The sequence below is a fragment of the Methanococcoides vulcani genome, assembly GCF_900111645.1.
Taxonomy (GTDB): Archaea; Halobacteriota; Methanosarcinia; order Methanosarcinales; family Methanosarcinaceae; genus Methanococcoides; species Methanococcoides vulcani.
This window is the reverse complement of sequence record NZ_FOHQ01000003.1, coordinates 230,687-288,357: the sequence shown is the minus strand read 5'-3', so window position 1 is coordinate 288,357 and position 57,671 is coordinate 230,687. Positions and strand designations below refer to the sequence as shown.

General features: G+C 41.7%; 49 protein-coding genes and 3 pseudogenes (1 of these 52 cut by a window edge). 29 read left to right on the top strand and 23 right to left on the bottom strand.

Annotated elements, in window-relative coordinates; genetic code table 11:
* Positions 1-582: 582 nt before the first annotated feature.
* Positions 583-837: a hypothetical protein gene (locus BMX02_RS06705; protein ID WP_091689912.1), complete on the bottom strand. Its 255-nt coding sequence runs from the start codon at positions 835-837 to the stop codon at positions 583-585.
* A 407-nt stretch (positions 838-1,244) separates the two neighbouring features.
* On the opposite strand from BMX02_RS06705, the gene BMX02_RS06700 reads away from it, so the two are divergent.
* Positions 1,245-1,928, top strand: coding sequence for an endonuclease V (locus tag BMX02_RS06700; protein WP_091689911.1), 684 nt, complete (start codon positions 1,245-1,247; stop codon positions 1,926-1,928).
* A gap of 750 nt (positions 1,929-2,678) precedes the next feature.
* On the opposite strand, the pseudogene BMX02_RS12380 reads toward BMX02_RS06700, so the two are convergent.
* A pseudogene (locus BMX02_RS12380) lies at positions 2,679-2,786 on the bottom strand (CRISPR-associated protein Cas1); the annotation flags it as partial.
* A gap of 275 nt (positions 2,787-3,061) precedes the next feature.
* On the opposite strand from BMX02_RS12380, the gene BMX02_RS06690 reads away from it, so the two are divergent.
* On the top strand, positions 3,062-3,751 hold the full coding sequence (locus BMX02_RS06690; protein ID WP_091689910.1) for a hypothetical protein: 690 nt from the start codon (positions 3,062-3,064) through the stop codon (positions 3,749-3,751).
* Positions 3,752-3,805: 54 nt separating this feature from the next.
* Here the strand turns inward: BMX02_RS06690 and BMX02_RS12375 are convergent.
* Positions 3,806-3,919 (bottom strand): annotated as a pseudogene (locus BMX02_RS12375) (CRISPR-associated protein Cas1); the annotation flags it as partial.
* Between the two features lie 149 nt (positions 3,920-4,068).
* Between BMX02_RS12375 and BMX02_RS06680 the strand changes: the two are divergent.
* The 3 genes from BMX02_RS06680 to BMX02_RS11860 all read left to right on the top strand — a co-directional run bounded on the left by BMX02_RS06680 (position 4,069) and on the right by BMX02_RS11860 (position 6,465).
* Positions 4,069-5,943: a bifunctional 3'-5' exonuclease/DNA polymerase gene (locus tag BMX02_RS06680; protein ID WP_167879304.1), complete on the top strand. Its 1,875-nt coding sequence runs from the start codon at positions 4,069-4,071 to the stop codon at positions 5,941-5,943.
* Positions 5,944-6,050: 107 nt separating this feature from the next.
* Positions 6,051-6,323, top strand: a complete 273-nt coding sequence (locus BMX02_RS06675) for a DUF8136 domain-containing protein (protein ID WP_091689908.1) — start codon at positions 6,051-6,053, stop codon at positions 6,321-6,323.
* Positions 6,304-6,465 carry a hypothetical protein gene (locus BMX02_RS11860; protein WP_167879305.1) on the top strand — a complete coding sequence of 54 codons (162 nt, stop codon included), beginning with the start codon at positions 6,304-6,306 and terminating at the stop codon, positions 6,463-6,465. Before BMX02_RS06675 ends, BMX02_RS11860 begins: the two co-directional genes overlap by 20 nt.
* A 78-nt stretch (positions 6,466-6,543) precedes the next feature.
* On the opposite strand, the gene BMX02_RS06670 is transcribed toward BMX02_RS11860, so the two are convergent.
* The 3 genes from BMX02_RS06670 to BMX02_RS06660 all read right to left on the bottom strand — a co-directional run bounded on the left by BMX02_RS06670 (position 6,544) and on the right by BMX02_RS06660 (position 8,014).
* A complete protein-coding gene (locus BMX02_RS06670) occupies positions 6,544-6,960 on the bottom strand; it encodes a hypothetical protein (RefSeq protein WP_091689907.1) in 417 nt (138 codons plus the stop codon).
* 152 nt (positions 6,961-7,112) lie between these two features.
* Positions 7,113-7,268, bottom strand: a complete 156-nt coding sequence (locus tag BMX02_RS06665) for a CxxC-x17-CxxC domain-containing protein (protein ID WP_244625194.1) — start codon at positions 7,266-7,268, stop codon at positions 7,113-7,115.
* A gap of 488 nt (positions 7,269-7,756) precedes the next feature.
* The gene (locus tag BMX02_RS06660) at positions 7,757-8,014 is read right to left on the bottom strand and encodes a hypothetical protein (RefSeq protein WP_091689905.1); all 258 of its coding nucleotides are present in this window, start codon (positions 8,012-8,014) and stop codon (positions 7,757-7,759) included.
* 780 nt (positions 8,015-8,794) lie between these two features.
* Here BMX02_RS06660 and BMX02_RS06655 point away from each other — a divergent pair.
* Together BMX02_RS06655 and BMX02_RS06650 are read left to right on the top strand one after the other, a co-directional pair.
* Positions 8,795-9,262 (top strand): universal stress protein, encoded by a 468-nt coding sequence (locus BMX02_RS06655; protein ID WP_091689904.1) that lies wholly within the window; start codon positions 8,795-8,797, stop codon positions 9,260-9,262.
* 21 nt (positions 9,263-9,283) lie between these two features.
* Positions 9,284-9,946: a hypothetical protein gene (locus BMX02_RS06650; protein ID WP_135644031.1), complete on the top strand. Its 663-nt coding sequence runs from the start codon at positions 9,284-9,286 to the stop codon at positions 9,944-9,946.
* A gap of 239 nt (positions 9,947-10,185) precedes the next feature.
* Here BMX02_RS06650 and BMX02_RS11855 read toward each other — a convergent pair whose 3' ends face one another.
* Together BMX02_RS11855 and BMX02_RS06645 are read right to left on the bottom strand one after the other, a co-directional pair.
* The gene (locus BMX02_RS11855) at positions 10,186-10,332 is read right to left on the bottom strand and encodes a hypothetical protein (RefSeq protein ID WP_167879306.1); all 147 of its coding nucleotides are present in this window, start codon (positions 10,330-10,332) and stop codon (positions 10,186-10,188) included.
* Between the two features lie 157 nt (positions 10,333-10,489).
* Complete coding sequence (locus BMX02_RS06645; protein WP_091689902.1) at positions 10,490-10,831, bottom strand: PRC-barrel domain-containing protein; 342 nt, start codon at positions 10,829-10,831, stop codon at positions 10,490-10,492.
* Positions 10,832-10,946: 115 nt separating this feature from the next.
* On the opposite strand from BMX02_RS06645, the gene BMX02_RS06640 reads away from it, so the two are divergent.
* Complete coding sequence (locus tag BMX02_RS06640; RefSeq protein ID WP_091689901.1) at positions 10,947-11,234, top strand: metal-sulfur cluster assembly factor; 288 nt, start codon at positions 10,947-10,949, stop codon at positions 11,232-11,234.
* 376 nt (positions 11,235-11,610) lie between these two features.
* On the opposite strand, the gene BMX02_RS06635 is transcribed toward BMX02_RS06640, so the two are convergent.
* Positions 11,611-12,111 (bottom strand): class I SAM-dependent methyltransferase, encoded by a 501-nt coding sequence (locus BMX02_RS06635; RefSeq protein ID WP_210409173.1) that lies wholly within the window; start codon positions 12,109-12,111, stop codon positions 11,611-11,613.
* Between the two features lie 345 nt (positions 12,112-12,456).
* On the opposite strand from BMX02_RS06635, the gene BMX02_RS06630 reads away from it, so the two are divergent.
* The 5 genes from BMX02_RS06630 to BMX02_RS06605 all read left to right on the top strand — a co-directional run bounded on the left by BMX02_RS06630 (position 12,457) and on the right by BMX02_RS06605 (position 17,441).
* Complete coding sequence (locus tag BMX02_RS06630; RefSeq protein ID WP_342210528.1) at positions 12,457-13,059, top strand: CBS domain-containing protein; 603 nt, start codon at positions 12,457-12,459, stop codon at positions 13,057-13,059.
* A 53-nt stretch (positions 13,060-13,112) separates the two neighbouring features.
* The gene (locus BMX02_RS06625) at positions 13,113-13,907 is read left to right on the top strand and encodes a CBS domain-containing protein (RefSeq protein WP_091689899.1); all 795 of its coding nucleotides are present in this window, start codon (positions 13,113-13,115) and stop codon (positions 13,905-13,907) included.
* 116 nt (positions 13,908-14,023) lie between these two features.
* Entirely contained in the window at positions 14,024-15,895 is a 1,872-nt protein-coding gene (locus BMX02_RS12305) for a CBS domain-containing protein (protein WP_342210529.1), read from the top strand.
* A 783-nt stretch (positions 15,896-16,678) separates the two neighbouring features.
* The gene (locus tag BMX02_RS12370) at positions 16,679-16,852 is read left to right on the top strand and encodes a DUF504 domain-containing protein (RefSeq protein ID WP_394328886.1); all 174 of its coding nucleotides are present in this window, start codon (positions 16,679-16,681) and stop codon (positions 16,850-16,852) included.
* Positions 16,853-17,129: 277 nt separating this feature from the next.
* Positions 17,130-17,441 (top strand): hypothetical protein, encoded by a 312-nt coding sequence (locus tag BMX02_RS06605; RefSeq protein WP_091689898.1) that lies wholly within the window; start codon positions 17,130-17,132, stop codon positions 17,439-17,441.
* A gap of 603 nt (positions 17,442-18,044) precedes the next feature.
* On the opposite strand, the gene BMX02_RS06600 is transcribed toward BMX02_RS06605, so the two are convergent.
* The 3 genes from BMX02_RS06600 to BMX02_RS06590 form a co-directional block, all read right to left on the bottom strand.
* A complete protein-coding gene (locus BMX02_RS06600; RefSeq protein WP_091689897.1) occupies positions 18,045-18,467 on the bottom strand; it encodes a response regulator in 423 nt (140 codons plus the stop codon).
* A gap of 68 nt (positions 18,468-18,535) precedes the next feature.
* Complete coding sequence (locus BMX02_RS06595; protein ID WP_091689896.1) at positions 18,536-19,432, bottom strand: GAF domain-containing protein; 897 nt, start codon at positions 19,430-19,432, stop codon at positions 18,536-18,538.
* A gap of 125 nt (positions 19,433-19,557) precedes the next feature.
* Positions 19,558-21,069: an APC family permease gene (locus BMX02_RS06590; RefSeq protein ID WP_091689895.1), complete on the bottom strand. Its 1,512-nt coding sequence runs from the start codon at positions 21,067-21,069 to the stop codon at positions 19,558-19,560.
* 212 nt (positions 21,070-21,281) lie between these two features.
* Between BMX02_RS06590 and BMX02_RS06585 the strand changes: the two genes are divergently transcribed.
* The 5 genes from BMX02_RS06585 to BMX02_RS06560 all read left to right on the top strand — a co-directional run bounded on the left by BMX02_RS06585 (position 21,282) and on the right by BMX02_RS06560 (position 30,513).
* The gene (locus BMX02_RS06585) at positions 21,282-21,932 is read left to right on the top strand and encodes a hypothetical protein (protein WP_244625133.1); all 651 of its coding nucleotides are present in this window, start codon (positions 21,282-21,284) and stop codon (positions 21,930-21,932) included.
* Between the two features lie 325 nt (positions 21,933-22,257).
* The gene (locus BMX02_RS06580) at positions 22,258-23,016 is read left to right on the top strand and encodes a phospholipase D family protein (protein WP_091689894.1); all 759 of its coding nucleotides are present in this window, start codon (positions 22,258-22,260) and stop codon (positions 23,014-23,016) included.
* Between the two features lie 1,239 nt (positions 23,017-24,255).
* Positions 24,256-25,425, top strand: a complete 1,170-nt coding sequence (locus tag BMX02_RS06570) for an ABC transporter substrate-binding protein (RefSeq protein WP_091689893.1) — start codon at positions 24,256-24,258, stop codon at positions 25,423-25,425.
* 19 nt (positions 25,426-25,444) lie between these two features.
* A complete protein-coding gene (locus BMX02_RS06565; protein ID WP_091689892.1) occupies positions 25,445-26,509 on the top strand; it encodes a FecCD family ABC transporter permease in 1,065 nt (354 codons plus the stop codon).
* On the top strand, positions 26,506-30,513 hold the full coding sequence (locus BMX02_RS06560) for an acyl-CoA dehydratase activase (RefSeq protein ID WP_091689891.1): 4,008 nt from the start codon (positions 26,506-26,508) through the stop codon (positions 30,511-30,513). Before BMX02_RS06565 ends, BMX02_RS06560 begins: the two co-directional genes overlap by 4 nt.
* Positions 30,514-30,659: 146 nt before the next feature.
* Here BMX02_RS06560 and BMX02_RS06555 read toward each other — a convergent pair whose 3' ends face one another.
* Positions 30,660-31,412 carry an ABC transporter ATP-binding protein gene (locus tag BMX02_RS06555; RefSeq protein ID WP_091689890.1) on the bottom strand — a complete coding sequence of 251 codons (753 nt, stop codon included), beginning with the start codon at positions 31,410-31,412 and terminating at the stop codon, positions 30,660-30,662.
* Positions 31,402-31,614 carry a hypothetical protein gene (locus BMX02_RS06550; RefSeq protein WP_091689889.1) on the bottom strand — a complete coding sequence of 71 codons (213 nt, stop codon included), beginning with the start codon at positions 31,612-31,614 and terminating at the stop codon, positions 31,402-31,404. The genes BMX02_RS06555 and BMX02_RS06550 overlap by 11 nt, the downstream gene beginning before the upstream one ends.
* Before the next feature lie 391 nt (positions 31,615-32,005).
* On the opposite strand from BMX02_RS06550, the gene BMX02_RS06545 reads away from it, so the two are divergent.
* Positions 32,006-33,307, top strand: coding sequence for an S-layer protein domain-containing protein (locus BMX02_RS06545; protein ID WP_091689888.1), 1,302 nt, complete (start codon positions 32,006-32,008; stop codon positions 33,305-33,307).
* Between the two features lie 135 nt (positions 33,308-33,442).
* Positions 33,443-33,592, top strand: coding sequence for an ATP-binding protein (locus BMX02_RS11635; RefSeq protein ID WP_135644037.1), 150 nt, complete (start codon positions 33,443-33,445; stop codon positions 33,590-33,592).
* 1,702 nt (positions 33,593-35,294) lie between these two features.
* On the opposite strand, the gene BMX02_RS12260 is transcribed toward BMX02_RS11635, so the two are convergent.
* Positions 35,295-35,426: a hypothetical protein gene (locus tag BMX02_RS12260; protein ID WP_256360048.1), complete on the bottom strand. Its 132-nt coding sequence runs from the start codon at positions 35,424-35,426 to the stop codon at positions 35,295-35,297.
* Positions 35,427-35,540: 114 nt separating this feature from the next.
* Here BMX02_RS12260 and BMX02_RS06535 point away from each other — a divergent pair, with 114 nt between their 5' ends.
* Both BMX02_RS06535 and BMX02_RS06530 read left to right on the top strand, forming a co-directional pair.
* A complete protein-coding gene (locus tag BMX02_RS06535) occupies positions 35,541-36,374 on the top strand; it encodes a hypothetical protein (protein ID WP_091689886.1) in 834 nt (277 codons plus the stop codon).
* A 100-nt stretch (positions 36,375-36,474) separates the two neighbouring features.
* Positions 36,475-37,122 carry a LysE family translocator gene (locus tag BMX02_RS06530; protein ID WP_091689885.1) on the top strand — a complete coding sequence of 216 codons (648 nt, stop codon included), beginning with the start codon at positions 36,475-36,477 and terminating at the stop codon, positions 37,120-37,122.
* A gap of 114 nt (positions 37,123-37,236) precedes the next feature.
* Here BMX02_RS06530 and BMX02_RS06525 read toward each other — a convergent pair whose 3' ends face one another.
* From BMX02_RS06525 to pncB, 5 genes and pseudogenes are all read right to left on the bottom strand, one after another.
* On the bottom strand, positions 37,237-38,091 hold the full coding sequence (locus tag BMX02_RS06525) for a 2-oxoacid:ferredoxin oxidoreductase subunit beta (protein WP_091689884.1): 855 nt from the start codon (positions 38,089-38,091) through the stop codon (positions 37,237-37,239).
* A 1-nt stretch (position 38,092) separates the two neighbouring features.
* Positions 38,093-39,817: a 2-oxoacid:acceptor oxidoreductase subunit alpha gene (locus tag BMX02_RS06520; RefSeq protein ID WP_091689883.1), complete on the bottom strand. Its 1,725-nt coding sequence runs from the start codon at positions 39,815-39,817 to the stop codon at positions 38,093-38,095.
* Positions 39,818-39,912: 95 nt separating this feature from the next.
* On the bottom strand, positions 39,913-40,284 hold the full coding sequence (locus BMX02_RS06515; RefSeq protein WP_091689882.1) for a VOC family protein: 372 nt from the start codon (positions 40,282-40,284) through the stop codon (positions 39,913-39,915).
* Between the two features lie 243 nt (positions 40,285-40,527).
* Positions 40,528-43,059, bottom strand: a pseudogene (locus BMX02_RS06510) (bifunctional aconitate hydratase 2/2-methylisocitrate dehydratase).
* A gap of 434 nt (positions 43,060-43,493) precedes the next feature.
* On the bottom strand, positions 43,494-44,705 hold the full coding sequence (gene pncB / locus BMX02_RS06505; RefSeq protein ID WP_091689881.1) for a nicotinate phosphoribosyltransferase: 1,212 nt from the start codon (positions 44,703-44,705) through the stop codon (positions 43,494-43,496).
* Between the two features lie 129 nt (positions 44,706-44,834).
* On the opposite strand from pncB, the gene BMX02_RS06500 reads away from it, so the two are divergent.
* The 5 genes from BMX02_RS06500 to BMX02_RS06480 all read left to right on the top strand — a co-directional run bounded on the left by BMX02_RS06500 (position 44,835) and on the right by BMX02_RS06480 (position 51,477).
* Entirely contained in the window at positions 44,835-45,704 is an 870-nt protein-coding gene (locus tag BMX02_RS06500; protein WP_091689880.1) for a DMT family transporter, read from the top strand.
* Between the two features lie 63 nt (positions 45,705-45,767).
* Positions 45,768-46,553: a GNAT family N-acetyltransferase gene (locus BMX02_RS06495; protein WP_091689879.1), complete on the top strand. Its 786-nt coding sequence runs from the start codon at positions 45,768-45,770 to the stop codon at positions 46,551-46,553.
* 464 nt (positions 46,554-47,017) lie between these two features.
* Positions 47,018-47,686, top strand: a complete 669-nt coding sequence (locus BMX02_RS06490; protein WP_091689878.1) for a RibD family protein — start codon at positions 47,018-47,020, stop codon at positions 47,684-47,686.
* Positions 47,687-47,735: 49 nt separating this feature from the next.
* On the top strand, positions 47,736-48,032 hold the full coding sequence (locus BMX02_RS06485; RefSeq protein WP_091689877.1) for a carboxymuconolactone decarboxylase family protein: 297 nt from the start codon (positions 47,736-47,738) through the stop codon (positions 48,030-48,032).
* Between the two features lie 256 nt (positions 48,033-48,288).
* Positions 48,289-51,477 (top strand): tetratricopeptide repeat protein, encoded by a 3,189-nt coding sequence (locus BMX02_RS06480; protein ID WP_091689876.1) that lies wholly within the window; start codon positions 48,289-48,291, stop codon positions 51,475-51,477.
* A 4-nt stretch (positions 51,478-51,481) separates the two neighbouring features.
* Here the strand turns inward: BMX02_RS06480 and BMX02_RS06475 are convergent, their stop codons facing one another.
* The 3 genes from BMX02_RS06475 to BMX02_RS06465 all read right to left on the bottom strand — a co-directional run bounded on the left by BMX02_RS06475 (position 51,482) and on the right by BMX02_RS06465 (position 54,709).
* A complete protein-coding gene (locus tag BMX02_RS06475; RefSeq protein ID WP_091689875.1) occupies positions 51,482-51,871 on the bottom strand; it encodes a DNA polymerase ligase N-terminal domain-containing protein in 390 nt (129 codons plus the stop codon).
* A 211-nt stretch (positions 51,872-52,082) separates the two neighbouring features.
* Positions 52,083-53,345 carry a diaminopimelate decarboxylase gene (locus BMX02_RS06470; protein ID WP_091689874.1) on the bottom strand — a complete coding sequence of 421 codons (1,263 nt, stop codon included), beginning with the start codon at positions 53,343-53,345 and terminating at the stop codon, positions 52,083-52,085.
* Between the two features lie 221 nt (positions 53,346-53,566).
* Positions 53,567-54,709, bottom strand: coding sequence for a PAS domain-containing sensor histidine kinase (locus BMX02_RS06465; protein ID WP_091689873.1), 1,143 nt, complete (start codon positions 54,707-54,709; stop codon positions 53,567-53,569).
* A gap of 46 nt (positions 54,710-54,755) precedes the next feature.
* On the opposite strand from BMX02_RS06465, the gene BMX02_RS11850 reads away from it, so the two are divergent.
* Together BMX02_RS11850 and BMX02_RS06460 are read left to right on the top strand one after the other, a co-directional pair.
* Positions 54,756-54,896 carry a hypothetical protein gene (locus tag BMX02_RS11850; protein WP_167879307.1) on the top strand — a complete coding sequence of 47 codons (141 nt, stop codon included), beginning with the start codon at positions 54,756-54,758 and terminating at the stop codon, positions 54,894-54,896.
* A gap of 275 nt (positions 54,897-55,171) precedes the next feature.
* Positions 55,172-57,671, top strand: the 5' portion of a protein-coding gene (locus BMX02_RS06460) for an ATP-dependent helicase (RefSeq protein ID WP_091689872.1). The gene runs 557 nt beyond the window's last position; 2,500 of the gene's 3,057 nt are visible here — the first part of the coding sequence; the start codon lies at positions 55,172-55,174; the stop codon falls past the right edge of the window.

The window sequence follows — 57,671 nt, the reverse complement described above, 5'->3', positions numbered from 1 at the left end:
ACACTGTTTTTAATAAAACAACAACTTTTTGACCTTTCCTCATCTTTTTTATGCTAAAGATATGTAGAAACACATGGCAAATATTTCAGTTATAGTATAAAACTGAAGGAAAGCTATTCTATGTGCATGATGATAGCGATTGGGAAGAATTTCTTGTACGAATCTTATACGAAAGATAAAGAAAGCAATTATACAAGGAAGATGATCATTGATATGCCTTATACTGAATGGAAGAAGATGGGGTTTTCCAAGGGAACATTGCATTACATGAAGCAAAACGCCAGGAGTGATAAGCCGTTTACATTGAATGCTCATGTTAAGGAAAGGTTGGAGAATTGGAAGATTGATGATAGCAAGCGATTCAAAAGATAACAACTTAGAAGAATAGTTAGAATTGGTGCTCCGGTCGGGATCTAGACCCTGTTGGTCTAGCCTGCCAGATACCTTGTCTACCCGATAAAAGCGAACCTTCGCCATGTTTGGTAAGTCGATTCTGAGAAATCTTCATGGCTTGGTAACATGTGTCCGGCACGCACGCGTTATCAGTCGACGTATATGAATTATTGTTTTGTTGTATATATCTCATTCCTTTACTTGGATGCTTATGATCCAGAATAGTATTGCACCTATAATTACGCCTGCTATAATGTAGTTAAATGATGCTTCTGCTGTTGGTATTGCTATCTTCTCTAAGCCCTGTAGATTATTTCCTCTGGTCATGACCACATCGAATGGTAGTTGGCCCACTAGTGGAGCACTCGGTCTTAGTAGATATGCAACGATTCCACCAATCAGTGCTCCTATAAAAGGTAAGCCTCTCCTATACTTTTCTTTCATCTTATCTCCCTCTTGTGATATTTCTCTGGTGCGTTTTTTCTAACTGGTATATAGTTGTGCTTTTAATATATTTTTGCTGTCAGGATTGTCCAGATTCTGGTAAGTAAAGATATTTTAAAAGTTTTTGTAGAAAGAGAAAATATGAAAGTATGCTACACATATTTTATGGAATCTAAGACTAAAAAAGGTACATGGATAGTCGTTGCTGAAATTAAAGTATAAATGTTTTAATTAAAAAAGTTGGAACGACTACTGAATTATCTTCATAGAAACCCTGTCAGATCTCAGATTCTAATCTAGTGTCTAGCGATAGTTTCCTCCTCGTTGGTGCTAATAGTGGTTGGTTATGAGTTCTTTCAAGGATTCTGTGGAGACTTTTTTATAGTAGTAAAGGCAGAAACCGAATTATGAAGACTGGAGCCGGATTGCTGGATCCGAAGTCGCACTCACCTGAGTTTTTGAGGGATATACAGGCCAAAATAGCAGCTTCTGTGAGCACAGAGGATGAATTTGGGAATCTGGAAACAATAGCAGGATCAGACTGTGCATTCCTTGGGGATTTAATTATCTGCGGCGTGATTCTTCTTGATTACGACACAATGGATGTCATTGAAAGAACACATGTGATCCGGAAAATCAATTTCCCTTACATACCAACATACCTTTCATTCAGGGAGGGAAAACCAATTGTTGATGCCCTTTCAGGACTTAAGGGAAAACCCGATCTCCTGATGGTTGACGGTTGCGGGATTAACCACCCAAGAAAAGCAGGCCTTGCTTCTCACATAGGTGTTGTGACGGACATGCCTGCCATAGGGATTGCAAAGAAGGTTCTCTGTGGTGTGGCGGACAAGCCGGAGACAGGGGAAGCAAACCCCCTTTTATTCCAGGGACAACAGGTTGGCTGGCTCCTGAAAACAAACAAGCGAAGTAATCCCATTGTGGTTGCACCCGGTCACAGGATATCCCTGAACACCTGTCTTGAGGTTACCAGAAAATGCCTTAGGGGTTACAAACTGCCGGAACCCACAAGACTCGCCCACATGTATGTCAATGAGATTAAAAGGGAAATGCTAAAGGATGAGCCTTGAAGAACTGGGGGCGAAGAGATTTTGTGTTAATTAAAAAGAGGTTGAAATCACGCATACATAATCGGTTATATGTCAAAAATCCTTGTTAGTTCAAATCAGCCCTTACAGGGATTGAAATCAGATAAAACCAACAATACCAAGAGTGATATTTAGTTTTGTTAAAAATCAGACCATTGTGGGATTGAAACTCGATTATTACTGATGATATAAGCTCAATTGACGTATGTTAAAATCAGATCTTAAAGAGATTTAAAAATAGACTTTTTGTACGTAAGCTTTGGAATTGTATCCGTACTAGAGCAAGTTTATACCGATATTGCTTTAGGTGTAATTTTAAGATCCGTATGTCTACTCTGTAGATATATTATGTAGACTAAGGCCGATTTGTATATTCCTAAATCTTAATGCTGTAGATATAGAGCAGATAATTTACAATCCTATTAAAAGAAATGTATTTCTGTTTCCGAAATGGAATTATCTAAATCCGATAATTAATTATCTAATTCCGATAAGTGATACTATTAGTCGGATATAGGGATATTTAAACTTCTTTTGTAAATATATATTACTGATTTAGTAATATTGGGTCGAATATAGCTTACGATAAGATTATATCCGTAGTACGTTACGCTTTATATCCTAATAGGATAAAGTTTGTACTCACGATATGGTATCCGTATATCAAAGGTATATACGATACATATTCACTATCCGTACGTAGATTCTAATAGGATAAAGCAAACCTAGTTTTTAGCCTGCAACCCAGTTCTCCAACCTCTCCCTCACATGAGCATTGAGAGAAAATAGTTTATCGCTCCTCGCGTTCTGCTTCATGTAATGCAACGTACCTTTAGAGAACATCGAAGTGGTTGCTGCAAAATATTGTTGTGATCTTATTCAGATGATGAAGATTGAATTGGATATGTACTGTCCGGATAGGCAGCATTTGTATTCTGTTAAATCCTAACAACATTCATTTTTGAACAGTAGAAAATCCGCATCTTCCGACACTGCAGACATCATATATGGGCATCTGCCATTCATTTTTAAAATTGAACTTTTTATGCCATTAAATATATAAATATGGCCACAACATAATCGATTTTATCTCATTACTTATGAGGTGGGTACAAATGAAAGCAAGAATATTAGTATTAGGGGTGCTGGCTGTGCTTATATGTGCAGGGCTAGCGGTATCGGTGCAAGCAGCAAAACCAGGAACAGACTTCAATGGACCACACTACAACCTGAACATCATCGGAAAGGATGTTGACTGGAACGGTAATGGTAATGGTTATGATAACGGACACACAATGTTCGTGCCTGAGAACACCAGTGATTTTAATATTACTGTTTGGGACGAGGGAGTTGAAACAGTAGTTCCTGGTATTAGAATAAATATAACACAGGGCGCTGAGTTTAATGTCATCGATGGAAATGCATTCGATGATGGCACATGTGCATTCCAGCTGGCACCAGGAAAATATCATGTATACATTGCTGCCAAGGCTAAGCCGGGTGGATATACAAACATCGTCGGCTGGGTTCAGGCTAACAACACCTACTACTTTGATATAGGGGACGTACAGGTCTCTAAATCTAAAAAAGCACAATGGGATGATGCTACAGACCTATTCTATGTAAGTGGACAGGAAGAACCGAATGCCATTGATATGCTATCAAACCAGGACAATGTATGGGTGTTCGACTATCTGGCAGCGCTAAATACATACGATCCTACCCTCTATCCAAATCCACTTTACTTCTGGCAGTATGACAACCACGGAAGCAAACTGGTTCAAATACGTTTCTACGAAGTTTGAAGCTTGAACTTTCTTCTTTTTTCTCTTTTTTAATTTGCAAAAATCTCGTTATCCCTAATTCTCCAACCTCTCCCTCACGTGAGCATTCAACGTAAACGGCTTATCACTCTTGGCATTCTGCTTCATGTAATGTAAAGTACCCTTAGAGAATCCCATCTTCTTCCATTCAAAGGACACCTATGCCAAGGTCCAGATTGTAAAGAACCGTGGAGGCAGGACAGTAGAACCACTTTTCAAATATGAGAAAGCCCTGCATAACTTTATACCTATAGACCTGAGACTAGATTAGGAAGAGCCAGAACAAGGAGATGGGAAAGATGCCTTTACCTGAAGTTTTCCAGTATCTTATAAAGCGAATAGATGCCAAGGATAAAGAGCGGCGGCTGGGAAGAGGTGGAACTAATCAGCCGGCATGTTCGGTATCCTCTAAATCCCTCCCAACAACAGAGGCATCTAAAGAGGCTTTTTCAGACAACGAACCACGGCTCCCAGAGTACCAATTAATCACGACTGCAGCAGAGCTTAAGGCAGGGGTAGACCTCTTAGAAGGTGCCAGGTACCTAGCAATAGACACCGAAACCACCGGATTAAACCCATTAGAGGCAGAGATCCGGCTGATACAGATAGCAGCTCCAGAGACCCCAGTTTTAGTTATCGATTGTTTCAGGCTTCCAGAGGACAGTAGAGGGCCTCTTAAGGATCTGCTGGCGGGTGGAGTCGCTAAAACTTTCCATAATGCTAAATTTGATCTTAAGTTTTTGAAACATGCGGGGCTTCCAGTAAACGGTAAGATCTTTGATACTATGCTAGCAGAGAGACTTTTAACTGCAGGACTGACGAACACACCGGGGGCCAGTCTAAAGGCACTTGCTAAAAAATACCTGGGTGTGGATCTCTCCAAGGAAGAGCAGGTATCAGACTGGGGCCAGGCAGACCTAACCACAGAGCAGTTAAGATATGCTGCTTTAGACGCTGCTATCCTGCTGGACCTAAGACCGAAGCTAGCCAAAAACCTGAACGCCTACGATCTCGTGAGAGCTGCAACCCTTGAGTTTGAGTGCGTGCCTGCCCTAGTGGACATGGAACTAAACGGCATGCTGGTAGATCAGAACAAGTGGCGTGTACTTTCATCTAAGATGGAACAGGAACAAGCCGAAACCGCCGAGAGAACTAAAAAACTGCTGGGGGATCCTGGCATAAACCTGAACAGTCCTAAGCAGGTACTGGAGGCCCTAAAGGCTCACGGTATTGATGTATCAAAGACGGATAAGGAAACACTTAAACCACTGGCCGACGAGCACCCTGTAATTAAAGTACTCTTGGAGTATAAGGCAGCTGCTAAGATTGTCAACTCTTTCACTAAGAAGTATCCGGAACACATCAGCCCGGTAACGGGACGCCTGCACCCAACCTATAAGCAGATGGGAGCAGCTACCGGAAGGATGAGTTGTGTAAATCCCAACCTCCAGCAGGTCCCGAAAGGGTCAGAAATCCGGAGTTGCTTTATAGCGAGCCCAGGCAACCGGTTAGTTATAGCGGATTACTCTCAGATAGAGCTCAGGGTAATGGCCCAGATCAGCCAGGACAAGAGAATGCTAGAGGCCTATAAGCATGGTGGGGATCTCCACAAACTTACAGCTTCCTTGATTACAGGCACACCTATAGACGAAGTAACAAAAGAGCAAAGGCAGGCAGCCAAGGCTATTAACTTCGGTATGGTTTACGGCATGGGTGCCACTGGGTTAAAGGACTATGCTAAGAACAGCTACGGTGTAACCATCAGCAAGCAAGAGGCCGAGAAGTTTAAGCAGGCGTTTTTAACCTCTTATCCAGGGGTACAAAAATACTTCATGAGAATGGGGCATCACTCCCAAACCCGGACATTATCAGGCAGGCGGCGATTATGGGACGGACAGCCGAAGACAACCCAACTCTATAACACTCCAATACAGGGTACAGCAGCGGATATAATAAAGCAGGCGTTGGGCTGGCTTTCGCCTAGGCTGGCACCCACGGAGGCCTTGATCATTGGGGTGGTCCACGATGAGATTATCTTAGATGTGCCTGTAGAACAGGCCGAACAAGTCGCCAATATTCTGAAAGATACTATGGAGGAAGCAGGCGCGAAATATCTGACCAGCCTCCCTGTAGTAGCAGACACAAAGATAGCTTCCAACTGGAGCGAAAAGTGAAGGATGCTGTCATGAAGATTTTCAACATTGTGGATACTTCAAAGGAGGTTTCGACCTGACAGATAACCGCCACCATCCTAAGAAAAACACTACCATGGAAGGCCTAAATGACAAAAGAAACCACCATTGACCCCGATTGCTTAAAAAAATTAAACCGTGATGGTCTGTTATCGCTTTCATCAGAGATGATCCCGGATATCTACGACCGCGTTAAAGTACAGCGTTTCAGGGAACGTGAAGGCGACAGTACCAAACTAAAGTACCTCAGGGTCCTTGTGATCGCGATACAGGCACACAATTCGATTCTGAAGGATGAACAACTAGAAGATATCGAACACAGACTGGCAGCACTGGAGGAGGATGACCACACATACAATTGAGAAGCGACTCAAGAAGCTTGAAAGAAATGAGACTGCAAAACAAGTGCGTGGAGTTTACATATACGATTCGGAGATGGTGATTCCTGAGGAGGTCCTGGCCAGTGGGAAGTATATGATCTATTTGCCGGACAATCATAGGTGATAATATGGCTATTGAATCGATCAAACACAGGATAGAAACGCTTGAATTGTTCCAGTGGAAAAACACACGATATATAAATCACTCAGTTTTCTTATAGCAATCCATGCAGACAAAGTACAGGTATCCTGGTTCTGGTGGTTCATGCATGTCTCCAGGATATCCTCGTTCGAACTTCAGGACACCAATCTGGTTTCCGCTTACCTTATCGTTGATGAAATCACCACATTCCATACATCGAATGGAATCACACTCAGACGTGAATATTTCCATGAGATTGTTTTCCTTTTCTTCATGATCCTTTTCATAGGCATTCGCACACTCTTGACAGTAGTATACACTGCCGTATTCTGCATCTTCCCGAAAAGGCTCCTCAAAGCATTTGCCGACAAGCCCTATCCGTTCAAACGGTAATCCATAGATCCTACTACCGCGCTGGAACTCTTCCTTGCATTTAATGCATTGCTGCACCAGATATTCATCTTCATGATCACTCATTTCCAATCACCTTCATCCTCGACTTTTAAGATCTTCATAAGTGGCTTCAAGCGGATTTCGACCACGAAGTTTCGATCACAGCCTCCTGAAATGATACAGTAGTTTACAACATGGTACTTTGATCTTTAAAAAATATTATTATTCACAGCCACTCAGTCTTTTTTAGGTGGTTTGTGTTTCTGGAAGCATTCCCTGCAGTATACCGGTCTGTTTGGGTCCGGTACGAAAGGCACTTCTGTTTCCTGACCGCAGTTAGTACATTTTGATTTGTGCATATCTCTTGGCCCTTTGAAATCTATTTTTTTCATTTGTATTCTTCCCGTTGTCATTTATGAAATATTTAAATTTCACTTAATATTTTATTGAAGCTACTTGTTCAGTTTGCTTGCAGGGTGCAATAGGTTGGTCATAGCACATGAACTGGCCATAACCTTTCTGCCAGATACTGATCTTCTGTATCATTTCTCTTCATCGATATTTCAGCATAAGTATAAACGTCAATATTGTATTGATCCAGAAAATCTGCAATACCCCGAATTGCATTTCCCCGCTTAAAAAATGTGTTCAATTTAATATATATTTATTGGAAGATCTCAAGATGAATCTGTTGAGGAAGAAGATCATTGACATTTCTGACACCGAATGGAAAAAGATGGGGTTCTCAAAATGAGCGTTGCACAAGATTAAGTGGAAGATTAAGAGAGGCGAGAAGATTAAGTGGAAGGGGAAGGGTATGAGGAAACTGGGTGAGTTCGTGGTTATCCTTATCCTCAATGCTACATAAGAGCGAAAAATATCACAAAAGAGGTTTCAGTCTTTCAAAGATTGTTGTTTTGAATTCCTTTTCCACTTCTCTGATGGTATTCGAGATATATGTGAGTTTTTCAGTATTCTCGGCAATTTCATCTAGGATTTCCGCTTCAACCCAGATATTTGCGCTAAATTCATGCCCTCTTGGTTTTACCTCTACAAAGTAACGGGTCGAGCCGAGTGGTTCAAAAAATTCACGTAATTTAGACTTTATCTGCTTTTCCAGTAGTGTTGAACGTTTCATAGTTCTGATTTCCTTTATTCATTTTATAGCGGTTTAGACAGGATTTCTACAGGGCCTTCTTTCCATTTCAATTCATTAAATATGTCTCTCGGACGTTTTGATTTTATTACATCATTCATAAAATACCTTTCAGAAGGTTTAATATGTAGATATTAAAAATATTCCAATACAGATCCCCATACTCTGTTGAATTCCCATCCGTTCCCCTCAATATTAGTTAGACTAATTTTAAAATAAATAGTTATTGTAGCTGGTTTCTCATTACTTCAAGCCATTGAGTAGAACAATAATGCAGTACGTTGAACATCCTGAGCATAAGTTTGATGGTGATATTGGAATTCTTGAAGCCTGTTTATGTTGTTGAAAGGCATATCAAGAATCTTCTTCATCAATCTTAATATAAAACTTTGAATTGTTGCGTGTCTATCGCTCTCATTTTAAGACTTACACCTTACATCATTTACCCTTTTAATGTTTGATCCCCACTACAACATGTACACCCTCTAAAGACATCAAGAGTAGTACAATAATTGAGGAATTGTGTCAGCCTCCTCAGAACATCAAGAATGACACGGCATAAAGGACAGAATGCCAATCCCATGAATTATACAAAAATAGCATCCGAAATTTCAGATCTCTCAATTTGGGAGTAAATGTCTTTGTAATCGCCTTCTTTTAGTATCGCATGACTGCGCCGCGATGCACGGGAGATAGTTGTTAAAAGATAAATCCAATAGTTTTATATCCATTCTTTGATTATCGATTTAATGGTGAGATGTTATGAAAAGCAAGGTTTACAGGAAAATAATGATCGCAACCGATGGATCAAAAAACGCCAAAAAGGCAGTTTCCTGCGGAATTGAAATCGCAAGGTTAAGTGAGGCAAAGGTATATGCTATACATGTTGTGCCCAAATATCTTTCTTTCTCAATGTTCACTGGCCCGAGACCGCCGAGCTGGGACGAAGTGTATGATATACTGAAAGAGGAGGGGAATGATGCACTTGAATATGTGCAGAAGGTAGGAGGAGATGCCGGTGTAAAGGTGGAATCCGTCCTGCTTGAAGGACATCCCGATAACGAGATTATCGATTTTGCAGAGAACAATGATATTGACATGGTGGTAGTAGGCACGCTTGGGCTGGTGAAGGCCACACTTGGTGATACAGGAATAGAAAAATTCCTGCTTGGAAGTGTGGCAGAGAATGTTATCAGACATTCCAAGGTACAGGTGCTTGCTGTGCGGTGAAGATAATAGGTCGTGCTTTCTGTGAAGGAAGAATACGGGAGAAAGAAAGGAATACGTTCTCCCAAAACGGCGATTATGCAAGTAAGTATCAACAAATTAAAAGGAAGCAAACTATATTCTGAGGAATTGGACATCGACTTGAAGAAAAACGATGATAAGGAACTTTTCAAGTGGTTTTTGGCCAGCATCCTTTTTGGAACAAGGATCTCTGAAACAATTGCAAAGAACACATACAAAGCTTTTGAAAATTATGATCTTTTAGAGCCAAAAAAAATACTGGATGCGGGTTGGGGCCTGCTGGTGAACCCTGTTATGAGAGAGGGTGGCTATGTGCGTTATGATTGGAAAACATCCACACAAATTCTTAAGAATTGTGAAATGCTTGTGACAGAGTACAATGGGAGTTTAAAAAATTTACATAAAGAAGCAAAAGACAACAAGGATTTGGAAAAAAAATTAATGGATTTTTATGGTATCGGTCCAGTAACAGCGAATATATTTCTGAGAGAATTAAGACCGTTATGGAGAAAGAGCGATCCAGAACCGTTGCCGATTGTAAAGAAAGTTGCCGAAAAATATGAGGTAGATATAAAAGAATATAACAGGAAAAGTTTGGATTTTGTTAGGATTGAGGCAGGTCTAATAAGATTGAGAAATGTGATAAAGAAGGATTCGATTCTATAATTTTTAGGTATCAATGACGATACCGTGCCTCACACTCAGAACATAGATCATGACCTTTCAGATCAATATCCTCCAGACAATTTGAGAAGTACATTACGCACTAACTGTCAGGACAGTGCCCGCTCTCGAATATGATATTATCTTGGCGGCAATCGCTTTTGAATGTTAACGGCAATATGCCAATGCGTTATGTGTATGTACTGTATTATGTAATGCAGATGAATATTGAGAAGTAATTCTTAAATATCCCCATTATAAATCATCCATTTAATGGCTTCGTAAAATTCCTTGTACTGGCCGGATTTGGCATTCTCGCCCCCTTTCATCCAGTTGCGGAACGTCTGGTAGGATATACCTGCAGCTGGAGCAGCGTGTTTGTATGGCATCCCTCTTCGATATTCCCGCACAGGATTTTCAGGACTTCGGAGTCGAGTTTACCTGACCGACCAACTTTCGCCATGAACAAGGGTCATGGGAAGCGATATAAAAAGGAAAGTTCAGGAACCGTCACATGACGTCCCTGTAATACAAAATCAACGCAATTTAGCAGCGCACACACAACGGACAGCCAAAGTGTTTGTAAATCTTTTCTTCGTATTCGCGAGTAGTTGTATCAGGCCATTTATCCTCTGAAAAACCCGGTGCACTATCCAGCGTGGAGCTAGCAACATCCAGAATAAAACTGTGCTTTTCCCCCAATTTGAAAACTCCCCAGGGAATGCCAACATATCCATCTCTACTTTTAAGCGACACAATGACGTATGGAATACAATTTTGCTCCAAGTCTATCATAAAGTCTACGAAATTCCCAATTTCTTTTCCCTCTGCATCCTTTATAGGATCTCTGGCTATGGTCTCTACAGATAACATCTTAGGTTTTGCCATATTCGAATTACCCCCGTTAATAATTCAGTAGGCATTTATCATGCCCGTAATAATTATTCAGGATGAAACTATTTAGTTATTATCATAAAGTGCAAAGGATAAGGAGTGGGTGCCTATGGTCACTAAAGAAGATGTGATGGAAGTTCTTAAGAAATGCTATGATCCCGAGATCCCGATCAATATCGTGGACCTTCGGTTAGTGTACGATGTAGATGTTGAAGGCGATCAAGCCAATATCAAAATGACCCTAACAACGCCAGGTTGCCCAATGGCTGCAATGATTCTGGATAATATCAAGCAGAAGGTTGAATCGATTGACGGTATAAAGAAGGCAGAAATCGAGTTGGTCTGGGATCCTCCATGGACACCTGATCGGATATCAAAAAATGCAAAAAACGACTGAGAATGAAATAATGGAAAAATATGACTTAGTTGCTCCATGAGGTGATTTACGACTTGTATCATTTTCCTGGAGTAGCTGCAGAGTAGGATTGTCCTTTTTGTTGTTCAATATGAGGATCTGTAGAAATCCTCACCACATGTGACATGAAGCCTTAACATACCTCTCAAGGTTGTGTATCACCAGCTTGACCTTAATTCCCTTTACCTTATTCCTGTACACTCTGATGTTTAGATTTGATTCCGGATTTATCGCTTTACAGCCCTGACAACCACAAAAGAGCCCTTTCCATGACTTGGGAGCACAGGCTCGATATCCTTTATGTCCTTCAGATCCCTGAAGATGGTTTGGGTGAAAAAAAGTCATCAAACCCTGAAATTTAGAGCAGGGACACGACCTCATTCACAGAATAGAAATTGGCAATTTCATAGAATACATTTTTCTTTCTTTTTTCCGTATATGGCCTGCCAACAGAGCTGTTCTTATCTATAAACCCTATGATAAAAGAACCATCAGGATTCAGGATTCGGTTCACTTCCCTGAATGCAGATTCAATATCATCAAGGAAACAGATGGTTGTGACCATCAGTGCAAGGTCGAAACTGGAATCTGCAAAAGGGAGTTTTTCAGCCACACCTTTGACCACTTCAATACCCCTTTTGTGGGCGATATCCAACATCCTGGACGAAGGGTCAACACCTAAAAGAATACCTAATGGAGCTGCAAACCTGCCGCTTCCAACACCGATCTCGAGTCCTCTTGCATGTGATGGTATATTGGCCTTCAGTGCCTTAAGCTCCGATTCATAGGCCGGCCTGTTCTCCTCGAACCAGTTTTCGTATCTAGATGTGTACCTTTCAAAGGGTTCAATCCTTGGCATGGGAGACATCCAACCTTGTAATTAAGTAAGAAATCAGCTGGGCAAACTTTTTAGCTGAGTCTTTAATAAATTAATAATTGAAAGCCCAATTCATCAAACTTTCCCTCACATGAGCATTGGGGGTAAACGACTTATACAGATATAGGTCAATGTTGAAATAATTTCATTGTGATTGACTCATCTCGAGTATAATTCACAATTATCTCGCTGACTACATTAAGGAGTAAAATTGCACACAAGCACATATATATAATCAAAAACAAACCTTTTGAATAGTGGGAAATTAGTAGTACAGTGGGATTAACATTTCATTGCTAAAAAATAGGAACCGTGGTAACTATGGTTATGGATACTACAAATGATCAGGGGACAAACGAATCTATCAAAGAGATTGAGAAATATATCTCGGTCAAGGAAGTAATGACAGAAAAAGTGATTACCACAGATATCGAGGAAAGTGCTATAAAAGTCGGAAAGGAGATGATAAAGCACAATGTGGGCAGCATAATCGTAACAAAGAACGATGAGGCAGTGGGAATCATAACTGAGAGAGACATGATAAAAAAGATAATAGCAAAGAACAAGAAACCTGAAAATGTCTCTGCTTCCATGCTCATGTCTTCCCCCTTGATAATGATTAAACCATCCACGAATGTCATAGATGCTTCTAAAACAATGTCTAAGACCAATATCCGCAGGCTTGCTGTAATGCAGAATGGGAAGATTGTGGGCATCATCACAGACAGGGATCTACTTACGATAGCACCCGGATTGAATACAATACTGGCAGATCTCATAGAAATGAACCGCGAACAAAATGTTATAGCGGAAGAAGAATATGAGGGAGGAATATGTCAGAGATGCGGTTACTATGTCGCTGATCTTGCAATGGTAAATGGGAGAATATTGTGCGAGAGCTGCAGAGATGAAGAAGAGTACTACGATTAAATTTATTTTTCACATAATGATTTAGTTCAATATTTGAAGGGGGAGGTAAATCGATGACAGTAGGTCAAATAATGTCAAAAGATGGGGTATTCGTAAAGAAAGATGATTTCGTGACCCACGCACGGCAGATGCTGCGTGACCATTTTCTGCGCAGTCTTCCTGTAATCGATGGTTCTGAAAGGCTAGTGGGTATTCTTACGGATCAGGACGTGCTTAACATAACGGCCAACAAATCCCATGTGACGGTGGCAGGGTATGCAAGGGAATGCCCTTTGATCACTCCTGACATGGATGCCATAAAGGCCGCGAGACTGCTTGTAGAGGTCGGGATGCACAGGGTCCCAGTGGTCGCCTCAACCAGTGACAGAAAGCTTGTGGGTATGCTGAGCGATGTAGATCTGCTTAAAAAGTTCAAGATTACCAGGATATCCCCGAAGATGGTCAAGGAGATCATGGAAACAAAGGTCAAGACCTGCAATCCGAATGACAGCATCTCAAAGGTCTGGCAGAACATGCTGGACCAGGACTTTACAGGCATCCCCGTGGTGTCCGAGAAGAACAAGCCCATGGGAATGATCACAAGAATGGACATCATCAAAGCCGGGTTCGCCAGGATCGGCTCCAGTGATGCACACGGGACAAAGCCCAATGACTCCACAAAGGTGGAAAAGCTCATGTCAACCCCTATATATGCAACATTGCCCGAAACCTCGATATCAAAGGCAATAGAGATGGTACTACATTACGATATAGGCAGGCTGATAATTATAAGTGATTCAAAGATGGTGGGAATAGTCGGAAGGCATGACCTTCTCAAGGCATGTCTTGTTGGTAAGACCTCTGAATGAACTCTCTCAAAACGTATGTCAAGATAATGTTAACGATTTTTCGTAGAGAAATCATATTGAAAAGTGGGAATTAAGGGGTAGAATAATATCAATATTTTGGGAGTTTGGTGGTTCAATTGAACATACAATACAAAGCAACAAAGCTTGCAGATGAAAAAGTAAAGGCTCAGGAGAAGCTAAATGCACAGGATAAGACCATTCAGAGAAAGGATCCTAAGATGATGGACATGACAGGGACAATGGACTTTGGACCTGTAAATTCCCAAGCAAGGGCTTCGGAGCATGAAGGGGAAATAATGGCAATTGCAACAAAGGAAGTCGTGACACTTCCCCCCACCACCACAATAATGGGTGCGATCAAGACAATGACAAACAAGGGGTTCAGGCGTGTACCCATAACGGATGCAGGGACAAATCGGCTGGAGGGAATTGTCACATCTGTGGATGTCATCGACTTTCTGGGAGGAGGGGACAGGAACCTTCTGGTGGAGAATAAATACAAAGGTAATCTCCTGGTAGCCATCAATGAAAGCGTACATGAGATCATGCAGAATGACGTTGCCTTTATTAAGAACAATGCAAAGATATCTGAAGCACTGGAGATGATGCTTGAGAGAAAGGTCGGAGGCATACCCATCGTGGACGGTGAAAAAAAGGTGGTCGCCATCTGTACAGAGAAGGATTTCGTCTCACTTGTTTCAGATGTTCCTGCCAACAAGACCATCGGGCAGTATATGACCAAGAAGGTGAAGACAGTTTCCCCGGACACGAAGATAGGTGAAGCTGCAAAGATAATGATCAAGGAAGGGCTGAGAAGACTGCCCCTTGTCAGGGATGAGATACTTGTGGGGCTTGTCACAGCCTCTGATATTATGCACTATCTTGGAAACGGGGAGGCATTCGACAAGATTGTTACCGGTGACATACATGAGGCGTTTGATGAACCCATCGGCTCATTGATCTCAAAGGATGTTGTGTGGGCCACATCAGATATGGACCTTGGCAAGGCAGCATCCCTCATGATGGAGAACGATGTAGGTTCGCTGCCGGTAATCGATGAGGGTACCCTTTGCGGGATAATCACGGAGAGGGATTTCCTCAAGGCAATGTCGAAGAAAATCACCAAGGCAAATGCAAGGAGGGAAAATATAAAGGTGGCAGATATCATGAGCTCACCGGTCTATATAATATCTCCAGAAGAGCCCATATCACATGCAAGGGGATTGATGCTCAGGCATAAGATAAGCACCATTGTTGTCATAGACAACGAAAAGATGGTCGGAATCGTCAACAAAGCTGATATCGGGAAGAAACTGGCTCAGGCAGAGCCTGTATGGAGAAGAAGACCCATCGATAAGATCCCTGTAAGCATGGTCATGAGGGAGTCACCCATAACCATCTACCCGGAGGCAACGATATCACAAGCCATCAGCCTGATGCTTGAGAACGAGATCACCTACCTTCCTGTTGTAAGCAAAAATGTTGTGGGAATAGTCACAATGACCGACATTGTCAGAAATATTTCTGAGGATGGTCTTGAAACCAAGGTTTCTGAATTCATGACCGAGGACGTTGTCGTTGTACACAGGCATCACACGATCAACCATGTCATAGACGAGATGAATGAGAACGAGATCAACCGTGTTGTTGTGATCAATGATATGAGCGAGGCCGTTGGAATGATATCCGCAAGTAACCTGGCAATGAGCATGATGCAAGATAACGAAGGAAAGCTTCCTGTAAAGAACATAAAAATGGCACGTCGACCCATGCCTGCGGGAGAGAAGGTCTACAGATATGTAAAGGAGGTAGCTCTTGTTGCTGAGGATATAATGTCAAGCCCCCTGATCACCATAAAGGCGGATGAGACGGTGGTGAACGCTGCAAAGATAATGATCGAGGAAGACCTCACGGCCCTGCCAGTTGAAGAGGATGATGATATAGTGGGCATAATCAGCAGAACCGATGTGATGAGAGCAGCAAGGTGAGGATAGAAAAAGAAGTTATCAAAAATCAATACCAACAGAACAGGAATCAAGTGATATTAGAGAGGCAGTAACATTGTAGTCTAGTTCACCATGATGTTTCCTATGACTTAATTCTTTGAAAAATTAACTTTAACCTTCCTACATAGACTGTCTTGCTTAGGCGAATCGGGCAGGCTGCCGAAATGTCAGCAATAAGAAACGGTGGCCTCCTAGCTATTTTTTTTAAAAAATGCTTAACTTAGTCTATATCGTCATTAATCAAGTCCTTTCCTCATTTGTTGTACTATTCTTGATGTCTTTAGAGCATGTACATGTTGTAGTGGGGATGCAAACATTAAAAGGGTAAATGATGTAAGGTGTAAGTCTTAAAATGAGGGAAATAGACACGCAATAATTCAAAGTTTTATATTAAGATCGATGAAGAAGATTCTTGATATACCTTCCAACAACATAAACAGGCTTCAAGAACTCCAATATCACCATCAAACTTATGCTCAGGATGTTCAACGTACTGTATTATTGTTCTACTCAATGGCTTGAAGTAATGAGAACCCAGCTACAATAACTATTTATTTTAAAATTAGTCTAACTAATATTGAGGGGAACGGATGGGAATTCAACAGAGTATGGGGATCTGTATTGGAATATTTTTAATATCTACATATTAAACCTTCTGAAAGGTATTTTATGAATGATGTAATAAAATCAAAACGTCCGAGGGACATATTTAATGAATTGAAATGGAAAGAAGGCATGGATATAAACGAATGCAGCATATAGTATATCCACAGGGGTGTGCCTGGAGATACAAAAACGGTTTCAGGAAAGAATATAGTAAACATTGGACACTTATTCTTTACGCTTTTTCCAGATACTATGATACCATATCATAGGATACTTCAAATCAAATACAAAGGGAAAACGATATACGTAAAGACTGCACCAGAACATATTTAATCTGTAAACTTTTCTAGAACTAATCCATTCACAAATACAATAGTTCGCTAATTTCAGTTTAAACTCATATAAACGACATTATATGATACATTTATATGTGGTAAAATTCCCTCCTCATGCATTTCCAATCGCGAATCAGCGCAGAGATTTTAATCATAAATTAAGTCGATCAAAACATACAAACCAAACTAAGAACACTTATATTTATTTTGAGTGGCAAAGTTAGGTATATAAGTAAAAAATATGAATAATTGTTTACTTGTAAGGGAGTGATTTTATGGTAGAATCTGACATAGTTGAGTTAGTTAAGTTACACAAAGAATTAGAAGAGTTCCAGAAAAAAATTGCAGCTAGATTATCACTCGATGAATTATTAGATGAATCGTTTATGAGAACATACACCTTCTTTGGATTTAGTACTATTCAACAATTTATAGATGCCTGTGAAGGACTTATCGGCATTGCTTATTCAGATATCGATAAAAGCGATGAAAAATTCAATGCGTACATCAGGGACAATACCTCATTTGATAACTGGTCTGAAATGATTGGTAAGGCAACTATGATATGGGCAGAGAAACAATTATAAAAACAGTCAAACAACGGCAGTTAATGCAACTGAGCGTTTTCCAGCAATTTTTAATGAGTTCACAAATAGCAGTGCATCACTAACTTCTGTACTTGAATTTGAAATTTTACCTTTTTTATTCGAATTATTGTTTAGTACAGCACAATATACCCATAATTGGGGGTATAAGTTAACCGAAGGGTTTAATTATCGTTTGAATGGAAGAAGATGGAGTTCTCCAAAGATACGCTCCATTACATGAAGCAAAATGCTAGGAGTGACAAACCGTTTACTCTTAATGCTCATGTGAGGGAAAGGTTGAATCAATGGGAAAAACTTGTTTCAAACGCTTAATTTTATGGGGATAGTTGTCGCTTTTGTCGATTTACTACGGAAATTAGGCGACAATTACAGGAGATGCGACAAGTTAAAAACATTAAAAATATAATTTTAGAAATGAAAATTAGAATCACACGTTCTTCTTCAGCATTTCACTCATTTCAGTAGCATTAGCCTTTATCTGTTCTTCAAGTTCATAGATATTCCGAAGGATTAACTTTGCTTTTTATACACCAACCCATACTTAATTGCATCCCGTATTTACGCAATCTAATCTTGAAACCATCATGTTTTGCATAATAGAGACTTCGTTTCGTTGACTTCTCCTGCCCTATCCACGGAGTTGTAAAACACAGAATGAACAATATACCCCAGATCTTCATCCATAAAGGGCTTCGTGAGGTAACCCTGGTGGCCTACCAGGTTTGCCCTCTCACGAGTTTCCTTAGAAGAATCTGCTGTGATGAAAACTATCGGAATGCTATATGAATCACGTATCCTCATGGCGGTTTCAATGCCATCCATCCCACCCTTTAACCTTATATCCATAAGTATAAGATCAGGATGGATTGCATCTACCATAGAAATGGCATCTTTGCCCTTTGAAGCAAAACCAGTTACAGAGTAACCCATCTTCTCAAGCTTCAACTTGATCATCATACCAACGATCAATTCAACTTCAACAACAACTATTTTTTTACTTTTCATAGTAATTATCCAGATATATCATCCCAAAAAGGAACTGTTTTCGTACCCATACCCCAATATACTTTCATTCATGCCGTACTGTAATGCACACTATCACTCATTACGGACATCGTCATATTACTGATCATAAGACCGGCTAACGACTTGATCACATCAAGACTGTCACGATCATTTTCAGGAATTATGAATTCAGAAGATGATGACGCGATCAATAATCCTACAAAGTGGTGTTCATGATGGATAGGAATAATGGCAGTACCCTGCAAACCCTCATCCTGCATCCGTGCACCCGTAATGAAAGGAAAGATCTCAGAATAATGCTTGTATATAGGGAAGCCGTTCTGTGCAAAGTTCACCTGACCGGAATCAGCACCAAAATACGATACACTGTTCACAAAGTCATTTGAAAGTCCCTTATGGTTCACAAGTACCAGCCCCCCGGTAACCTCGTCAACCACATATAAAGCACAAATATCGATAGCATCGAGCTGAGTAGTCAGCTCAAGAAGGACATCCATGGAGTCCTCCAGATTAACAGGCCAGCTGAGATCACTGCCCAGCTCATCCTGAATGAACATAAAATCATCACGTTTTTTCTCATCATTAATATCAACGATCTTCGCCTTCAGGCATTGCATGCGACCATCCTCATCATAGATGATCTGTGACTTCTCACGAACCCACCTGACATCACCATCTGCCTTCATTATCCTGTATTCCTGCATGAGATCGACTTCAGAACTATCAGAGTACTTCAGAAGGGCCTTTCTAACCATTTCAAGATCAGTAGGATGAATTATATCTTCATATGACAGGCCGCCAATTAGAAAATCATCGGGTTCATAACCAAAAAAGGATACATTATCTGATACGAACTCAAGTGGCCAGCCATATTCAGACCTCCACACGAATACCACCTCGGGTATTTCATATTGAAGATCCGGTAAATTCACGATTCCTTTCATTATAGCACCCACCCCAGTTCAAAAGATAAATTGAATTTTAAATAAGAATTCCAGTTTATATATCTAAAAATATAGCAGTTCCCGGAGATCTCCGGGAACCTTTCAACAGATAGAGGAGTTGTTTATCATTTCTTCCTTGAAATTGCTGGTATCAGGCTTACAGCAGCGACCTTAGCCTTATCAACATGAGCCTCGTGCTGTGAGTAGAACCACATTGGAACATAGAGACCAAGCACACATATTCCAACAACGGTTGAGAACCAGCTTCCTTCAACACTGTTAAGGTAGATCACACCGACCAGACAAAGTGGAAGGTTGAAAAGACCGAACAACAGTGCAACGTTCTTCCATCCGGATGGTGCCTTGAATGGCCTGTCAAGACCAGCAAGGTCCGGCCTTGATTTTGCCTTTACATATGCGAAAAGGCTGATACCGTTAGCACAAACATATCCAATTGCTGATGCAGCGAGGATAGCTGATGGAGTACCCATTGAGATCAGGATCAGGTTGAAGATACCGATAACGACCATTGCGAGTACAGGAGTACCGTGTGCATTTGTTTTCTTGAAGACCTTAGGAAGGTTTCCTTCAGTTGCCATTGAGTGCATTGCCCTTGAAGAACCAAGGTATGCGGTCTGGATGATCAATACCATTGCTGCAATGAGCATGACAATAGCGATCGTTGAACCGACATCACCGAGTGCTGCCTGTGCAAGCGGAAGCATTGGATCAATTGGTGCAGCTGCAATACCATCGATACCCAATACACCAGTAATGGTCATCTGTACAAGGATGTAAGCTACCAGACAGATAGCACCACAGGAGAACAATGCCTTTGGCACATCAGAACCAGGCTTCTTATATTCTGGACCATAGATAGCTGCAGTTTCCCATGCGCAAGCACTCCACTGAGCCATTGCAAAGATACCGAGCAGGATCAGGATATGATGGAAATCCCATGCCCAGTCAGTTGGCAGCCATGTACTGGTGATGTTAGTCATTGCAAAGTCACCGGTTACATAAGGGGCCAGTGTAATAATTGCCATTGGAATAAGTGAGAAAGCTGCAAGGATGTAACCTACAAGCGCACCACTTGAAAGTCCACGGTAGTTAACAAGTATCAATCCACCGAATATCACAATACCTGCTGCCAATGAAAGCTGATACTGGCTGAAAGAGGCTGCCAATGCGGGGAACAGGCTGTGGAGATAAAAACCTACAAGAATTGCGAAGATAGCAAGTACAGGGTTCCATGCGAACCAGTAACTCCATGCACTGAATCCACCGATCAATTTACCCTTGTCATACTTTCCTTCATGGTTAGGTGACTTGAAAACATTCTGTGCGAATCCAGGCAGACCGGATGCGTTAGGGAAAGTTGTTGCAAGTTCACCATAAGCGAGGTTCTGCATAAATCCCTGGAAAACAGAGAGACCCCATACAATAATAGCAAATGACCATAGATAACTAGCAAAATAACCAATCGATGGCAAGATCAATAAAGGTACACCAATAGCAATAGCCAATCCCTGTTTCCAATCGATCGATCGTTCGAGCTCACCGGCTTCACAGACAACTTTAGCACATTGCTCTGCGTGTTGCCAGTCTATACCAGCTCCTCCTTTTTCTTCAGACATATTCCATCACACTCCTTTTAATAATGATTCCTTATAACAATAAAGAAAAGACCAGAATCATATATAGCATAATTTGCTTTGGAAGCTCGACTGATATTGGAAATGGAAATGCCCATAGGAAATGACTAGGAGTGTTGGATATTCCAAAGACATGAGAATTTCCAAAGGCTGTTGGAGATTGGCAGGCTGAGATATGGGAAGATCTCCTTAAGTTGCACTATGGTCTGATCTCAGGAACGGATATTGAAGAGAAGTATTCTGGTTTGTATGCTATCTCAAGGGTTACTGTTTCAACTGCAAATGTCCTGAGAAGGTTCAAGAAATTCAATGCAGGTAGGGAATGGAAAGACCAGATCAAGCCGTTCAACTTCTATCTTGTAGGATTCCAGGCAGTTGAAGAAAACGGAAAAGCGGTCAAACCATTAATGTCTTTTTCAAGCGATCCTCAGAAGGTTGTTTATGAACCGTTCATTGATTATGAAACTGGAGAAATCAAAGAAGGTTCTCATTATTTCAAGCCGTTGAGCAGGACAATTGGGCAGTATGTGGAACATCCTGAACATAAGTTCAATGGCGAAGTTGGGATTCTTGAGAGAAAGCATGTACATGCCGATGGTGTTGTTTACATTGGGAAAGAAGCAAACAACATTGATGAACAGGAATTGAATGTTAAGCGTTCTCAAGAGTTCATCAACAAGCAAGAGATTATGAAGAATATCTTCAACATATCTCAAAAGGAAGCTGAAACATTAGGGGTTTCAAGGAGTAGGTTTCATGGGATTAAGAGAAGGATAAGGGAAACAGGGGATTTGAATTTCTGTACTCCTGCTGTGAGGAGGTTGATGAAAAAATTTGTTTGCTAAATAATGAAATATTTATTATTCATAAGGTCCATATGTCTTATGCGTGACCGAAGAAATTCTGGAAATCGATAAAACTCAAATTCGACTATACTATGATTTGATTCTTGAAAAATAAAAAGGAAAAAGAAACAAATCAGGACGGAAACTATGACTATTATCAATGAGAAACAACTCGATTCCAGAAGTTAATAAAAAATTGTATTCCGCAAATGTTTTTAATATTTACCTTGTTTCTATTTTGGATACATTGGTTGATACTTTACGAATCAAATAAATCTATAATATTTAATGTATTATTTGCTAAAAAATAAAGTTGGTGAATTGAATGGTTGAATTTCTAAATACAGAAGGGGCTTCATATAAATTAAATCAATTAATAAAAAATGCAGATCACGAAATCATACTAATAAGTCCATTCTTAAAAATAAATCAAAAAATAAAAGATTTAATCGAAAACCAAGACCGAAAACGGACAACTGATATAAAAATTATTTATGGAAAAAATGAACTTCAACCAGACGAAAATAATTGGATCAAACAACTGGTGTCTGTTCGCCTAGCTTTCTGTAAAGACCTGCATGCAAAATGTTATCTTAGCGAAAAGGAAGCAATAATAACATCAATGAATCTCTATGAATACTCCCAAGTTAATAATTACGAAATGGGAATTTATGCTTCAAAGGATGATGATCCGTCACTATATCAAGAGGTCTATAATGAGGCTATGGACATATTCAGAATAAGTGATGAGCTTAAGATAACGATTGAGAAAGTAGAATCAAAAGCAGACAAAAAAGTGGAACCAAAAGTGGAACCAAAACAGAAACACGTTTCTGCTAAGATGAATGATAATAAGACCAAAACAGAAACAGGTTTTTGTGTTCGGTGCCAAGATCAGATAAAGTTAGATCCAATGTATCCATACTGCAAAAAATGTTTCACGTCTTGGAATAAATACAAGAATGAAGAATACAAAGAAAAATATTGCCATATTTGTGGTAAACCAACTGAATCTTCAAAGATAAAACCGATATGTTACAATTGCTACAAAAAACACAAAAATGATTTTAATTTCCCGCTGTAAACATTACATTAACTTATAGTTTCATCTTCTAAAGTCATTAAATGATATGAAGATGAAAAACACTTTTTTTTTGAATAGCACTCAATCTTTAAATTGTAACGAAAATAGCTTTAAGCATTTTATTCTTAACAATTATTTTTAAGAGTTCCGTTTTTTCACGTTACCTATATCCCCGTTAGTTTATGCGGGGGGAGGAATTCGAACCCTCGAAATCCTTCGATATCGGATATTAAGTCCTCGCAAATTTGTTTTTATTTTTACTTTTTTTATTCGAATTATTGTTTAGTACAGCAAAATATACCCATAATTGGGGGTATAAGTTAACCGAAGGGTTTAATTATCCTTTGAGGATCTCCTTCCAGTCTCCAATAACATCATGTGTCCAGCAGTCATCAGCGCCTCCGCCTCTCTCATTGTAAGGGCAAATATGTAATATCGTTCAGAGGCATATTTATGTCGTTTAGAGATATATCTATAACGTTTATAGGCATATTTATGCCGTTTAACGTTATATCTATAACGTATTTAGTTAAGTCCTTAACGCTTATCGTTATCTAACTATCCCTTAGAGATAAGTTTCTATCTCTTAGAGACATCCTATATATTTTTAGAGCTCAAATCTAAATTTAGATAGGTTAGAGTAAAAATATTATTTTAGTCTATATCGTAGATTATAGTTTAATCTCTTAGTCTAAATAAGAAAAGGACTCATAATTCAATGATAGTATTAATGTGTTAAAATTTTGCATCTGTAGAGATCCTACTATTCCCTCTAAACGGCAATTTCCGTTTCCTAACGGACAAGTGATCTCATGCACAATCAAGAAATCCTATAGACGTTGTTTACCATTTTCAAACATGGATTCATTAATCCAGCATCACAGGGAAATGATATAACTTACACCTTTCAATCAAGTTGTAGATTTACTTTGCTGGATGGAAACCCTTCTACAGTTTTCTTTCATTGTTCATCAGAGAGTTCTATGAACTCCATTCTATCCTCTTATACAATTCTTATATGAAGTCATGTTCATAATTTTGAAATAAGCTCATAATAATCTCAAGCAGGTTTTATCTGCTTGTTTTTGATTTATTTGAGATCTGTAATTTGTGTAAGTATCACATTGAATTAATTTCACATATATGATACACAATTTTTATTACGTAAGTTATCATTTAGGGAAACATATATATTCCTTTGTAGTACATTCCGTTCTATGTTTTCATAGGAGGACAAAGATGAGTGGACGTAAAACAATTCTAGTAGCGGTTTTAACCGCATTAATCATAGTTTCAACATTTGTCTCGGGATGTGTGGATGATACATCAGCCTCACAGAGTATCCAGACACAAGAAGAAACGGAAACACGAACAATAACCATAACAGATTCCCTTGGCAGAACCGTAGAAGTGCCTAAATGCCCTGAACACGTGATCTGTTCCGGCGCCGGCGGTCTGAGATATCTTACATATCTTGAAGTAGAGGACAGGATAGTTGCTATTGACGGCAATGAAAAGAAAGTATCTGTTGGCAAAGCATACGCTGTTGCAAATTCCTACTTTAAGGGGTACCCGACATTTGGTAAATCCGGAAGTGAGAATCTGGAAACAATACTTGCCCTTGACCCACAGCCACAGGTAATTTTCACAATGTACACCACTGGCGGATATAGCCCTGATGAACTGCAGGACAAGACAAGCATCCCTGTCATAGCATTGAAAGAAGGAGACATGGTCAACAACAGGGAAGATATGTACCAGATACTGCGTATCATGGGTGAAGTAATGGGAAAAGAGAGCCGTGCAGAAGAACTCATAACCTTCTTTGATACAACAATTTCCGACCTCGACGAACGTACTGCAGACGTCCCTGATGAAGAAAAAATGACATGCTATGCAGGTGGTGTGGGAAGCTCGAGCTCATACGAATTCCTGCGCACAGACTCAAACTACCCTGCATTATACTTCATAAATGCTAAAAATGTAGCCTACAACCCGCAAAATGTCAGCATTGAAAAAGTTTCCAAGGAAAGCATACTTGTGTGGGATCCTGAAGTCATTTTTATAGAACTGAGGCCCAGCATGTTTGACGGTGAAAACTACGCCCCTTACCAGCTTGAACATGATGAATCCTACAACCAGCTTTCAGCAGTACAGAACGGAAATGTGTATGGTATGCTGCCTTACAAGTTCTATTCACATAACCCGGACACTGCCCTTGTAGATGCATACTTTGCAGGAACAATTCTCTTCCCTGAACAATTCGAGGATATAATACTGGAGAAAAAAGCTGCAGAGGTCTATGGATTCCTGGTGTGTGAAGGCGACGAGGAAAAAGGGATGTCAGTTTATGAGACCATGCTGACAATTTCTGATACCCCTGCATACGTAGGTATGGAATTCGAATAATGTAAAGAATGGTGAAAAAATGGATATTGTGGAAGGGGACATAGCTGGCAGATACAGGGAGCACACTGCTAAAAAAGCAACGTACATAATGGCAGGAATTGCCATGGTATTAGGAATATCTGTGTTGTCAATAGCTACAGGAACCGTAGCTATGCCGGTTACAGATGTAATTTGTACGCTTGCCGGATATAGCATTTCGACAACCTATGACAGTATAGTCTGGAATATACGTCTACCTCAGATACTTACTGCCATAGTAGCAGGTGCCGGGCTGTCTATTAGCGGAGTGGTCATGCAATCGATTCTCCGTAATCCACTCGGTTCCCCTTTCACACTTGGAATATCCAGTGCATCAGCTTTCGGAGCAGCATTTGCGATCATGCTGTTAGGCACAGGCAGTGCCGGCAAGACAGATATCATCGTAAACAACCCCTATATAACAACAATTGCAGCATTCTCATCTGCAATGCTTGTTACCTTTGTTATACTGATGTTTGCCAGAATAAGGGGTAACACTTCTGAAACGATGATACTGATCGGTGTGGCAATGGGTTCACTATTTTCAGCTGGCACCATGTTCCTGCAGTACTTTGCAGATGAGACTCAGCTCGCATCCATTGTTTTCTGGACCTTTGGAGACACCGCCAGGGCAAGCTGGAGTGAACTGGGACTTGTTACCGTGATCGTCGGCTTTACCACCATATATTTCAGCCTGAACCGCTGGAAATACAATGCCATAGATGCAGGCGATGATATTGCAAAAGGTCTGGGGGTGGACGTGGATAAAGTAAGGCTCAGAGGAATGATGTGTGCATCTCTTGTGACAGCCACAACCGTTGCATTCCTTGGGGTCATCGGCTTTGTGGGACTTATATGTCCTCACATGGCAAGACGCACCATAGGCGATGATCACCGATTCCTATTATCAGGAAGTATTGTAGCGGGCTCCCTTCTACTGCTTAGTGCAGACACCGTGGCCAGGATCATAATACAACCATATCAACTGCCGGTTGCTGTGCTCACATCCTTCTTGGGAGCGCCTGCATTCATTTATCTTATTTTGAAAGGGAGAAGGATACGATGATTAAATCTAAATATAGTATTGGTATTGATATTGGTTTCTCATCCATCAAGATTGCAGTGATCGACGACTCTGATAACCTTGTTCACACAGACTATCTAATTCACAAAGGAAAAATCAGAGAATGCCTTAAAAATATGTGTTCAAGCCTTTTAGAGAACTATGATGCTGCAAACTTTATAACTGGAGCTGTAACAGGCAGTGAAGGTAAAATATTAGGTGTGAATCATTGCCTGACTCATGTGAATAATGTAGCTGCCCTGATCGAAGGAAGCACTACACTGGATGAGAACGTCCAGTCCGTAATAGAAATAGGCGGGCAAACTGCCAGATATATCACCGGATTCGGGAACAAGGACAGATCATCCATTGAAATTTCAACTAATTCTAACTGCTCGGCCGGGACGGGCTCTTTCCTTGAGGAACGGGTATCAAGGCTCAACATGAGCATAGAGGATTATTCTGCCTGTGCTGCCAGAAGCAAAGACATCCCCAGGATTGCTGGTAGATGTAGCGTCTTTGCTAAAACCGACATCATTCATCACCAACAGGAAGGAGTACCAGTTGAGAGTATCCTTCAGGGACTTGCCTATGCATTGGTGCGGAACTACAAAGGAGCGGTCATCAAGAAACTCCCGATAAAAAAACCAATTCTCTTTGCAGGTGGAGTGGCTTACAATGAGGCTATTGTGCATGCAATGAAAGATGTCCTGAAGCTCAATGAGAACGAGCTTATAGTGCCGGAAAAATGCGGGAATATCGCATCGATCGGTGCCGCTGTAATCGCAAAAGAACAGGGTTTTGAGATCAATATTCTAAAGATACTGGAGAAACTTGAAGCACAGGAAGAACCTATCACAGTTACCGAACAGGACATTGAGTTGCCTGCACTTGGTTCTTTTGGAGATGGGGATATAGATGGAAAGCATATCTGCAAACCCATAATGAATGAAGATGGACAGAAGGCAAGCTGTTATCTTGGTATTGATATCGGATCTACGAGTACCAATCTGGTACTGATCAACGAGAACAGTGACATTATAGCTTACAGGTATCTGAGAACACGCGGAGATCCGGCAAGGACCGTAATTGCCGGTCTGGCTGATCTTGGACAGGAATTTGGTGACAGTGTAACGATTGCAGGCGCAGGCACAACCGGCTCGGGCAGGTATATGATCGCAAGGATGATCGGTGCAGATGTTGTAAAGGATGAGATTACAGCCCAGGCAAAAGCTGCATCCACAATCGATAATTCAGTTGATACCGTATTTGAGATCGGTGGACAAGATTCCAAATACATAAGCATAAACGATGAGCGAGTAACTGACTTCCAGATGAATAAAGTATGTGCTGCAGGAACTGGATCATTTGTCGAGGAACAGGCAAACAAATTCGATATTCCCATCGATTCGCTTGGGGATATTGCTCTTAAGGGTTCAAATCCGGCCAATCTTGGAGAAAGGTGCACCGTCTTTATCGAAACCAGTATAGCAACACATCTGGCTAACGGAGTAAAGATGGAAGATATCTCATCAGGACTTTGCTATTCCATAGTCAAAAACTATCTTAACAGGGTAGTAGGCCAGAAAAAGATCGGTGACAGGATATTCCTGCAGGGTGGTATTGCGTACAATCAGGGAATAATAAATGCTTTCAGGGCACTTACAGGTAAAGAGATAATAGTACCAACTTTCTTTAGTGTGACCGGAGCCTATGGCGCAGCTGTACTGTCAAAAGAAGAAGTTGGTCAGAAGGGGTCTGCGTTTAAAGGATTCGACATAGATGAGACTTTCATCCCACCTGCCAAGTCCAATAAACAGGAGAGTAAGCGTGGACCAAGGTCGGAATTCAAAAAAAGGATGAGCAAGTTCTCATTTGCAGGTCATGATGGGGCTATGGATGAAAACAAAAAGACCATTGGTGTCCCAAGGGCACTTTTCAATTATGGTGGTATGTTCCCGAGATATAATGCATTCTTCAAAGAACTTGGCTTTAACATCCTGTTGTCCAGTCCTACAACTGAGAATACTATAAGGTTGGGACAGGAATACGCAATGGAAGAAACCTGCTATCCTGTCAAACTCATCAATGGACATGTTGCAGAATTGGTTAATAAGAATGTGGATTATGTCTTCTTCCCCAGCCTCTACACATCAGGTCATTCCAGATCACACAGCCGTAGGAGTTTTGGATGTCCTTATATGCAACTTGCCTCCAGACTGGTGGAACAGGCAATGGAACTGGATACAAAAGGAATAGGATTGCTGTCTCCCACAATAGGATATAGTCTCGGGGATGAATTCATGGAAAACAGTTTCATGTCCCTTGGACTTCAGCTCGGGAAGAGCCCGGAGGAAATAAGCATAGCAAGGCAGAAAGCATACAAAAAGTCAGAAAAGATGCGGGAAGCCAGAAGAAAGGAAAGGAATAAGATCATCAACGAGCTCAGGGATGATGAGAAAGCTATTGTCCTTGTATCAAAGATATATGGTGTTGTGGATCCTGTATTGAATCTTGGTATCCCGGAGAGACTTGAGGAGATGGGATACAAAGTGCTTTCATTCAACAATCTGCCTGAAAGCGATATCTCAAAAGAACATCCCAACATGTTCTGGCCTTTCGGCATGCATATCCTTGAAGCGGCGAAGATAGTAAGGGAACACCACAATATCCATGCTATATTGCTTACCCACCATGGTTGTGGACCTGATACTGTATTTTCACACTATTTCAGGGAATTAATGGAGGGAAAACCGTTCCTCAATATAGAAGTAGATGAGCATTCTTCAGATGTTGGTGTAATTACACGACTTGAAGCCTTCATAAACAGTCTTGATACAAAGACAGCAACATCAGAAGATCATAAGACATCATCATTCGTTTCACATGGACAGATTGAAACAGACTTTTCATTTGTTCCGGAAGATGCAGAAGTCTATATTCCGAATATCTATCCTTACTCACAGCTTTTTTGTGAATTCATGAAGCGGGTCGGAAGGAATACAAAAGTAATTCCGGAAACAAGTATCAGGTCCATAGACGAAGGAAGAAAACATACAGTAACCAATGAATATTTCTCAATGGCAGCTCTTACAGGCGATATTTTATGCATTCCTGGGATTCGGGATATGGAAACTGAACAGAAGTTTTTGTTCATTCCACAATCAGAAGGAGCAGAACTGGACGGACAATTCAACCGTTTTGTCAGAACAATTCTGGATGAGGAAGGACTTACAAATATCGGTATAATCTCTCCTTACGTAGAAGATCTTGTCTATCATGAACCGGAATATCTGGATGAAGTATTTCTTATACTGCTTGCCGGAGACATTATCAAAGCTGCACCTTCTGGTCTGGGGGAAAATTACCTGATAGATGTTCTGGAGATGATCAGAAGTAATTCACTAAATATTGGGTCATTGAAAACAATCTCAAAAGATATCTCATCTAAATTCAAACCAGAGCACTTCAAAAAGACTATCTTTGCAGTCGGTGAACCAATGATCCTTTTCAATGATGCTTTGAACAATAATGTTCTCAAAAATATTGAATCCAGGGGATATCACGTGATGTATGCCCCATTTAGTGAATATATGTGGCTTTTGTGGAAGGACCATATTGACCAGTGTGCAATAGACAACAAGGACAGCATGCTGTTGAAACTTGATCTGCTTCAAGACTATATTTCAGAACTAAACCTGTGCTTATCGGGTTGCAGTCCATTTGATGACAAACTTGATGGACTTGTAGAAAGAGCCGACAATAGTCTGGGATATTATGCAGGTGCCTTTGGAAGATACAGGAAAGCAAAGATACTTGGAGAACTCAAAGGCGTCCACGGTGTGGTCACAGTGGCCTCTATGTATGAGAATACAGGAATATTGTTGAATGCACTCCACAATGGAATTGAAATTGAGAAGAGAAGGCCTATCCTGAATTTGATGTTTGACGGCAATGTCAGTGAAAATGATGATACCAGGATCGAGACATTCCTGCATTATCTATGAACGGTTTGCTGACAAACAGGGAAGGGTGAGGAGGGATGTTTAAAAATCCCTCCCTTCTAAAAAAAGAATATGTATTGAATTAACCTGCACCTGTTCACCACTTATTTTGAGTGTCTCACCTGATCCTTACACGTCTGGTAGACGCATCATACTGGAATTACAACTGAAACATCCTGGTAGTTCTGTATAGTAACAGGTACTCCGTATACTTCCTTTATAATATCAGGAGTAATTTCGGCCATACTTACTGCTGCAAAGATAGTTCCATTTTTCAGGAACAGGAACTTGTCTGAATATCTGAAAGCAAGGTTCAGGTCATGCATTGTCATGATGGCTGATACATTTTCCGTCCTGACAACTTCCCGGACTGTATCCAGTATCTCAAGCTGATTTTTCAGGTCAAGGCTGCTTGTAGGTTCGTCCAGCAGAAGCAATTTAGGGTTCTGGGCGATGGCGCGTGCAATGCCTACTTTCTGGAGTTCACCACCACTCATCTCGTCAATATAGCGCAGTGCCATATCTTCAAGGTGCAATTTCTTGATAGTAGACTCAACTATCATGACATCTTCAGTATTTATGTTCCATTTCATATGCGGTGTTCTTCCAAGAAGCACAGCATCAAAAGCAGTCAGCCTTGCAGACTCGCAGCGCTGTGGCACATATCCAATACGTCTTGCAATCTCTATCTGCTCCAGCTTGAGAACATTTTCCTCTTCTATAAGAACCGCTCCCTTCTTTGGTTTGAGGATCGCGTTTATGCATTTGAGCAATGTGGTTTTCCCCACGCCGTTTGGTCCGAGAATCGAAAGTATCTCGTTCCTTTTTAATTCGAACTTGATATCTTTCAGCACTTCTTTGCTTTGATATTGAAATTCCACTCCGTCTACTTCAAGTATCATATTTTCCTCCTATATCCAGACAGGTAAGAAATCGATGTGCGCCGCTTCCTGAACAGGTAATATGTTCAGTAGATTCAGGAATTTCCTTCTCTGCCAGGAGCACTATAATAGTAATAATTGTAGTTTCTTCCTGTGTCTGGGCGTTCTGATATATTGTATGGCTATCCGTACATCCTGACACCAGTGTTGAAACAATCAGCAATACACACGAGCACATTATACATATTTTATTACTGTCATCCGTCTAGTTCTTCGTTATAGTAATCTTTATAACTGTATGGATATTCCGCATATATAGTTTATCATTTAATAATATTAATAAAAGAAAATGATAACTTATTTATACTATAATACTAACAAATGTGGTGACATAGCATAAGTTACATGGGAGTTACTGTCGATTACAGTGTTTTTCGATGGTATCTTTCTAACATTGTTAAGCAAATTTGATCCAATATTCTGGAAAAATAAGAAGAACAGGGTGGGCTTGATAAAAACAAATAAACTCAAATATGCTTTATTGCAGGGGTTTGACATCTTGCTACTGTCTCAAAGATCAAGCCCCTTGATTTTCTTGTCAGGAGCTATAAAATATGAGAAAAAGAACAGGAATATTAATTATATTATTGGCTATCTTAGCTTTAGTCACAGTGCCAGCAAACGCCGCTGAATCAACTTACAATGTAAGAAGCTCTGTTTATGACAGCGCCGATTCAGCCATACCTACAGGTGATTTCTACTGGGATGCAAACAGTTTCACAGCTTTCTGGTATCCAATAAAACCAGGTCTTTCAAGTGAAGTGCTTTACCTGCACAACAGCATGGATTCATCAACTTTCCAGCTAGGAGACAAGATAGCGGAAGGTGACCTCTACTATGTTAGTAAGCCACAGAAGAAAAAGACAAAGATAGGAGGTTCCGATGATGTAGGCAAGTATATCGTCGATGATGTAGATCTTGAATTCTATTACCTCACAGGATTTTTCGGACCACAGTATGTTGTAATGCCTGAGGATACATCTAACCCTTCAATGGATTGCAAACCGGATAAAATTGCAAAAATCCTTCTTGAAACAAAGAGTGATTTCAAGAAGCAAATGTATGCCGGTGAGGAATGGAAACTTGCAGGTGGATGGTCTCTTGTTGCACAGCAAATTGACATTGATGGTAACAAAGTATGGTTGCAGCTGAAAAAGGATGGTAAGGAAGTAGACTCAAAAATTGTTATAGGAGACATGAGTCTGACTGCTCCAGAGAGGACCTATGTGTACAAAGATTCTGACGACTATCCGGTGTTCTATTGTTGTATCGATTCAATATTCAGGGGTAACGATGCTGAATTTGTTGTTTTCAAATATGCCTTCCTGAGGGATGAGATCACAACTATCGAGAAGGGTGACTCATATGGTATATTTGATGTTGAAGGATTTACAGTCCCTGAAGTAATGGATGGTGTTGATTATGCAGGAAGTGGCAAAGGTACTGTCCTACATACAGGCGATAATGCCCTTGTTCTGTCCAGCAATGATGATATTACACTTGATGGCGGCGAACAAATTGATCTCCATGCAGGCATGTATATCAAAACAGAAGACACTAGTGCGCCATGTCTGAAGATGAGTCTCTGGAAGAAATGTACCATAAAGGTAGATAACAAAGCATCAGAAAGTAAACCCGTAAATGAAGACGCTGATGTTGTTGTAGATCTTAAAGAAGATAGTACAACAGAAAAGGAAAATACTCTTGCTAGCACACAGGACGAAACCAAAGTCCAGACCGATGATAAAACAGAAGTAGAAGAGGAACTAGCTGTAGAGAGTTCTGTCGATACCCCTGGATTTGAACTTCTGTTCGGTCTTATTGGAGTAATAGGTGCATCAAGAATTAGAAAATAAAAGTCCTGACAAAAAGAATGTCTGAATAAAAGTTGATATTCAGATATTCTTCTTTTTTTGTTTTTCAATTATCACTCAACTTTTCGGTGGAACAACTGTGAAGTCATTCATTTTGCCAGGTTCCTCTACCAGAGGATGATCGAACCTTCCATTCATCAGGAAAACGAATGTTGCATCAGGGTCGAGGATTCATCATCCCGTAATTATGGAGGAAATGGGATAGGTCTTGCTCTTGTAAAGTATTTTGTGGATATGTATAAAGGGGATGTCTGGATCGAAAGTTAGGAAGCGATGGGAACGGAGGTTCACATAAAACTTCCTGCTGAACAAAAGATTACATCCTGATCTGTGGAATAAATATGCTTACACGAATCGTATTAACTTTAAGAAAAATATATCAATTCAGGCATATCAGCTTTAGAACCATGATATAAAATGGTTGTATCCTGACAAAATTTTCAGGTAATACTCTGATACCTGGGTAGTGTCCCTATTTTGCTGTAACTTTATCCCGTACCTCTTTACGCTTAGTTTTCCATCTTTAAATATCTATTTCCTGTAATCCAATTTTCATTCCATACACAAATGGATTAGCAAATGATTCCCCACAATTGAAATACCATATTGAATTCTTGAAAAAAACTAAAACCAAAAGCTGATTCTTATGCTTTAGATGGAGCTTATGATTCGTTTACTAATTATGCAGATATTTGGTATCATTTGAATGTAAATCCTACGATATCCCTACCTTCTGATGCTGTTGTTGCTGCAGAAGGAAATATAGACAGAATAAATCATTGGGTGAATAAAATGTGGAAGAGTGGGGGAGACCCCCCACTCTCCACTAAATACAAAATTGAAGTTTCTCTATGAAAATGCAAGAGAAAAACAGGTAGGGATGTATCTGAGAAATCAGAATATGAAAGATGAGAAATTTCAGAAGAAAAAGGATACAAGGCAAGATTGTGAAAGATTCCATAAACATGCAAAACACATTCTAAAGTTAGATGTCAGATCAATCAGAAAAGAAAGCAGAAAGCTGTATATTATGATGAGCTTTGTAGTTTACCAATTGATGTTGCTTGCAAATTTGCAAAATAAAATCAATAATATGAATTCATTTGTAAATTATATTTAAAAGATGCTTATCAAATTAGAATTGGAGGAATTATGAGCTAATTTGATAATCTCTGTAGATTTCCTTTGCTGGGCAAAAACCCCTTTATTTAGGAAGTGCACTACCTATTAGTTGTAATATCAAACGTTCCTTGCAAAGCAGGTAAAATAATGGTGGATTAAGGCTACATTAATTAGTCCCGCCCGAGGATTTCTACAAAGACGAATTAATAGCCATTTTAAGTCATAAAAAAGAGCATCCACCTTTGTGGGGAAAAATATCAGTTATCGTGCTAATATAGTCCTTAGGTGAACCTGTTTCTTTTATTTATATATACGATTTTTTTTTACTGTGGGAGCAAAAAACCCCCATCAAAAATCTTTAAAACTGATTCTGAAGTAAGCGACCTTAGCAGAAGTATGTTCTTAAAAAAATATCAGAAATATTTCTTACCATATTCTTCAAAAAAAATAAAAAAATCGAGATATAGGCCTTACTAATATGAATAGTTAAAGTAATTACGGGAGTTGCCTTTTCCCTAGTTAACTATATCCCCGATTTGTTATGCGAGGAGAGGGATTCGAACTCCCATGAATTCTTTCGAAATCAAATATTAAATTCGATATAGTTATCCTTCCGTAGTGTGTTGTACCGTGGTAATTTGATAGAATACACACAAAAGATTTAAATTCCGGGAAGAATTCTTCTAACATTCTCATTTTGATCCAAACCTTAGTTTCAGTTACGATAACATACTGGTATTGTACCAATACACAAAATAAGAATGAAAGTTATGGAAATTTATAAGCAACGCTTCAAACATTCTTGAAACACAGTAGTAAAAAAAGAGTGAAAAAGAAATAAAGAATCTTACTTCTTTTTCTCTTTTGCAAGCTTCTTCTTAGCAGATGCATCGCCAGCAGCTGCTTTCTTTTCAAGCTCAGCGAGTTTTTCTTTCTTCTTTCCGCTCTTCCTTGCCAGATCCTTCTTAGACATTGCCATAGGGTTTAGCCATTGAAATCCAAACTATTTAAAATGATGGCATTCGACTTTTATAATAGTCCATTTACACTCATTCTTAGAAACTTTAAAATTCAAGAACGTAACACATTAAGTATGGACATTTACAGGATATCATCCATTGGTCGTCCACTGGATCCGGGCTACCCCACCAACCGCCTGATGATCCGAATATCTGCAATTGTACTGGTAGCTGCTTCACTATTCCATTTAAGCCTCAACAATACCATCAGCATTTCAATAATATATGGTATAACAGCAGGTATATCCGTATTTCTGGTCTGGGCTATCTCAAGAGAAATTGACCCTGACCACGAGATCGCTGCCTTTGTTCCTGTGATCCTTTCATTTATCCCCGTTATACTGTTTGGGATACATCCAGTATTACCCTTATTGTGGCTTCTGCTCTTACTACGCATAGTAGATCGTTCAACCGGCTTAAAAGCAGGAATATTCGACACAATAGCTGTGTTTCTACTCAGTGTATTTCTCACCTACCAGATGACCTGGATGTTTGGAATACTGGCAGCTACTGCATTTTTTATTGACAGCAGAGCATCTTCACCTAACAAAGTTCATCTGATCGCATCAATACTTATGCTAGCTGCATCTATATTCAGCATATCCATTGTAAACAATACTGCAATTGCAGACATTTCCTTAATGGAAACCACTGCCTTACTTTCCATGGCAATACTATTCATTCCTTCTATCCTTGACTCCAGGAAACTGAAGAGCAAAGGCGACATGACTGGCGAATCTCTTGATACATTAAGAGTGAAAATGGGGAAAATACTGTTCCTGATAACTGCAATACTTTTCCTTTTAATAGATATCGAATATGCTCATCTCTGGCCTCTTCTATGGTGTGTTGCAGCAGGAATTGGTTTATATCGTATTCTTATCGGAGACAGACCTGTTGAACTTTGAATACATATTGAGACTTGAAGCAAAAATATCGGAATGCTACGACATAGATTATATATATGGGTTTTTTTATAAATGATTTGTATAATCGGACCCTGATATTATGATCGAACTTATCAAAGCACTTGCCCTGGGATTTACAATTGGCGTTTCTGCTGCACTTATTCCAGGACCAATGATGTTCGCCACAATAGGAATATCACTTGAAAAAGGCTGGCGCACAGGACCATTTATTTTTCTTGGACACTCAATGGTAGAGATCTCCATAATACTCCTGATAATCGGTGGTGTTTCATCCTTTATCGGGAGAAGTACCATTGCATACATGTCTATTGTTGGTGGTATTATAATGATATTATTTGGGCTGGTAATCTTAAAAAGCGCAAAAAGTGTTTCGACAATGGACATACACGGAGCAGCCAGTAAGGTAAGGATATCAAAGAGTCCGGTCTTTGCAGGCATACTCACTTCTGCGCTTAATCCCACATATATACTCTGGTGGCTTACAGCAGGCAGTGCCATAATACTTCAGGAGTATCTTATAGGGACTATTGCCATAATTGCATTTGTCATCGGTCACTGGCTGGCAGATCTTGGTTTCCTTGTTACAGTATCATCATCTACATCCAGAGGAAAAGATTTCATATCCCGGAAAAACCACAAACTAGTATTGTACTTCTGTGGAAGTTTCATGATGATCTTCGGTATCTGGTTTATTTTTAATTACAACAATCTTTCCACAATGCTATGATACTGGCATGAAGCCGGCAGCAAAAAAGGTTTGGAAAAATGGCAGGATGATATCTCCAAAAAAGACAGGGCAGAACAAAAGAAAATATGGCAAAAAGGATACAAAAAAGGAAGTTCAGATGAACCTGTCGAGAAGTTCATCTACTTTTTTCGGATCACTTTTATTTCCTACTAATGTCCCGGATCTCAGAACATCAAGATTGTTCTCGAAAGTTGGTTTCTCATTAACGTAAAAAACACCAAGAGGGATCCGTTCCCCCCATTCTAGGGATCTTTCAAATGCCTTCACCCTGTCATCAGGACTGTAACCCTCATCTTCTATCTTATAGACCTTTTCTGAATACCAGCTGAAAGTGTTAAGCTTATTAAAGGAAATACATGGCTGAAGCACATCCACAAGAGAGAAGCCCTTGTGCTGTATAGCCATTTTGATAAGCTCGGTAAGATGAGGAACATCGCCTGCAAAACCCCTGCTTACAAATGAGCAGTCAAGGGAAATTGCAAGCGACAATGGGTTCAGCGGAGTGTTAAATACACCATGGGTCTGCACCTTTGTCTTCATCCCAAGCTCACTTGTAGGTGAAGCCTGTCCTTTGGTAAGGCCGTATATCTGGTTGTCGTGAACTATCAGGGTGATATTTGGGTTTCTCCTGACATTATGCAGGAAATGATTTCCACCTTCCCCATAGCAATCGCCATCTCCTGTAACTGCAAGTACAGTTAGCTCATGATTAGCGACCTTCGCTCCTATTGCAGGAGGCAGGGACCTGCCATGAAGTCCGTTGAAGACGTTGCATTTCAAATAATGTGGCAATTTGCTTGATTGTCCGATACCTGAGGTGATCAATACTTCATCCGGCGACTTATCAAGTTCTGCAAGAGCACGCTTAACCGCCTTGAGTATCATAAAGTTCCCGCAACCGGGACACCATTCCGTTTCAAATTCACCATAATCTTCCACACTGACCATATCAGATCACCCCCTTTTCCCTCATGGAACGTATTATTGATTCAGGACTGTATGGCTTCCCATCCGACCTCAGGACCTTTTCAGAAATATGCAAGCCAGTCTCACATTCAAGCAACCTTGCAAACTGTCCCGTTGCATTGTTCTCCACACAGACGATAGTTCCTGAATTTCCAAGAACCTTTCTGGTATCCTCTAAAGGCAGAGGGAAAACATGAGTGAAGTGCACATGGTTCACCGAATGACCTTCACTTATGAGAATATTTACGACTTCCATAAGAGGACCGTATGTAGAACCCCATCCAACAAGTGTTATTTCAGCATCCTTTGGCCCATACAAACGTGGTGCTTCCATATCCTCTCTCAAAAGATCGAGTTTTTTCATCCTCTTTTCATTCATAAGAATGCGGTTTTCTATGGTCTGGTCAATATGACCATATTCATTGTGTTCATCACTATCAGCCACTACCACAACTCCTGACTGTCCGGGTATCGCACGTGGCGATATTCCTGTTGGTGTAAGTTCATAGCGCTTATACTCACCTTTCCCGGCCAGCTCTTCATCTGAAAGAAGATGTCTTTCGATCTTCACCTTCGATGGATCAAACCTCTTACACGTGAAAAGTGAATCTGCAAGATACTGGTCGCTCATGATAAAGACCGGAATCTGGAACTTATCAGCAATGTTGAACGCTTCAGCTGTCATGTAAAAGCAGTCATCGGGTGTTCCGGGAGCAAGCACACAACGGGGGAACTCTCCCTGTGCTGCGGTCAGCACGAACTGGATATCTCCCTGCTCGGTCATGGTAGGAAGACCGGTAGCAGGCCCCGGACGCTGGGACAGGAATATTACAGCAGGCGTCTCTGTGATTCCGGAAAGTCCCAGAGCTTCTGACATCAGGCAGAATCCACCGCCCGAAGTTGTTGTCATAGCCCTTGCACCAGCAAAGGAAGCACCAAGAACCATATTCAGGGCAGCGATCTCATCTTCTGCCTGCTCAACTACAACATTGAAATCATCAGCATTTGCAGCCACATAGGTCATGACCCCAGTAGATGGTGTCATCGGATATGCTGCCAGGAATTGTACGCCTGCAGCAAGAGCACCCAAGCCGATAGCATCGTTTCCTGCGATAAGCATCCTTCCGTCCTTATCCGAAGGTTCACGTACAGCGAACTTACACCCTGAAGGGAAATTCTCCTTCACGTAATCATAACCAGCACGTGCTGCCTTGATATTGTTATCAACGATCTCATCACCTTTCTTCTTGAAAGTATCAGAAAGAACCTTTGTAAGGTAATCAAATTCAAAGCACATTAGACCAAGGGCAGCACCACTTGCCACGGAATTGGAATAGATCTTGTTCCCACAAACATCTTTTGCGATCTTCAGCATCGGGACGTGGAAAAAAAGGTCATTCGTGTCATCGATCTTAATGACATCCTTGTCAAATATGATGACCCCATCAGACATTTCCTCAATTTTCTCCTCAATGGACTTTTCATCAAGAGCTATCAGGATATCCACATTCTCGGTCATTGCCCTAATCGGCTCATCGCTTATACGTACCTGAAATGTATTATGTCCGCCCCTTACCCTTGAAAGGTAGAACTGGGTGGCAAAAACGTTGAAACCGCTTTTCTTAAAGGTCTTTGCAAGTGCGACCCCTATGGTCTGTAGACCCTGACCTGCGGCTCCGCCTACTCTTATTACAAGATCTGTACTCATTTTGGTTCCCCTTTAATGCAGGATTAGATCAAATCAGATAAAATTAGATCTCATCGAAACCAATTAGCCCGATCAGATCCTGATCAAGTATGACCTTACTCTGCGTTCTCATCCACTTCCCACAGACCGAAGGTATTCTCTTCAGTATCCATGCAAACGGCAAGATAACCCCAACCCGGCACAGGCATCTTTGGCTGGAGAACCATGCCTCCGAGTTCCTTCACACGATCACAGTATTCATCCACCGAGGTTACTTCAATGAAATTGGTGATCTTCTGTTCAGGACTGCCGCGAAGACCCATACCCCCACCGACACCCGGTTCCCCCTCAAGGGATGTGGTCTCGATAAAATAATAATCCAGAGGTCCCGGTATTTTCTCGATCTTCCAGTCAAACAATTCGGTGTAGAACTTCTTTGCCCGCTCAGGATCATCAGCTGGCAGGTCAAAATGTGCAATCGTTGGCATACAATAATCACTCCCGGTTTAAATATGCCTTTGAACTGATTTAAGTTTTAGGTAGAAAATAAAGTATTAATATCGAGTCCATCAATTTAGCCCATAAATCCTCCCATTCTAATTTGATGGATTCTTATAGAAATAAGGGACGAAGGATAAAAATGTGGAGAATGGGCGTTGTGTGCCCATTATTCCTAATGCACTTTAAGTTACGCATTTAATAGTGTTCCACAGGTGGTTTTACAGTTTGTATTACAGGTAGTCTTCCATTTCATCGAATTGAAGATACCTGTAGATCTCGTCCTGTTTTGGCTCGATCTTCTCCCTGTAAACTTCCATGTACTCATCGACCGTGGGCATCCTTCCAAGGTTGGAGATAACCGCTCCAAGCTCCGCTGAGCCAAGGTAGACCTGGGCTCCGTCACCCATACGGTTGTCAAAGTTACGGGTGCTGGTGGAAAACACTGTGGATTCATCCGGTACACGAGCCTGGTTCCCCATACAAAGTGAGCATCCTGCTATTTCAATGCGGGCACCGACCTGGCTGTACACTGAGAAAATTGACTCTTCTCTGAGCTTTGCCTAGTCCATCCGGGTAGGGGGGCAAATCCAGGTACGGACATCAGGGTTGAATTTCTGGTCACGCCAGATCTCGGCTGCGGCGCGGAAGTGTCCGATGTTTGTCATGCATGAGCCTATAAAGACGTCCTGGATCGTGGTGCCTGCAACTTCGGAAAGCAGCTTGACATCATCAGGATCATTTGGGCATGCAAGGATCGGCTCCTTGATGTCCGCAAGATCGATCTCTATGACTGCGGCGTACTCTGCATTCGGATCCGCTTTGAGCAGGTTCGGGTCTTCCAGCCACTCCTCAACAGCTTCTATGCGCTTTTGGAGAGTCTGTGCATCGCTGTACCCGCCCTCGATCATCTTTTTCATCAATGCCAGGTTGGAGCGCAGATAGGTGGCTACGGACTTCTCACCGAGCTGGATGCAACCGGCTGCAGCTGAGCGTTCTGCGGCAGAGTCCGTCAGCTCGAATGCCTGCTCGGCTGTGAGGTAGGGGAGTCCCTCTATTTCGAGGATGCGTCCGTTGAAGATATTGATCTTGTTCTTCTTTGGCACGGTCATCAGACCCTGCTTGATAGCATAGTATGGTATGGCGTTGACCACATCACGCAGCGTGATGCCAGGGTTAAGCGCTCCACTGAAACGTACCAGCACGGATTCGGGCATATCCAGAGGCATGAAACCCAGAGCTCCTGCAAAGGCTACCAGCCCGGAACCTGCCGGGAACGATATGCCTATCGGGAACCTGGTATGAGAGTCGCCACCGGTACCCACAGTGTCTGGAACCAACAGGCGATTAAGCCAGCTGTGGATAACCCCGTCCCTGGGATGCAGGGAGACACCGGCACGCTCAGAAACAAAATCCGGCAGTGTCCTTTGCATCTTCACGTCTGCAGGCTTGGGGTAAGCTGCGGTGTGACAGAATGACTGCATGAACATGGGAGCCTGGAACTTGAGGCAGGCAAGTTCTGTGAGTTCGTCGGCGGTCATAGGACCAGTGGTATCCTGGGAACCTACAGTGGTCATCATCGGCTCACAGGCGGTGCCAGGCAGAACTCCATCTACGCCGCATGCGCGACCAACTATCTTCTGTGCCAGAGAGTAACCTTGTCCCGGTTCAGGCTCCGGATTATCGGGGTTGACGAATATGTCTGTTTCAGGCAGACCCAGTGCCTCGCGGGTCCGGGTAGTCAGCGACCGACCAATTATGAGGGGAATGCGGCCGCCGGCGCGGTATTCGTCCGGGAGGGTGTTGGGCATGAGGCCAAAAGTAGAGATTACATTGCCTTCTTCATCTGTTACCTCGCCCTTTACAGTGTTGATGGTGATGATATCGCCGTGACTGAACTTGCTGATATCCATTTGCAGAGGCAGGGCACCAGAGTCTTCGGCTGTGTTAAAGAAGATAGGAGCTATGGCAGTGCCGATGATCACGCAGCCACGGCGTTTATTGGGAACGCATGGTATGTCCTTGCCGATGTGCCAGAGCACACTGTTGCAGGCGGATTTGCGGGAGGAACCGGTTCCTACCACATCAGCGACAAAGGCAACCTCGTGTCCTTCCTCTCGCCATTTTGCGATTTCCTCAATGCCTCCCGGGAAGCGGGTACTGCCCATTGCCAGTGCATGAAGAGGTATGTCGGGTCGACTCCATGCATCACTGGCAGGGGAGAAGTCATCGGTGTTGATCTCGCCGTCAACCTTGAATACCCTGACAGTGATGGTCTCAGAGATTCCTGGTCTGCCTGTGAACCACTCAGCGTTAGCCCAGCTGTCAAGAACCTTTCCGGCAGCTTCATTTGTCTTTGACAGTTCCAGTACCTCGTCAAAAGCGTCGTAGACCAGGGTTATGCCTGAAAGCGCACAGGCAGCCTCATCTGCTACCCCGGCATCCCCGAGTGCTTCGATAAGGTACTTGACATTGTAGCCGCCGATCATGGTTCCCAGGATCCTGATCGCTTCCTTTTTGTCTATAAGCGGTGAAGAGACCTCTCCTGCCAGTATCTTACCAAGGAAATCTGCCTTGACCTTTGCAGCGGGGTCTACACCAGGAGAGATCCGTTCCCTGAACAGATGGAGCAGGAACTCTTCCTGGTCTGCGGGAGGATTTTGTAATAACTCACAAAGTTCAGAAGTTTGTTCCGGATTCAGAGGAAGTGCCGGAATTCCCTGGGCTTTCCTCTCTTCTTCATGTTTTAGATAAGCTTCGATCATCTTTTTCCTCCATGAGAAATTGCATTTTCGGCTGCATTGGCAACTGTGTAGCTTTTTCTTGTCTGGTTTCCTTGAAAAAAAGTATTTGATTGCAAGGGATATGACGCTGATTATCGTGTTTGCTGTATATGACATTAACGGGGCAACAAATGAATATATTTAGTGAATGACCCGAGCCGAAGACGATAGTTTAACTTCCAGGACTTCACGCTGGAGATCGATTACTGCAAGCACGGCGGTATTCTACACAAGTTCCTAAGGGACACAATCAGGGGAGAGTAAGATATCTCCTTTTTCTTTTCTTTTTTCTATTCGATTTTATTCTTGTTTTTTAATCTAAGATTCTAATTCTGATCCCACTAAAAATACCGCAAATTCTTCCAGACTTCCAGCTATCCGAAGCTATTACGGAAAAGCCACTTCAAAAACAATATTTAATCGTCCAGCCCTTTCCTTCCGAAAATATAGTTGGCCACCCTCAAAGCATCACTGTCCCCGGTAGCCTTCTCAGCAGAATCGCTCAGTTTCACCACAGGTATGCCATTTATCTTGTGCAGTTTGATCACCATATTGAGTGGTGGGCTGTATCTAAAGAAATCCGAATTGTTCGTCAGGCTTGTGCCAATACCGAAACTGCAATTGATCCGACCTTCACAATGCTCTTTTAACCTGACAGCATCCTTGACATGAAGTGAGTCACTGAATACAAGTGACTTCTTCATCGGATCAATGCCAAGCTTTTTGTAATGCTCAATAACCTCATCTGCGAACTTAAAGGGATCACCGCTATCATGGCGGACCCCATCATAGAGCTTGGCAAGCTCAAGACCGAAATTTCTGAAGAAAGGCTTTGATCCGAAAGTATCACTAAGTGCGATACCCAGATCACCTTTGTATACCCTGATCCAGTTCTCAAATGCGAACAGGTTTGCATTTCGAAGTCCCACAAGTGCAGAATTGCCCATAATCCATTCATGACCGATCGTGCCTATCGGACGGACACCATATTTTTTAGCAAGATAGACATTGCTCGTGCCGGCAAATGAATCCAGCCTGTGCAGAACGTCAACTACCTTGTCGTGCAACTTGAATCCCCTGCGACGACGGGTTCCGAATTCTGAGAAGATACAACCTTTTGAGTTCAGTTCTTCACCCATCTCGCTCATCAGGCTGCCATACTCGTTCATTAAAGTGTTCTCAGAGTCATCACCATTGGATGCGAACCTGTTCAACCAGTCCTTTTCCACAATGGTGAAATAGAGTTCCGAAATGGTCGCCATGAGAACGATCTCCCAGAGAATAGAACTATGCCAGGGACCTTCGACCCAGAGGTCAAGGTCGCCGTCATCAGTAAGGGATAATCTCACTTCAGAAGGATCGAAACGGAAGTTTTTCAGATATTCAATATAAGAAGGTTTGAAAAAAGGGCAATTAATTTTAAGCCAGGAATATTCCTCATCTGTCAATGCCAGTCCAACGATATCCTCATCGATAGTTCGCCTAAGTTCTGCTACGAATTCATCCGTAAAGCGCTGTTCTCCCCTGTTTATGAAATGGTACTCTGCCCGTGCATCAGGGAAAAGTTCCAGCACAGCCATCTGCATTGTGAACTTGTAAAGGTCATTGTCCAGTATCGATCGGATCACATGAGGTCTTCCTTTTTAGGTATTGCCTTATATCATTGCCTTATATGAATGTACATATCGAAACCAATATATAAAAACACAGGCTCACAAATGCAGTCCTGACATTGTTATTCTTAAAAGGTGGCAAAAATGGAAGATCGTACAAAAGGAATTCTCTATATGCTGATAGTTGTTGCTATCTGGGGATTTTCCTTCGTTGCCACAAAAGTGCTGCTTGACTATCTTGATCCTGCAACCATTGCGTTTACCCGCTTTTTCATAGCTACAATTCTCCTGTTTGTTATTTGCAGGAAAAAGGAGATCTACACCCGAGAAGAGATCAAATATGTTGCAATCGCCGGTTTCCTGGGGATCACCTGTTACTACATGTTCGAGAACGTGGCACTGACGTTCACAACAGCCACCAACTCATCCCTCATAAGTGCCACAGTTCCGGTATTCTTCCTGTTCACTGTCGATGCTTTCAGAAGGAAGTTCTCAAAACCAACAAAGTATCTTGGAGCCTTCATTGCCTTTGTTGGAGTTGGGTTATTGATACTGAACGGAAAGTTCAACCTTAACCTGAACCCCCTGGGAGATTTCCTGATGTTCGGATCGGTCTTTTCCTGGGTATTCTACACCCTAATTATCGATCGCATGGGTTCAAGGAACATGCTCATTGTTTCCCGGGACCTCACATTATCAGGCACGGTCTTTCTCCTGCCCTTTGCACTTTATGAAGCACAGAACCTGAGGATAGACATATTCTCACAAAATGACCTGCTGGTGGTCATAGCTGCTCTCATCTATCTGGGAGTTTTCTGCTCAGCATTTGGGTTCCTTTTCTGGAACAAAGCGATACACCTTGCAGGATCAAGCACTACCACTAACGGGATATACCTGCTCCCACTTGTGACAATTTTAGGGGATAGCATAATAATCGGAAACGTACCGAATATCTATGTGGTGATCGGTGCAGTGCTTGTTCTTGCAGGTGTCTATCTTTCTGAGCGGAACTAACCTCCTTCGCTAAAATATTTCAGCTATTATGACAAATATAAACTTAATAGCGGGGGAATTTCGATGCCAGAACCAGATTTCATGATAGTTGACATTAACGAGAGCAATCTTAATGAATATGACCTGTTCTGTAAAAAGTCCAAAAAGAAGGAAGAAGGTTACCAGAAAAAGGAAAAATGGTTCAGGGAACGCCTCAACGAAGGAATGCATATCAAATTGCTTCTGGTCAACGAAGGAAAAGCAGGATACCGGTCCAGGGGGTTCATCGAGTACATACCCGGCGAATATGCATGGAGAGGTATCGATGCAAAAGGATACATGGTCATCCACTGCATTTGGGTCGTTGGCAAGAACAAGAATAAAGGCTATGGATCGAAATTACTTGAAGAATGCATAAAAGATTCAACGGGTATGAAAGGGGTTGCTGTTCTTACTTCTAAAGGCAATTGGTTACCCGCCAGCAAGCTGTTCACCAAACACGGATTTGAAAAAGCAGATGAACTACCACCGGTTATCGAACTTTATGCAAAGCGGTTCTCTGACAATGTGGAACTTCCAAAGATAAATCCGGTTGGGAAAACAACAGGAGAAAAAGGAATAACCATACTGAGATCGGACCAATGCCCCTATGTTCCGGATGCAGTCAGAATTGTTGAGAATGTCGCTAAAAAAGCAGGAATCCCGGTAACTATCAAGCAACTGGATACCTGTGATGAAGTACAGAACAATGGGATCCACCCTTTTGGAACCTATTGCGTGCTGCTTGACGGCGAGTTCCTTACCTACAATTGCGGTGTAGAAAAGGATATTGTCAAACTTCTCAAAGGGAAAGGCATTGACATCTCATGATAAATCGCATCTGATGGCCTCTTTGCCGGTTTCAGCATCACGATATGTCTTTCGTCGCTTGGTGTACCTGTTTCGGTATCCACAGACAATGAAGATACAATCTAGCTTTGTGAAGTGCTCACATTTCATGCATTCAAGAAATTCGATATCCCTGTTAAGCTAGGGGCAGTTTTCGATCCATCCTTCGGGCATTTCTAACCCACCATTGTTTGTTGTGTCTTAATTAATGCAATTTCTATAGTAAAAATAGAGTATACAGAAATAAAAAGGAAACGAGGACCAAACCAGTGTTCTCAATATTCCAGTCAAACCATACAAGGAAAAACGCAAGATATATTCATTGACCAATAAGGGAAGAAATTTTCTGGATAAATATGAAGATTTCGTAGCATTCCTTGCAGACTTTGGCCTGTAAACAACAGTAGCTTTTTTCTTTGAAGACAACATTGTAACTCTGGGGTTATATGGCAGGTCCAAAGATAATAATGCACAATTCCATTAGCTTGGATGGTTCATTCAAGGACATCGAGGTCGATATGGGCATCCATTATGGAACGTCTGCGAGCTTTGGAGAAGATGTTCATCTGGTAGGAGCGAACACTGCAAAGACCGGAATCGAAATGTTTGGCGGAGTTCCACCGGAAGAGGATACAGATTTCAGGAAACCTGAACGAGAAAGCACGGTCCCATTATGGGCTTTAGTTGACTCAAAAGGCATTCTCAAAGGTTCGCTTCATGTATTTCGAAGGTTCGAGCTGTGTCGTGATGTTGTCATGCTTGTATCAGGATCAACGCCAGAGGATTATCTGGAATACCTTAAAGAAAGGGATTACGACTTCATTGTAGCAGGTGAAGAACACGTTGACCTTAAAGAAGCACTTGAAGTACTTAACAAAAAGTACAAAGCCGGAACAGTTCTGGTCGATAGTGGAAGCAGTCTTAACGGAGCATTGCTCGAAGAGGATCTTGTGGACGAGATCAGCCTGATCATGATGCCCCTTTTGACAGGGAAAGGAACCGATACCTTGTTTGCAAATATCGGGAAGAACGAACCTATCGAACTTGAACTGTTAAAATGCGAGAAACTGGAGAGGGATCACGTATGGCTTGTCTATAAAGTTAAGCGTTCTTAATAAGTGATAGTGCAATTGTATTCGATAAAATAGACTAGGGAGATATACAATGACATTTTTAGATGAAAAATTACCAGAAGCTTCTAAGGCTTTTGGAGACATGCGTTCAGCAATATTCAGGAAAAATTCACTTGACTTGAAAGTCAAGGAACTTATAGCAGTTGCATCTTCAGTTCTCATGAGATGTGAGAAATGTGTAAAGATACATTCTGAAAGAGCAAAGGAAAACGGTGCAACAGAGGAAGAGATCGCTGAAGCTATAGCAGTAGCAATGTTCATTGCAGGTGGATCACAGTTGCACTGGACAGATGCTTATGATGATGTCTTTGACGGCTCAGATGAGTAAATGAATATATAATCGAAGTCAAGAAAATCGATTAATGGAAAAGTTTATTTGTATTGGAGCTATTCCCTATGTTACCATAAAAGTTAGTGAATAGCTTCAATATAAGTAAAATCTCTGAATAAAAAAAGACTAAAATATAGAGGGATTAAACTTACTGATAAAACAAAAATTCATGCTATAAAAAAATGCTATTATAATTTCCGGATGCCGGAATTTGACTTATTTTTGAATTAAAAATATTTTGATGGGTTAAAATATGGTGGTAAAAAGATCCATTCTAGGCTTATTAATTATTATCGTCCTGATCTCAGGATTTAGCCTTCAGGCCCAAAGTCTGAACTTTGAGGCCAGAGAACTCAATGAAGAAGGAATTGTATTCACAGTGAACAGTAGCTATGAAGAGGCATTGACAAAATACGATATGGCCCTTGATATAGATCCTGATTACGTTGAAGCTCTTGACAATAAAGCATCAACATATTACCTGCTTGGTGAGTACGATAAAGCGATAGCACAGTATGATATGATACTGGAAATTCAGCCCGGGCATGTACTAACACTTACTAAAAAAGGGATGGCATTCTCGAAAAAAGGTGACTACGAATCTGCTATTTCGATGTATGACCAGGCACTTGTGTCCATTGAAAAATACCTTACCAAAGCCAGTGGATCAAATAATTCCAGCAATACCGATACGGACATGTCAGCATCTGAGATAACAGAAGATATAAGTGAAGAAGAAACGATCGTACTTTATCACAAGGCACAGGCATTGGACAGCATTGGTAAACATGATGAAGCAATGAAGATCTATGGAAGTTTTCTTGAACTACAACTGGAACGTTCATCCTACTTTTATAAAGAAGCCATAACTTCTATAGAAAAAGGCAAAGCTTCCAAAGCTGTCAAACTTTATGGTGAAGCACTAAAGATCGACCCGGACAACACGACCATATGGTACCACAAAGGGCAGGCTTACGACAGCCTTGGAGAATATGAAAAGGCGATTGAAGCATATGATATGGTGATCGAATTCGATCCGGAGAACATCGATGCATGGTGGAGCAAGGCACAGACACATGCGATCCTGGGTGAAAACGAAGCATCGATAGAAGCTTATAAAAAAGTTACTGAACTTGACCCTTACAATATCGATGCATGGTTCAGACTTGGTGAAGCATTCAGATCGACCGGAAAATATCAGGAAGCTTTGACAAGTTATGGACAGGTGATCAAGCTTGACCCGGACAATACAAGCGCCTGGCAAAAGAAAGGAATGGTACTTGATCTTATTGGTAGATATGATGAAGCCCTTGTTAGCTATGATAAAGCCTTAGGTATCGATCCCGACACCATTGCAAAGATCTATTTGCAGAACCCCGCTATCTCGCGATTGAATACAAGCAGGGAGGAATACTGCTATGACCAGACACCCGATTTTATCATGGAATCCACTAAAATATGGTTCGATAAAGGTTCGATCTACCTGAAGCAGGGACAATATGAAAATGCTGCAGAGAGCTTTGACAAAACACTTGAACTTGAAACAAAGCATCCCTCTGTCTGGTACAACAAAGCAGTTGCTCTTGATGAATTAGGGATGAGAAACGAAGCTGTAGAATGTTACACTGCAGCTCTGAAAAAAGACCCCTCGTGTTCACAAGCATGGTATCAGAAAGGTTTTGATCTTGATGCTCTCAGCAGGTATAACGAAGCTGTCTCTTGCTACAAAAAAGCGGTTGAGATAGAACCGGAGTTCACTCTCGCATGGTACGCTCTTGTACTTGACCTCGATCATCTCGAAGAATATGATGAAGCCATCCTCGCTTATGATATGGTCATCAAACAGAAACCCGAATTCGTTGATGCTTATTACAGGAAAGGAAGGATACTGACAAAACTTGGTCATTATCCGGAAGCTATTGATAGTTATCAAACTGCTTTGACATTTGAACCATCAAATTCAGCTGTAAACACTCAGCTGCAGGTCACAATCAGCAAAATGGAAAGGTTCAACAGTTCTTCAAGTATTCCAGTTGTTAGAAGTTCACTTGCCGGACCAAACTTACTTGACATGTTCCAGATAATAGATCTGGAAAATGGAAATGACTACTACGATCAAATTGCTGACAATGATATTTCATCTCATGATGTTGATCTGATAGGTGTTGAGCCTCATGCAGAAGATGCATGGTTCGCACAGGGAAATGCACTTCTAAATTCCGGTGAATATTCTACTGCTTTAAGCTCATACAATAAGGCCATCCTGATAGACCCTGATTTCAGCAATATGTGGGTCATGAGGGGAAGAACTTTCGATATTCTGGAAAGACAAGTTGAAGCTATTGAGAATTACAGGACAGCTGTTGAACTGGATCCTGATAATCGTGATGCATGGTTCTATCTTGCACAGGATTACAGCAACATAGGAGACCATTACCATGCAGTTGAATGCTATGACAATGTCCTAAGGATCAGCCCTGAAGACATAACATCATTGTTCATGAGAGCACTTTCATACGACAAACTTGGGCAGTACGAAAATTCACTGAGATCCTATGATCAGCTCCTTGAATTGGAGCCTGATAACCTTGAGGGTTGGTACCACCGTGGGGAAACATCCTACAGGCTCGGAAACTATGAATCTGCGATCCTGTCCTACGGAAAGGCCCTGGAAGCTGAACCGAATAATGTAGAGGTTCTGTTCGCACAGGCCCTTGCATTCGATGGGGTAAACAGGACCGAAGATGCCATCGCATCCTATGACCAGATACTTTCCACTGAGATCAAAGATCCTGCTACCTTTTACAAGCTAGGGGAAGCATATGAGAACTTTGGACTTTACGGAAAAGCCATAAATTGTTATGACGCCATACTCGCAAATGATCCGACAAACACTAAAGCACTTAACATAAAGGGATTTGCACTCTATATGAGCGGGGATTATAATGGTGCAATGTACCATTATGACAAGGTCCTTGAGATCGAACCAAATAATGCCGCTGCATGGTACAATAAGGGAACTGCTGCCTACCTGACAAGCAGTTATGTTGCATCATCAGACTTCTATGCCAGGGCACTTGAACTGCAACCCAATTCTATATCTGCATGGTACAACAGAGGTTTTATTGCTAATATCCTTGGAAATGTGGAAGAAGCAGTTGGATACTATGAAAAAGCACTGGAGATAGATCCAACGTCAACTTCTGTGCTCTACAACAAAAGATTTGCACACTACAGGATCGGAGAATCGGTATCTGCAGAAAATGAGAAGAAGAAACTGGAAGCCATTGATCCGGGATTTGTGGAAGCACTTGATGACAGGGGAACAAAGTTCTTCATGCCTCAGGAGTATGATCCAACTATTACGTACAAGCTTCCTGACAGGTGGTATGATGACACCGAGAACAACACTATAAAGACCAACCAGAATGACAGAAAGTAAAGGCTCATTCCTTTTTCTTAAAGAAAAGCCAGCTATTCTTAGCCTTCCCGAAGTTCGTCTTTACCAGGACGAACTTGCCTTTCATTTTTTCACCTGAGAGACTGAAAACGATCTCTTTTTCTTTGACGATCTCGGGTTCAAAGATCCCATGGTCCCATATCTCGACCTTTCCAGCGCCATAGTTGCCTTCAGGTATCGTGCCTTCAAAATCAGCATATTCAATTGCATGATCATCGGTCTGTATTGCAAGTCGTTTGACCCCTTCTACAGTTGGTGGTTCCTTGGGTATCGCCCAGCTTTTGAGTACCCCTTGCATCTCAAGACGCAGGTCGTAGTGAAGATTACGTGCATGGTGCTTCTGTATCACAAATATAAGACCGTCCTTATCAGTCATCAATAATGAAAAGAGACCTGGGACTTAATAAGCGTTTACTTCAAAGTATAGCATAAGCAGCATAATTGGGATAAATCGAATTAAGAAAATCGTAATAATAAAAGTAAGTAAATTGCAAGAAAAGGAAAGAAAGAAAGAAAGAAAGAAAGAAAATATTTTGAAAGGATAGTTCCGTTCCAAAATATGTCCGGTCAGAACTAAATTCCTTTGCTTAACTGAAATCTCCGAGACCTTCGAGGTCAAGGGTTGCAAAGTGATCTTTAATTGTTTCTGCCCTTCTTATCTGGACAAAACTACTATTTTCCCTTAACAGAAGTTCAGCAGAGCGGAGCTTTCCGTTATAATTGAATCCCATTGCATGACCGTGGGCACCGGTGTCGTGAATTGCAAGCAGGTCACCACGTGTGATCTCAGGGAGCATCCTGTCGATGGCAAACTTATCATTGTTCTCGCAAAGGGAACCTGTGACATCATACTTGTGTGTTTCAGGCTGATCTTCCTTTCCAAGAACGGTTATGTGGTGATATGCACCATAGAGACCGGGCCTCATGAGGTTTGCCATACAGGCATCTGTTCCGACATAATCCTTGTAGATGTTCTTGAGATGTCTTACTTCGGTCACAAGATAACCGTACGGACCTGTGATGGTTCGACCACACTCAAGGTAGATCTTCAGCGGGTCAAGTCCGTTAGCCTTGATCTTTGCATCATATTCCTCTTTGACACCCTTTGCAATGACATCGTATGGAACAGCTTCCTGGTCCGGCATGTAAGGGATACCAATACCGCCACCAAGGTTCACGAAATCGAAGCGGATGTCAAGCTCATTTGATATCTCAACAATTGTCTCGAAAAGCAACCTTGCAGTCTCTACGAAGTAAGATGGGTCAAGTTCATTGGATGCTACCATTGTGTGCAGTCCAAAGCGTTTTACACCTTTCTCTTTGAGCATCCTGTAGCCTTCAAAGAGCTGTTCCTTTGTAAAACCGTATTTTGCCTCTTCCGGATTTCCAATGATAGCATTGCCTTTCTTTAGGGTGCCGGGGTTGAACCTGAAACATACAAGTTCGGGAAGTCCAGCCGTCTCTTCAAGGAACTCGATATGACTGATGTCATCGAGATTGATGATAGCACCTAGTTCTTTTGCTTTGACGAACTCTTCCGCAGGAGTGTCATTTGAGCTGAACATTATGTCCTCACCAACGATACCTGACATCTCAGAAAGAAGTAATTCAGGTAATGAACTGCAATCTGCACCAAAGCCTTCGCTCTCCAGTACCTTTAGAATGTACGGATTTGGTAGTGCTTTGACAGCAAAGAATTCCTTGAATCCCTCAAGAATGCTGAAAGCATCCTTTAGTTTTCTTGCATTCTCCCTTATGGCCTTCTCATCATAGACATGAAAAGGAGTCGGGTACTGCTCTTTTATTTCCAGGATCTGTTCCTTTGTAAATGGAAGTGTCTTTGAGACCATTTTTTTAATTCTCCTGATAGGGTTCTGCTGTACCCTAGTAACTTCAAAGTTAATACTATTTGCGACGTTTAAACGTATTGGTTAATACATCCCCATATTTCATGGTTGAATTTAGTAACGGTAGGAATGGAATCATACACAAGAAAAGAATTATAGAACCATTGCTACTGGCTTCGTGCAAATCCATCGGCATATTGGCAGGTTGCCCGTCTCACATGTCTTCACTTCGGCAGATTCACATGAACCGTTGTCCCGCCACCTTCCTCACTCTCCACCCAGATCTTCCCATTATGTGCTTCTACAATGTTCTTGCTGATGTACAGCCCCACTCCTGTGCCTCCATACCTGCGCCTGATCGAGGCGTCGATCTGGTAGAACCTTTGAAACAGGTTCGATATCAATTCTTTTGGGATACCGATTCCGGTATCTTCAACACTTATGTGCAGATTGTCCTCTTCCTCTTGTGCAGTCACAGTTATCCTGCCTCCTGATGGTGTGAATTTGATCGAATTGTCAACAAGGTTGACCAATAGATCGGTCAATTTATCCTTATCCCCATTTATTGAAGGTAAACTGTCAGGTACATACTTTTCAATGGTCAGATCCTTCTCCTTGACCTGCGGAAGCATATCAGCAACCACGTAGTCTGTGATTTCTGCGATCTGGACCGGCTCAAATACGTATTCAATGGTACCGGCTTGCACCTTACTGATGTACAGGAGAGAGTCAACAAGACGCCTGAGCCGCTCTGAGTTGCGCATGATCGTATCGACTGTTTTTTTCTGCTGATCATTAACTGAACCTAACGTTTCATCAGATAAGATCTGACCGTAGCCTTTGATGCAGGTAAGAGGCGTTTTGAGTTCATGGCTTACGTTCGATAGGAACTCGTCCTTCATCCTGTCAAGGGATTTCAGTTCCTCGTTAGCGTTTGCAAGTTCCTCTGCGTATCGTTGAAGTGCATCCTCTGCCCGCTTGCGCTTAGTGATGTCTTCAATAATACAGATGCCACCCTGCAGGGAACCATCTTCAGATATGTTCGGGCTGAAATCGGCTTTGATGGGTGTAATCTTGGTGCTGGTGGTGGGACTATACTCTCCCTCGTACTGTCCCGACTTCCTTGCTAGGACTGCCTCAAGAGCAAGCCGCATATTTTCATCCCTTAAGGATATCTCCATGTTAAAGCCGATGACCTCTTCTTTCGGCAGACCAAGGATCTTAAGAAGGCTTTCATTGCATTCAGTAACAATACCATTTTTATCAAAGTGGAAGATCCCCAGCGGTGAATTTTCAAAGATCAGCCTATACTTCGTCTCAGACTCCCGTAACGCCTTATCTGCTTGTTTATTATTGGTAGTTCGAATAAACTATCCCCTCCCATCAATATGCAAGAGTTATTTTGTGTTGTTTATGGACATAAATGTTATTCCTGCATCATGCAATCTACACAATATTGTTATGTACCATACGAACAAACACGGTATGCTAAATGCTGTTAAAGGTGGAAACATTGGAGCTGCACTCATTGTGGGTCGCAGAAGAAATGATTAATATCAAGGCATCCTTTTTCTTTTTTAATCAAAGCCAGCTATTTTTTCTACTCCTTTCTATCGTTCATGACTGTTGAACAGCGTTCAACTGGACGGGACGGAAAGGAACAGGCAAGGGGCGAGAAAGGGGAGCTTCCTTACCAGAGTCCAATGCTTTTCCCCGACCACATTCCTCCGCTGATCCACCAAAATCAAATAACAAAGTATAACATCAATCAAATCTTTAGTCCTTAACATAACATTTGTCAAACAAACAAGATACAGGGGTACTCGAAATTGGCATCCACCAAACTTAATGAAAATCAGCTGAAGGCAGTCACCTACACCGATGGACCACTACTCATCCTCGCAGGTCCCGGCTCAGGAAAGACATTCACCATCACAGAAAAAGTGGTCGATCTTACTGAAAAAGGTCTGTCCCCTGAAAAAATACTGGCACTAACCTTCTCAGAAAAAGCAGCCGGAGAGATGCAGGAAAGGATGGAGAAGAAAATAGGTGTTGGAAGCGGTATCACAGTTTCCACGTTCCACTCATTCTGTAATGACCTGATACGTGAGTTCTCCCTCTACCTTGGCATAAACCAGAATGCAAAGCTGATCTCAAAAGAACATTCGCACGTTTGGGGCATCAAGAACATCGATTCGTTCGGTTTCCAGAACCTTGCAATCCCGACACAGCCATACGACCTCATTACCAGCTTGCTGGAAGGTGTATCCCAGTTGAAGGACCATCTGATCTCACCAAACGAACTGGCTGAATATGCAAGCAGCAATCTGGAAGATGAGAGCATCGATGAAGGAGAAAAAGATGTACTGTTAAAGCTGAGCGACCTTGCAAGGTTCTATGAACATTACCAGCAGTACAAAAGTGATAATGGATTCCTTGACTATGATGACATGATCTCCATGGCCTGTAACCTCCTTGAGACAAATGATGTTGTCAAAAACATGGTGAGATCCAGGTATGAATATATTCTCGTGGATGAGTTCCAGGACACGAATTTTGCACAGCTGTTTCTCGTGCACCAGATAGCTGATGGAAATAACCTGACCTGTGTCGCTGACGATGACCAGTGCATCTACCGTTTCAGAGGAGCATATCTTGCCAACATAGAGCAATTGCAGGAATACTACCACTCCCTTGAGAAGATTCCGCTTGAAAAGAACTACAGGTCAAGTTCACAGATCGTGCAGCTTTCCCAGCAGCTTATCGCCAACAATCCGCAGAGGCAGGAGAAAAATCTCACAGCCCACAATGGAGAGAAGAGCGAGGTAAAAGTGGTCAAAGCGCCTGATGATGTGAGTGAAGCAGAATGGGTTGCTGAAGAGATCACGGGCATGATCAATGATGGTGTCCGACCGGGTGAGATCTTCATACTTACCCGAAAAAGGGCTGACGGCAAGAAGTTCAGTGAATCATTGAAGCAAAGGATGGTCCCTGTGGAATTTGTGGGTAGCCTCCAGCTGAACCGTTTCCCGGTTGTCAGGGAAGCAATGGCATACCTCCATGTGGTGGCTGATCCTTTCAACAACGGGATCGGGTTTGCAAAGATACTGTCAAGGGAAGGAGTGAGCGAACACAACCTGCAGAAGATCAATCTTCAGGCATTGAAGATCAGCAGGGATGACAGCACTTCAGGGGACGGGATATATTCCGTGTTGCTTTACCAGCTTGATGAACTTGATATCAGCCAGAAGGACCTGATCCGATCGATAGTATCCCGGCTCAATGAGCTGATAGAATACAAAAAGAGCCACCTGCCATCTGATACTGTGAAACATCTGCTGTCCGAGAAGACCGACTTCTACAGGACACAGCTGCAGGAAGATACGCAGGCATCCAGAAGGAACATTTCCATTCTGAACTCGCTTGTCACCACTGTGGAAGACCTTGAACTTGTTGATGGTGGCAGTGAGCTGGAGACTGTGGTGGAGGATCTTGAACTCGTGTTCGGGCTTGACCTGGGTGAGGGTGTGTCCAGTGATGAGGATACTGTTAAGGTGATGACGATCCACCAGTCCAAGGGTAAGGAAGCGAAGGTCGTGTTCGTCTGCGACATGGCTACCAGGCATCTTCCTTTGAATTATAGGAGAAAGGCCTTCACTGTGCCAAAAGCGCTCTCTAAGAGCCGGCAAAGGGATGTGGACGAAAAGGTGCTGCATCTTGAGGAGGAAAGAAGGCTGGCTTATGTTGCCATGACAAGGGCAAAGGAACAACTGTACCTTATGTTCCCTGAAAAATATGAAGGCAACAAAAGGAAAGTTGCTCCAAGTGAGTTCCTTGCACAGCTTGAATACACGTCAAATCCCCTAATAGAATATATCGAAGCAGATAAATTTGAAAGGAAGAGCGAGGCTGAGGAGGTTTCACCTCTGATGAAGAAAAAGGATGAATATCTCCAGATGCTCAATATGTATTCAAAGCAGGGTCAGTTAAAGCAGGCTTTGGAATCCCTTTTGGTCCTTGCCCAGTTGAGGGATATCGAGGATGAAGGCAATCTGGCTGCTTTTGATGCAAAGGATTTCCTGCAGGTCACCCCGAAAGGTCCGAAGGAACTGGAGGACCTGATCGATGACAACATCCCGCCACTTGTGGATCCGAACATGAGGTTCTCGGCTTCCAAGATCAAGACATACCAGGACTGCCCGCTGAAGTTCAAGTACGGGACAGTCCTCAACATACCCACACCGCAGAAGGCCTATTTCCAGGTCGGTACAGATGTGCACTCCGTCTACGAACAACTGTCCCGTATGGACATGAAGGGAGATACTATTG

Excerpts from the sequence above, each read along its gene's own strand:
- BMX02_RS06645 (WP_091689902.1), bottom strand. The coding sequence starts at position 10,831 with ATGGCAAAACCTAAGATGTTATCTGTAGAGACCATAGCCAGAGATCCT.
- BMX02_RS11850 (WP_167879307.1), top strand. The coding sequence starts at position 54,756 with ATGGACATAAATGTTATTCCTGCATCATGCAATCTACACAATATTGTT.
- BMX02_RS11855 (WP_167879306.1), bottom strand. The coding sequence starts at position 10,332 with ATGCCATACAAACACGCTGCTCCAGCTGCAGGTATATCCTACCAGACG.
- BMX02_RS06485 (WP_091689877.1), top strand. The coding sequence starts at position 47,736 with ATGACATTTTTAGATGAAAAATTACCAGAAGCTTCTAAGGCTTTTGGA.
- BMX02_RS06605 (WP_091689898.1), top strand. The coding sequence starts at position 17,130 with ATGGTAGAATCTGACATAGTTGAGTTAGTTAAGTTACACAAAGAATTA.
- BMX02_RS06500 (WP_091689880.1), top strand. The coding sequence starts at position 44,835 with ATGGAAGATCGTACAAAAGGAATTCTCTATATGCTGATAGTTGTTGCT.
- BMX02_RS06665 (WP_244625194.1), bottom strand. The coding sequence starts at position 7,268 with ATGAAAAAAATAGATTTCAAAGGGCCAAGAGATATGCACAAATCAAAA.
- BMX02_RS12260 (WP_256360048.1), bottom strand. The coding sequence starts at position 35,426 with ATGGCAATGTCTAAGAAGGATCTGGCAAGGAAGAGCGGAAAGAAGAAA.
- BMX02_RS06640 (WP_091689901.1), top strand. The coding sequence starts at position 10,947 with ATGGTCACTAAAGAAGATGTGATGGAAGTTCTTAAGAAATGCTATGAT.
- BMX02_RS06530 (WP_091689885.1), top strand. The coding sequence starts at position 36,475 with ATGATCGAACTTATCAAAGCACTTGCCCTGGGATTTACAATTGGCGTT.
- BMX02_RS06580 (WP_091689894.1), top strand. The coding sequence starts at position 22,258 with ATGGTTGAATTTCTAAATACAGAAGGGGCTTCATATAAATTAAATCAA.
- BMX02_RS06675 (WP_091689908.1), top strand. The coding sequence starts at position 6,051 with ATGACAAAAGAAACCACCATTGACCCCGATTGCTTAAAAAAATTAAAC.
- BMX02_RS06655 (WP_091689904.1), top strand. The coding sequence starts at position 8,795 with ATGAAAAGCAAGGTTTACAGGAAAATAATGATCGCAACCGATGGATCA.
- BMX02_RS06630 (WP_342210528.1), top strand. The coding sequence starts at position 12,457 with ATGGATACTACAAATGATCAGGGGACAAACGAATCTATCAAAGAGATT.
- BMX02_RS06680 (WP_167879304.1), top strand. The coding sequence starts at position 4,069 with ATGCCTTTACCTGAAGTTTTCCAGTATCTTATAAAGCGAATAGATGCC.
- BMX02_RS06570 (WP_091689893.1), top strand. The coding sequence starts at position 24,256 with ATGAGTGGACGTAAAACAATTCTAGTAGCGGTTTTAACCGCATTAATC.
- BMX02_RS06670 (WP_091689907.1), bottom strand. The coding sequence starts at position 6,960 with ATGAGTGATCATGAAGATGAATATCTGGTGCAGCAATGCATTAAATGC.
- BMX02_RS06475 (WP_091689875.1), bottom strand. The coding sequence starts at position 51,871 with ATGACTGATAAGGACGGTCTTATATTTGTGATACAGAAGCACCATGCA.
- BMX02_RS06595 (WP_091689896.1), bottom strand. The coding sequence starts at position 19,432 with ATGAAAGGAATCGTGAATTTACCGGATCTTCAATATGAAATACCCGAG.
- BMX02_RS06635 (WP_210409173.1), bottom strand. The coding sequence starts at position 12,111 with ATGCCAAGGATTGAACCCTTTGAAAGGTACACATCTAGATACGAAAAC.
- BMX02_RS06690 (WP_091689910.1), top strand. The coding sequence starts at position 3,062 with ATGAAAGCAAGAATATTAGTATTAGGGGTGCTGGCTGTGCTTATATGT.
- BMX02_RS06490 (WP_091689878.1), top strand. The coding sequence starts at position 47,018 with ATGGCAGGTCCAAAGATAATAATGCACAATTCCATTAGCTTGGATGGT.
- BMX02_RS06625 (WP_091689899.1), top strand. The coding sequence starts at position 13,113 with ATGACAGTAGGTCAAATAATGTCAAAAGATGGGGTATTCGTAAAGAAA.
- BMX02_RS06495 (WP_091689879.1), top strand. The coding sequence starts at position 45,768 with ATGCCAGAACCAGATTTCATGATAGTTGACATTAACGAGAGCAATCTT.
- BMX02_RS06560 (WP_091689891.1), top strand. The coding sequence starts at position 26,506 with ATGATTAAATCTAAATATAGTATTGGTATTGATATTGGTTTCTCATCC.
- BMX02_RS06660 (WP_091689905.1), bottom strand. The coding sequence starts at position 8,014 with ATGAAACGTTCAACACTACTGGAAAAGCAGATAAAGTCTAAATTACGT.
- BMX02_RS06600 (WP_091689897.1), bottom strand. The coding sequence starts at position 18,467 with ATGAAAAGTAAAAAAATAGTTGTTGTTGAAGTTGAATTGATCGTTGGT.
- BMX02_RS06535 (WP_091689886.1), top strand. The coding sequence starts at position 35,541 with ATGGACATTTACAGGATATCATCCATTGGTCGTCCACTGGATCCGGGC.
- BMX02_RS06480 (WP_091689876.1), top strand. The coding sequence starts at position 48,289 with ATGGTGGTAAAAAGATCCATTCTAGGCTTATTAATTATTATCGTCCTG.
- BMX02_RS11635 (WP_135644037.1), top strand. The coding sequence starts at position 33,443 with ATGATCGAACCTTCCATTCATCAGGAAAACGAATGTTGCATCAGGGTC.
- BMX02_RS06545 (WP_091689888.1), top strand. The coding sequence starts at position 32,006 with ATGAGAAAAAGAACAGGAATATTAATTATATTATTGGCTATCTTAGCT.
- BMX02_RS06520 (WP_091689883.1), bottom strand. The coding sequence starts at position 39,817 with ATGAGTACAGATCTTGTAATAAGAGTAGGCGGAGCCGCAGGTCAGGGT.
- BMX02_RS06470 (WP_091689874.1), bottom strand. The coding sequence starts at position 53,345 with ATGGTCTCAAAGACACTTCCATTTACAAAGGAACAGATCCTGGAAATA.
- BMX02_RS06515 (WP_091689882.1), bottom strand. The coding sequence starts at position 40,284 with ATGCCAACGATTGCACATTTTGACCTGCCAGCTGATGATCCTGAGCGG.
- BMX02_RS06555 (WP_091689890.1), bottom strand. The coding sequence starts at position 31,412 with ATGATACTTGAAGTAGACGGAGTGGAATTTCAATATCAAAGCAAAGAA.
- BMX02_RS06565 (WP_091689892.1), top strand. The coding sequence starts at position 25,445 with ATGGATATTGTGGAAGGGGACATAGCTGGCAGATACAGGGAGCACACT.
- BMX02_RS11860 (WP_167879305.1), top strand. The coding sequence starts at position 6,304 with ATGACCACACATACAATTGAGAAGCGACTCAAGAAGCTTGAAAGAAAT.
- BMX02_RS06525 (WP_091689884.1), bottom strand. The coding sequence starts at position 38,091 with ATGGTCAGTGTGGAAGATTATGGTGAATTTGAAACGGAATGGTGTCCC.
- BMX02_RS06700 (WP_091689911.1), top strand. The coding sequence starts at position 1,245 with ATGAAGACTGGAGCCGGATTGCTGGATCCGAAGTCGCACTCACCTGAG.
- BMX02_RS06705 (WP_091689912.1), bottom strand. The coding sequence starts at position 837 with ATGAAAGAAAAGTATAGGAGAGGCTTACCTTTTATAGGAGCACTGATT.
- BMX02_RS06590 (WP_091689895.1), bottom strand. The coding sequence starts at position 21,069 with ATGTCTGAAGAAAAAGGAGGAGCTGGTATAGACTGGCAACACGCAGAG.